The following is a 57,671-nucleotide window of genomic DNA, read 5'->3' as shown; positions in this document are numbered from 1 at the left end:
GCAAATCGAAAAAGACTCTGAAGACTAAGAACGTCCAGAAGCTTTGCTCCATCGCTATTTACCTCTAATAACCGGCCCTGCGCTAGATCTAATTTAGCAGTTCCGGACAGAGTATCAAAGTCGGGAGAAAAGAGTGGACTTGACCAAGTAAGGTTTGCAGTGACCTTTCCTGATCCCCCTTCTAGGGACTTGGGATTGCCCCAGCGAGCCACAATTTTTCCAGCATCCTTGATGCTCATGTCGATATTCATCTTGCTTTGCTCTGGACTTCCCACTTTTTTTCCAGACCAATGGCCGGTAATGAGTGAATCACCTTGTGCATTATTGATTTGAATTGAATCAACCTTCAGTAAATCTTGCGTGGTTTTTGATTTAATCTTGACTGACCCTAAATTCGCCTTAGTCCAGCTCATATCATCAATAGATACATTTAGACTAGGAATTTGATTTGGGCTCAGCAAACCTCTTTGTGCTCCCAAATTTTCTGCTTGTGTACTTTTGCCCGCAATATTGTCTTTCGAGACCCTGTCAACTCCAGCACGTTGATCTGGAATTTTGAGGCGCACCAGTTTGCCGCTGATAAAACCGCTAGGATGCTCCAGGCTCGATGGGTGCCACTGTATTTGACCGGAAAGCTGCGGAGCATTTAAACGGAGCTGCCAGATATTGTTTTTTTCAGTAGAGCTGAAATTGAAATCATTCCACTCGCGATCAAGTGCAATTAATTTTTTAATTTGGGCAGAAATTTGCATGTTTCTATCGGATGGCGTTATCTCTGCCTCTTTGGCCATTTTCTTATTGGGCTTTCCAGTGCCTAAAAAATCTAACCAGGTATCTAAATTAATTTCATTATTGACCAAGTGAACTGCGTACCCTTGCTCTGGTATGGGGGCGGGCGCTCCAATTCCAAAAGCGTTTCGAACCAGATTATTTGCCCCAACGTTACCTTGAATAAAGTATTGCTCACCAAGGTTGGCTGACCAATCCGCAAAAACGGAATTGCTTTTTTTAGCAGAGTAGGTCTTAAAACTGAATTGCCCAGTCATCGGAGTGCCCAATGTTTTTTGTGCGGGGGCGGGAGCTGAGCTAGCCCAATTACGTAAATCTATTTTGAGGTTGGTTTGACTGCCATCTTGATTAAAGTTGATCAGACCGGTGTAGTTGGCCGATCCGCTCATAGCATTGATTAAGGCTGGATTGACTTGTGAGCGAAGATTTTTACCAATATAGGATTTAATAAAGTTCGCGCTAATGTCTCCGCCGACTTTGAAGCTGCGATTCTCCGAAGTCGAGCTTGTAGATGAAATATTAAAGGCACCACCTAGAAAATTGGCAGTGATATCTTCAAATTCGGGATTCGTTTCAGTGATGCGCACTTTTCCTTTGAGGTTCTCAAATGGTGGAATATCAGCCCATTTCACGGTATTTCCAGGAAAGTCAAGTTTGGCATCAACTTTAGTTTCCGCATTCCCTGAGAGTGGAATATTTAGTCCAAGGTCAAGATTTAATGTGCCATTGACGGAAAGTTTTTTAACTAAATTGGGGTTTTGTACGCCGGCAGGAGATGCTGCGATGTATTCCATCATTTCAGAACCTTCGCCAGATACAAGACCATGAATGTTGAGGATTAGATTTTTTGCGCTGAGATTGGGAATTTGTGACTTCACGTCAGAGAGCGCGACATTCTTATATCTCGCTTGATCAATATCCACATTCAAAGTCGCTTGCTTCATATTAATGCTGCCATTGACGTTATTAAATGTAGACCAGACACCCTGCTTAGAGGGCAGCAAAGGCGCTGGCTTAAAGCTTGCCTGGGTAAAAGGTAAATTCAGGCTAAGTTCCCCAACTTTTCCCGCTGAAAAAGGAATGTCGTCAGGATTGCCTTTAATGTGCAATGAGCCATTTTGAATATCACCAGACTCAAATGCCTTGCTGAGATATTGACGACTGTCTTTGTCCATGGATACCGGTAGATATCGATACGCGGTATTGAGTTTCGCTCTTGCAAACTCCATATCCAGGCTCATTTGATCCGCTTGCTTGGGCCCACCAATGAGATAGCTCAGATTAAAGCTCGTATCAATCTCGGAATTGCTTAATGCCATATTTTTGGCATTAATTAACCATCCTCCTTTTTCTTTGCTCCAACTGAGATCACCTTTTGCGCTTTCAAGCTCAATATTGGGTGATGATAAAAAGTCATTAAGCTCAAAGCCCAGATTTTTGGAGTTGAGTGTGAAGCTACCTTGTTTTTGATCGCCCGATAGATTGCCAGAGAGATTGGAGACTGAGGGAATGGATTGATTGATTCCTGTAAAGCTAATATCGAATAATTTTGCTTGAACGGTAAAGTTCAATTTATTAGATGTCAGCCAATCACCTGGAATAGGTAGGGAGGATAATGCGGATTGATTTTCGGACCAGCTTACCTCTACATTGCGTAATTCACCATTAGCATTAGCGGCTTTAATCCAGCGATGAATTTTTTTGGGCAAGGGAAGGTTAAGGGCAAATAAACCAACATCTTTGACCATAATGTTGGGGGATGAGAATCCAAATTCTTTGATTTCGCCTCCAGCCGCAGGCGGCCTCCAGCGAAAGGTGATTGGGCTAAGATTGTCTAGTGGTGCATCACTTGGCATAGCGCTATTGCGCCATGCCAGCGTCTTGGTAGTAATGGAGTTAATCCCACGATCATTTTCCTGAATGAGGTTAGTCTCCAGTTTTCCAAATATCAGCGCATCCTCATCTTTATTTAGTTGTACTTTGAGTTGGTCGGCTGCAAGATAAAGTTCGCTTTGATCAATTTTTCCAGCATCTAATTTCAGGCTTCCTTTGGTATTTAATGTCCCGGCGAGATCTTGCAAGGGAAGTGCGATATCTTGGGTAAGCTGGCTAAGGTTTAATTCATCAATATTCCAAGTGAAGCTGCCAGCCCAATCTCGCCAATCTCCTACCTGGCCCGCTAATTGATGAGTAAAGCTTGCCTCAATATTGATGGGATTCGAGCTCCAAGGCGTGGTGGCTACTAATGCACTTTGATGTTGGCGAATGCCATTGCTAAGGCGAAATCGCTGAACATCAATTGCCGTTTTTAATTTGCGACCCTTTTGATCTAGCCAAAATATAGTGGCGTTATTGATTTGAATTTCATTTTGAGACAGTAGCCAATTTTCAGCAGAGAAATCATTTGGTTTGCCGTGGATGGGTATGCCCGCGACTGTAATTTCACCCGTGGCATCCCGCTGCACAGATAGCTGAACATTATCAAAAGTAATTTCATGAAAATAGGGTGCTAGATGATAGAAGGAGAGCCAGCTTAATTCCCCTTGAATATTTTCGATCAACAAGGGGGGTGGATTTTGCGATGACTCGGAGTAGTTAAAGCGAAGCCCCTTCACTTCGAAGCTTGGCCGAATACCAGTCCATGAAACTTGGACATCATCCATGCTGACCTTAGCACCTAGGCGCGCGCTCATTAAGCTCTCTAAGGTAGGCTTTGATTTTTCAATTTGTGGCCATAAAACAAAGCGAACCCCGAGATGACCCAGGATAAAGAAGGCTACAGCGACACCTGCCAGAATCAAGGCGCGTTTGCGCCAGCGACTGCCAAAACCAGGTAGACGTTTTTGCGGTGTACTCGGTAAGCGGTTGCGGATGATATTTCGAAGCATGTGCTCTATTATCCGTCAGCCTCATGGGCATCGCCAAGCTTCCTCGGTTTTACTTCTGAGTCGGATTAAGATGATGTCATGAGAGACTTTTCTGGCCAAATTGATTTTTTAAAGCAGCACTCGACTTATGCGCAGCGCTGGCTGAATGCTCGCCCAGATTGGGAGGATTGGCTCAAGCAAAAGGGCGCTCAAAATATCGATATTGATGGGATTTTGGAGCTTCTGAGCCCATGTCAGGCTGCTATTCTTGCCAAAGGTCAGGATGAGGCTCAATTTATGGCAGATCTACGGCTAGCCAGGCAGCGTTTGATGCTGTGGGTTGCCTTCCGCGACCTCAATGGTATGGCTAGCCTCCAAGAAGTAACCCATGCTTTGAGCCATTTTGCTCAAGAGGCGCTTGCTTTATCCATCTCCTATATTCGAGAGGATTTGCAGCAGCGCTTTGGCTTGCCATGGAGCGCGGTCACCGATCAGGAGATGCCCCTGATGGTAGTGGGCATGGGTAAGCTAGGCGGACTAGAGCTGAACCTTTCCTCCGATATTGACCTCATTTTCTTGTATGAGCATGAGGGCGAGACCAAAGGGGCGCCTAAAAGCTTGTCCTATCACGAGTGGTTTACGCGTATGGGTAAGCGTCTAATCCGCTTATTAGCCGAGCACGATGCGAATGGTTTTGTATTTCGGGTAGATATGCGCTTGCGCCCAAATGGCGACTCGGGACCGCTAGTTTGCAGTTTAGACATGCTTGAAGAGTATCTCTTAGTACAGGGTAGGGAGTGGGAGCGTTACGCTTGGATAAAAGGAAGATTAATTGCACCTTTACCCAGTTCTCCCGCCTATAAGCATTGTGAAAAAGAACTGGACCAACTGATTCGACCATTTGTCTATCGGCGTCATTTGGACTACGGCGTTATTGCCTCTATTCGTGAGCTACACGCACAAATTCAACATGAAGCAGAAAAGCGTTCATCTAATCATCATGGTCGCTCCAAAGACATCAAGTTAGGCCGTGGCGGTATTCGAGAGATTGAATTCTTGGCACAGATGTTTCAGTTAATGCGAGGTGGTACGGATCCGCGCTTTCGGATTCGCCCAACATTGGAGGTGTTGGAGCTAATTAAGCAGCAAGGTATTTTGCCTGCCCAAGATATTGAGTCTTTACAAAATGCTTATGTTTTCTTGCGTCGCTTAGAGCATCGCATTCAGATTTGGGAAGATCAGCAAACGCATTACTTGCCTGAAGATGATGCAGCGCGAACCCGTTTAGGTATGAGCATGGGCAATCTTGAGTATGCACCTGAGCAAAGTGCATTTATTAGTGAGCTCGAAAGACATCAGACGGCAGTTGCACAATTATTCGGTAAGGCTTTTTCGCTAGATGATAGTGCTAGGTTAGATAATGCCTCCTTACCTGCTGGTTGGGAGCCTGATTCTAAGATTTTTCCAGAGTCTGCAGAGCGTTGGTCAGCATGGGAAAGTAGCCCAAAGCAAAAGCAGTTGCCCGATAAGAGTCGCTTAATTTTTAACAATTTAATCTGTAAAGCTGCAGATATTTTGCAGGCAGATTGCCTCACTTCATCTAATGTAGATACGACTTTATTACGCTTTTTTGATCTCCTTGAAGCGATTGCCCGTCGCAGTGCCTACTTATCTATTTTGTCTGAATACCCTCAAGCGCTAGTTAATGTGTTGGCCTTATTGAGGGACTCTCAATGGGGCGCAGAGTATTTAACAAGACACCCCCATTTACTTGATTACTTGCTGAACTCGCGAACTGAGAAAGCATTAATTGAGGATCCTGAACAATATTGGCATGAGGTCAAGAAGACGCTAGATATGCGCCTAGATGATGTGATGCGTGATGGCGATGGCTCTGAGCAAGCGATGGATATTTTGCGCATTACCCATCACACGGAAACTTTCATTACCTTATTAGCTGATTTAGGCATTGGCGTAGATCAGGCTTTAACTGTAGAAAAGGTCAGCGATCATTTATCGGCGCTAGCCGATTTAATGCTACAAACCACCTTTGAGCGGGTTTGGCCCAGTGTTGCCAAAAAGTTTGACGTATCAGAATCAGTAGCTCCGCCGTTTGCTGTGATTTCCTATGGAAAACTTGGCGGTAAGGAGTTGGGTTATGCCTCTGACTTAGATTTGGTATTTTTGTATCAGGCTGAGGAGGCGGATTACGCAGCTCAGGAAGTCTATGCCTTGCTAGCCAAAAGAATGATTAATTGGCTCACTGCTTATACCTCGGCGGGAAGTTTATTTGAAATCGATACCCGGTTACGCCCCAACGGCTCAGCAGGATTCTTGGTTACTAATGCAGATGCTTTTAAAAAGTATCAAATGCGTGAAGGTGATAATGCTGCCTGGGTTTGGGAGCATCAGGCGCTGACTCGCGCTAGATTCTCATCAGGCAATCAGGTGGTTGGTGTGTTTTTTGACGCGGTGCGCTGCGAAGTATTGAGTCAAAAGCGAGACATTGATCAGCTTCGTTCAGAGATTTTAGAAATGCGCCGCAAGGTTCATGCTGGGCATCCCAATCCCAGTGCAAGCTTTGATTTAAAGCATGATGCTGGTGGTATGGTGGATATTGAATTCATCGTCCAGTTTTTGGTATTAGCTTATTCCCACGAGCATCCACAACTGATTGGTAATTTAGGTAACATCGCCTTACTTCGCATTGCCCAAGAGCTTGGCTTAATTAGTGCACAGTCTGCACTTCAAGTTGGCGATGCCTATCGTTTATTAAGGGCTAGACAACATCGCTTACGCCTTGATGGCGCAGAAAAGACCCGAGTAAATTTAGATGCTGAAATACAGCTCTTAGAGGCAAGACAATCTGTTCTGAAGCTCTGGCAAGAAATCTTTCATGCTCCTTCGAATGTCCCAGAAGCAATCTAAATGCGTTTAGTTTTGCTCAAGTAGCTCTCGTGCATGGCGACGAGTAGTATCAGTAATGGTTGCGCCACCTAACATGCGAGCTACCTCTTCAACTCGCTCAGATCTGCCCAGTGGGGTAACTTGAGACAAGGTTTTATCTCCAGATTGTGATTTGCTTACTTTTAAGTGGTGATTGCCTTGAGCAGCCACTTGTGGCAAGTGGGTCACACATAGAATTTGATGTGACTGTCCAAGTTGTCGTAACAGCTTGCCAACCGTCTCGGCTACAGCACCACCAATGCCAGCATCCACTTCATCAAATATCAGTGTAGGAGTAAAGGATGCTTGGCTCGTGATCACGCTAATTGCCAAGCTAATACGGGCGAGTTCTCCGCCGGAAGCAACTTTCGCTAAGGGGCGAGGCGTACTACCGGCATGACCTGCCACTAAGAATTCCACCTGTTCTAGACCATGAGCGCCACCCTCAGATAAGGGGCTTAATGCAATCTCCAACTGACCGCCTGCCATGGATAAATCCTGCATAGCGCTGGTCACTTGCTTTCCTAAATCTAAGGCTGCCTTGTTGCGCTTTTGTGTGAGCTGCTTTGCAAGCTTGAGGTAAGCAGTTTCTTCTGCTTTTACTTTGTCACGCAGGGCATCAATATTCTGAGAAGCTGTTAGAGCGTCTAGGCGATCTGTAGTTTCATTCAATAACTTGGGAAGATCATCCGCCTCAGTGCGATATTTTCTTGCGGCGCTATGAAGTGCTTGCATCCGCTCTTCAAGCTCGCTCAAGCGTGCAGGATCTAAATCCAGTTTTTGTAGGTAGCGATTGAGGCTATGGACTGCCTCATCAATCTGAATCTGAGCAGACTCCAGTGCCTGACTGATATCACTGAGTGCAGAATCATGTTCTGCGAGTGTGCCCATGTTGGTACATGTTTTAGAAAGGATTGATTCAACAGAATTATCTGCATCACTTAAGACATCAATTGTTTCTTGGCAGCCACTGATAATCTTTGCGCCATTAGCAAGACGTGCATGTTCACTTTGAATGCTGGCCCATTCACCCTCTTGCGGAGCAAGTTCAGTGAGCTCTTCCAGTTGCCACTCTAAGCGCTCTCGTTCACGCTCAACATCTTGGCCGGCATTTTCAGCTTGCGCTAATAGTCGACGAGAGTCATTTAATTTTTTAAATGACTGGGAGACATCATTAACCAAGTCTATATGATTGGCATGGCGGTCAAGTAATTCTCTCTGCGCTCCGCTTTTCAGAAGTAGTTGATGTGCATGTTGCCCATGAATGTCGACTAGTTGATCGCCAGCTTCACGCAGCTGGCTGACGGTTGCAACGCTACCGTTAATAAATGCGCGACTTCGGCCGTTGCTCTCAATTGTTCTTTTGAGGAGTAAGCTCTGACCGCTGTCCTCACTAGGAAAGCCTTGCTCATCTAACCAGCTATTAAAGTGCTCTACTTGGTCTGCTGAAATGCGAAACAGAGCGCTGATTTCAGCGCGATTGCTGCCTTCACGAATTTGACTGCCGTCAGCGCGTTCTCCTAATACCAGGCCGAGAGCATCTAGAAGAATCGATTTGCCTGCACCCGTTTCACCGGTGAGCACTGTAAAGCCGGAGGAAAAATCAAGCTCTAGTTGATCAACGATGACAAAGTCACGGAGCGAGAGGGTTTGCAGCATGCCTTAGCGTACCAAAAAATTCGACATCAGAATGTCGATGGATACTCATTCCAATGTAACTTTTCTCGCAAAGTCTTGTAGTCACTATGACTGCGAGGGTGGAGCAGGGTGATAGTTTTGGTGGACTGACGAACTTCAATCTTGTCACCACTTTGTAAATCAGTTTGAGATTGCATATCAAAATTGACAATAACTTCTCTGCCATCGACCACTTCAATGCTCACCACAATGTCTTGCGGTAAAACAATCGGGCGATTAGATAAGGAGTGTGGCGCGATCGGTGCCAATAAAATTCCCGCAACCCGTGGGTGCAGAATTGGTCCGCCAGCTGACAGTGCATATGCAGTCGAACCAGTCGGAGTTGAGACGATCAATCCATCCGAGCGTTGGTTATACATAAAAGAGCCATTCACACGCACTGCAAGTTCAACCATGCCAGAAATTCCAGAGCGGTTCACTACCACATCGTTTAGCGCTAAAGCACGGTTGATTTCTTGACTGCCTCGCAGCACAACGGCATCTAGAAGGGTGCGGGTATCAGCTTCGTATTCGCCTGCAATAATTTGAGGCAGAACAGTTTCCACGTTTTGAATGGGAATATCAGTCATATAACCCAAACGCCCCATATTGATTCCTACCAAAGGGACATTACTACCAGCTAACTGACGACCAATACCGAGCATGGTGCCATCACCCCCTAAAACAACCGCCAGATCAATGGTGCCTGCAAATTCTTCTACTTTTTTGCTTGGAAAGCTGGTGAGACCGAGGTTGACTGCAGTGGCTGACTCCAGAAATACCTCACAACCCTGCTTGGAAAGGAAGGAGGCAAGATCATTTAGGCGTTCTTGCATTCCATCTGCCTGGTATTTACCGACGAGGGCAACCCGGCTAAATGCCTTTTTGATGGAATTTTGGGATGGGCTTAACATATAACGATTAAACCATACGCATAAAATCCCTTCCACTATGGATGATCGTTCTCGCGCCTTACTTAAAACACTCATCGAGCGCTATATCGAGGAGGGCCAGCCTATTGGCTCGCGTACCCTCTCCCGATTCTCAGGTTTGGATCTATCGGCAGCCACTATCCGCAATGTGATGGCTGACTTAGAGGATATGGGCTTGGTAACCAGCCCCCATACCTCAGCTGGTCGCATCCCCACCCCTAGAGGCTATCGCCTGTTTGTCGATACGATGGTGACGGTACGCCCTTTAGAAGAAATCGCTGCCCGTGAGGTAGAAAAAGGACTTTTGCCAGATTCACCTCAGAGGGTCCTGAACTCTGCGGCGCAAATTTTGTCTAATCTGACTCACTTTGCCGGGGTAGTGATGACTCCTAAGCGGGCGCAGGTATTTAAGCATATTGAGTTTTTGCGCCTTGGTGAGGGCAAGATTTTGCTGATTATGGTCACCCCAGAAGGGGATGTGCAGAACCGTATTCTGCCAACTACCCAAGATTACACCCCAAGTCAGTTAATTGAGGCGGGCAATTACATCAACAGCCAATTTGCTGGTAAAAGTTTTGCGCAGGTTCGTGCGCACCTAGTATCGGATTTGGATAATCTACGTAGTGATATCTCTGGATTAATGGCCTTGGCTTTACATAGTGGCGTAAGTGATTACGGTATGGGCCAAGGGGATATGCTCCTGTCCGGTGAGAGGCGCTTACTCAATGTGGGCGATCTCAGCACCAATTTGGATAAGCTTCGTAAGATGTTTGACATGCTTGAACAAAAATCAGTGCTAATGCAGTTGCTCGATGTTTCAAGTCATGCCGATGGTATCCAGATTTTTATTGGTGGCGAAAGTGACTTGTTGCCCTATGAAGACTTAGCAGTCATCAGTGCGCCCTATAGTGTTGATGGCCAGATTGTAGGCACTTTGGGTGTAATTGGACCAACCCGGATGGCATACGATCGCGTTATTCCAATTGTCGACATTACTTCTAAATTGTTGTCTGGTGCGTTGAGCTCTTAGATAGCAATATTTTTTTATTTCTTTTGAGACGGATTCCCATTGAACCAAAATCCCCATTTACGCCCTTCAAAGACGGCAGTTTTATTACTGAATCTTGGAACGCCTTCGGCACCAACCGCAAAAGCAGTGAGAGCTTATCTCAAAGAATTTTTATCCGATCCACGCGTGGTAGAAATTCCGCGCGTGATTTGGTGGTTCATCCTGAATGGCATTATTTTGCCGATCCGCAGCGGTGCATCGGCGAAAAAATATGCCTCAATCTGGTTGCCAAAGTTAGGCTCGCCATTGATGCATTACTCACGCCTTCAAGCAAAAGAGTTGGGCGAGAAATTTGCTAATCACGGCGAAGTGGTGTTGGTCGATTTAGCCATGCGTTATGGTGAACCCTCCACTCAGCAAGCCCTTGAGGCTCTCCAGAAGCAAGGTATGGAGCGTCTCTTGTTGTTGCCCTTGTACCCACAATATTCTGCAACGACTAGCGCATCGAGTTTTGATGAAGTGTTTCGGGTGCTGGGTACTTGGCGCAACCAACCGGAACTGCGTTTAGTAAAGCACTATCACGATAACCCTGCTTATATCTCCGCTTTACGCGACCAGGTACTTAGTGCGTGGGATAAAGATGGGCGCCCCGATTTTGCGAAGGGCGATCGTTTGGTGATGTCATTTCATGGCTTGCCTAAGCGCAATCTCATGAAGGGTGACCCTTATCATTGTGAGTGCCTAAAAACAGGTCGTCTGCTGGGTGAGTCCTTAGGTTTGGAGCCCGGGCAGTATTTGGTAACTTTTCAGTCGCGTTTTGGTAAGGCGGAGTGGCTCAAGCCCTATACAGCTCCTACCATTGAACAGCTGGGCAAAGAAGGTTGTCAGCGAGTGGATATTTTTTGCCCAGGCTTTCCCGCAGATTGCTTGGAGACTTTGGAAGAAATTGCCATGGAGGCACGTGAGATCTTCTTAGAGCATGGCGGAAAAGATTACCGCTATATTCCTTGTTTAAATAGCAACCCAAAGTGGATGGATGCTCTCTATGAAATTGCCCAAGCGCACTTGTCTGGCTGGTCTTTGGGTCAAGAGTCGGAAGAGGAGTTAGCGCAGCGCGATCGCCGTGCTGAACTGGCTAAATCAAAAATTGCTTAAACTGAGTACTACTTGAAATCATTCTAATTAATCCCCATATTGATGAGAACGAGCCATTCTTATAGAAAAGTGAATTTGTATCCATGACCCAAGAAAATCAAAACCCCACGCCCGAACAGGAAAATTCCGTAGAGACTTCAGCGGATGTGAGCGCTGAGCAGGCTGCCGCTGAAGTAAAAACCCCTGAGCAAGAGATTGCTGAGCTTAATCAGAAGCTTACAGAAATGCAGGACAACTTTCTGAGGGCCAAGGCTGAGGGTGAGAATATTCGCCGCCGCGCCGCAGAAGATGTTTCAAAAGCCCATAAGTTTGCTATTGAGAATTTTGCGGAGCACCTAGTTCCAGTAACGGATAGTTTGTATGCTGCATTAAATGCAGAAGCTGTAGATGCAAAAGCATTTAAAGAGGGACTTGAAATTACCCTGAAGCAGCTTTTATCTGCATTTGAAAAAGGCAAGATGACGGAAATTAACCCAGCTATTGGTGATAAGTTTGATCCGAACCATCATCAGGCTATTGCCTCTGTCCCGTCAGATCAAGAGGCCAATACCATCGTTTCAGTACTGCAAAGGGGTTATTCGATTGCTGATCGCATCTTGCGACCTGCTTTGGTAACGGTGAGTGCCCCGAAATAACGCATTAGAGTGGCCAAAACGATGGATTTTTAGGTTTTAGAAGGGTTTTTAGTCAAAAAGCGGCATCAAAAGGGCAGATTTCTGCCTTTTTTGCATTTTTAGCCCTTGAAATCCTCTTAATAGCCCCCATTTATTGGATATCGATTTATTCACAGTTTTAAGAAGTTACACATCACTTAATTTTTGGAGCCATTATGGGAAAGATTATCGGAATCGACTTAGGAACCACTAACTCGTGCGTTTCAGTCGTTGAAAACAATGCACCTAAGGTCGTTGAGAACGCCGAGGGCGCTCGTACAACACCATCGATCATTGCTTATGTTGAAGATGGTGAAGTATTGGTTGGGGCACCTGCAAAACGTCAGTCAGTAACCAATCCTAAAAATACTATCTACGCGGTGAAGCGTTTGATGGGTCGTAAGTTTACTGATCCAGAAGTGCAAAAAGACATCAGTTTGATGCCTTACAAAATTGTGCAAGCAGACAATGGTGATGCTTGGGTTGAAGCGCGTGATAAAAAAATGGCGCCACAACAAGTATCTGCAGAAATCCTGCGTAAGATGAAAAAGACTGCCGAAGATTATCTTGGTGAAGAAGTGACTGAGGCAGTGATTACTGTCCCTGCTTACTTTAATGATAGTCAACGTCAAGCAACCAAAGATGCCGGCCGCATTGCTGGTTTGGATGTCAAGCGCATCATCAATGAGCCTACTGCAGCTGCATTGGCATTTGGCTTGGATAAACAAGACAAAGTAGATCGCAAGATCGCTGTGTATGACTTGGGTGGCGGTACATTTGACGTATCCATTATTGAAATTGCCAACGTTGATGGTGAAAAACAGTTTGAGGTGCTCTCCACAAACGGCGACACCTTCTTGGGTGGTGAAGACTTTGACCAACGCATTATTGATTGGATCATTGCTGAGTTCAAGAAAGAACAAGGTGTTGATTTGAGCAAGGACGTATTGGCATTGCAGCGTTTGAAAGACGCTGCTGAAAAAGCCAAGATCGAATTGTCTTCTGCACAACAAACTGAAATCAACTTGCCTTACGTAACTGCTGATGCAGGTGGTCCAAAGCATTTGAACCTGAAGCTTACTCGCGCTAAGTTAGAGTCTTTGGTAGAAGAGCTAATTAACCGTACGGCTGGTCCTTGCTTGACCGCAATTAAAGACGCTGGCGTCAATGTGGCTGACATCGATGACGTAATTTTGGTCGGTGGTCAAACCCGTATGCCTGCAGTACAAGAAAAAGTAAAAGAGATTTTTGGTAAAGAGCCACGCAAAGATGTGAACCCAGACGAAGCAGTTGCTGTTGGTGCTGCGATTCAGGGCTCAGTATTGTCTGGCGATCGTAAGGACGTATTGCTCTTGGACGTTACTCCATTGTCATTGGGTATCGAAACCTTGGGCGGCGTAATGACCAAGATGATTCCAAAGAACACCACTATCCCTACCAAGCATTCACAGGTTTACTCCACAGCGGAAGACAACCAGCCTGCGGTAACGATCAAGTGTTTCCAGGGTGAGCGTGAGATGGCTGCTGCCAACAAATTACTCGGTGAGTTTAATTTGGAAGGTATTGCACCAGCACAACGCGGTATGCCACAAATTGAAGTGACTTTTGATATTGATGCCAACGGTATTTTGCATGTCACTGCAAAAGACAAAACGACTGGCAAAGAAAATAAGATCACGATCAAGGCAAACTCTGGTTTGACTGAAGAAGAAATCCAGCGCATGGTGAAAGATGCTGAAGCGAATGCTGATGAAGATAAAAAAGCATTGGAATTAGTAACAGCGCGCAACACTGCTGATGCACTGGCTCACTCAACCAAGAAAGCTTTGGAAGAGCATGGTTCTGCTTTAGAAGCCTCTGAAAAAGAAGCTATTGAAGCCGCCTTGAAAGAGTTGGATGAAGCAATCAAAGGCAGTGATAAAGCAGCCATTGAAGCAAAAACTGAAGCTTTGGGTAAAGCAAGTCAGAAGCTTGGTGAAAAAGCCATGGCTGCTGAGCAAGCTAAAGCCGGTGGTGCCGCTCCTGGTGAAGCCCCCGGTGGATCACAAGGTGCAGCCCCAGACGCTGACGTAGTGGATGCGGACTTCAAGGAAGTGGATGACAAGAAGTAATCCCTGATATTGAAAGCCATTTAACGCAGTTTGGAAGTACTTAAATAACAAGTCGGCCTCGCGCCGACTTGTCTCATTGAGGTAGTTGAGAGGAATAGGCCGTGCCTAAAAGTAAACGCGATTATTACGAAGTACTTGGGGTTGCAAGAGGTGCTAGCGATGAAGATCTGAAAAAGGCTTATCGTAAGTTGGCGATGAAGCATCACCCTGATCGCAATCCCGATAGCAAAACATCTGAAGCCCAATTTAAAGAGGTTAAGGAAGCGTATGAGACCTTAACCGATCCTAATAAGCGCGCTGCTTATGATCAGTATGGTCACGCAGGCGTTGATCCTTCTATGGGTGGATTTGGCGGAGGCGGTTTTGCTGGCGGGGGTTTTGCCGATGCCTTCGGTGATATTTTCGGCGATATATTTGGACAGGGTGGCGGTCGTCAGTCTGGACCGCAGGTATATAAAGGCGCTGATCTTCGTTACAACATGGAGATCACTCTTGAACAAGCGGCCGAGGGTTACACCACCCAAATTCGGGTTCCTAGTTGGAGCAATTGCAAGACTTGTAATGGCACTGGTGCTGAACCTGGCAGTAAGCCAGAAAAATGTACAACTTGTGATGGCCATGGCCAAGTTCGGGTGCAGCAAGGTTTCTTTTCCATGCAGCAAACTTGCCCAAAGTGTCGTGGTACTGGTGAATATATTCCTAAGCCTTGCAAGACTTGTCACGGCAGCGGTAAGCATAAAGAGCAAAAAACACTTGAGATTAAGATCCCTGCGGGAATTGATGATGGTATGCGCGTTCGCTCTGTAGGGAATGGCGAGCCAGGCGTCAATGGTGGACCATCTGGGGATCTCTATGTTGAGGTCAGGGTAAAGCCACACAAAGTCTTTGAGCGTGATGGTAGTGACCTGCACGTGCAGATGCCAATTTCATTCGCCACTGCAACTGTGGGTGGCGATATCGAAGTGCCAACCTTATCCGGTCGAGTAGAGTTCCCAATACCGGAGGGCACTCAAACTGGAAAAACTTTCCGTCTGCGCAATAAAGGCATCAAAGGTTTGCGCTCGACTTTGGTCGGTGATTTATTTGTGCATGTAGCAGTGGAGACTCCTGTCAAATTGACGGAGGAGCAGAAGAAATTACTGAAAAAGTTTGATGACAGCCTCAAGTCTGGTGGCGACAAACATAACCCCCATCAAAAGGGTTGGTTTGATGGGGTGAAAAACTTCTTTAGTTAATTGTTAAAGAAGTTTTTATCGAAACTAGCCAGCAAAGCCGTGTTCGGGCCCAGGGAATTTTCCGGATTTTACTTCTCGAACATAGGCTTTGACTGCTGCCTCAATGGAGGAGTGGCCATCCAGAAAGTTTTTGACAAACTTTGGTGGTTTACCAGGGCTAATACCCAGCATATCTTGCAGGACTAATACTTGCCCTGAGCAATCTGAGCCTGCGCCAATTCCGATTGTTGGAATGGAGAGTGATTCAGTAATGTGTTTGCCTAGAGAGGAGGGGATTGCCTCGAGCACAATCATTTGCGCGCCTGCTTCCTCACAAGCAATGGCTTGCTCTAGCATCAGGCTGGCAGCATCTTTAGATTTGCCTTGGACCTTATAGCCACCTAAAAGATGTACTGATTGCGGAAGCAATCCTAAGTGAGCACAAACAGGCACGCTACGCTCTACCAAATACTGAATGATTTGGATCTGCCAATCGCTGCCACCCTCTAGCTTCACCATATCTGCTCCGGCACGCATCAGCTCTGCTGCTGAGTCTAATGCTTGGACTGGGTCTCCATAACTGGCAAAAGGAAGATCGGCAATAACAAATGCATGGGTATTAGCACGCGCTACACATGCGGTGTGATATGCCATTTGCTCTACTGTGACTGGGGTGGTACTGCTATGGCCTTGAATCACGTTACCAAGTGAATCGCCAATGAGAATGCTCTCTACTCCGCAGCGGTTCAGTAAGGCTGACATGGTTGAGTCATATGCAGTCAGCATAGTAATTTTCTCGCCCTCTAAATGCATAGAGAGCAGCTTAGAAATCGTGATTGGCTTTTCGCCTTGTAAGTAACCCATGGCGAGAGTTTAATGAATTAATGCGCCGATTGGCTATAAACCGCTTTTTCACCACAATTACAGTTACGGCAAGGCAGTTTTTCGATGCGCTGATCTGCAACCTGGGGAAGGTAAGCCTTTAATTCACCAAACTTGGGTAGGAAAAAATCAGGAGCGATTTCCAATAATGGCAAAAGTACAAACGACCGTTCGATGATTTTCGGGTGGGGAAGTGTCAGATCGGAATCGTCCTGTGAGACGCCTTCAAATGACAAGATATCAAGATCTAAAGTGCGAGGTGCATTTTCATAAGGACGCTCACGACCAAATTCTTGTTCGACAGCTTGACAGACATGTAGCAGGCCATAGGGAGTCAATTGAGTTTCAATCTCAATCACAGCATTGATATAGTCGCCGCCAGTAGCTTGATAAGGTGCGCTCTGGTAGAAGCAGCTTTTTGCCAGAATTTGTAGTTCACAGCGTTGAGCAAGGCAAACAATTGCGTCAGTAATGAGCTGACGCGTATCGCCTATATTCCCACCAAATCCAATAAAAGCTCGAGCCATGCTCATTCCAAACTATAGAAAAAACGACACCCAGTGTTCGAGCTACTTTACTGAATTTTTCTCAAGTCTGCTTAACTTGTTGCGCCTTCTGGTGGGGTGGCTACTTTAGCCTTTCTGCGGCGGCGTCGCTTGGCCGGCAAGGCGCCAGTTCCCATGTTGCCAGTATCTTTTTTAGCGCTGGCCATGAGAGCCTCTTGACCCGCAGAATCTGACTCGATGAAGTTCGTCCACCACTCACCCAATGCAGGGTTTTGTTCGCCAGTGGCACAACGCAGCAACATAAAGTCATAGCCGGCCCTGAAGCGAGGGGATTCTATCAGGCGGTAGGGGTAGCGACCAACCCGTTTTTCAAAACGGGGTTGCATGGACCAAATCTCCCGCATATCGCTCTCAAAACGACGCTGAATCACCATACCGTTACTTTGGCTGGCAATCGTTTCGTCCATGGCATCCAGAAGGGCGGGGACATTAGACACCCCTTTAGCAATATTCTTTTTCCAATTACGCAGGAGGTCGGGCCATAACAAGGTGGCAAAGAGAAAGCCGGCAGAAACACTTTTCCCGGCTTGAATGCGCTGATCGGTATTAGCGAGGGCAATGCGTACAAAATCATTTGCCTCTTTAGAGCCTTCTTTGCTGTCAAGGATATGATCTAGGAGCGGCAGAAGGCCATGATGTAGGCCTGCATCACGCAAGCCTTGAATGGCTGCCCATGAATAACCTGACATCAAGAGTTTGAGGATTTCATCAAATAGCCGGGCTGATGGCACGTCATGAATCAATTTCCCTAGCTTTGAAATAGGCGCCAGTGTTGCTGCGTCTAAAGTAAAGCCAGTTTTAGCAGCAAAACGAATGGCCCTCAGCATTCGAATAGGGTCTTCACGATAGCGTTTGGCAGGATCACCAATCATGCGCAAAGTTTTCTTTTGCATGTCTGCCATGCCGCCGTGATAGTCGAGCACGGTTTCTGAGGCGGGATCGTAGTACATGGCGTTGATGCTGAAATCACGACGTGCTGCATCTTCATGCTGACTACCCCACACGTTATCTCGCAAGATACGCCCGTTTTCAGCGACGTGCTCCCCGGCATTTTCAAGTAAGGCTCGGAAGGTCGAAACTTCAATAATTTCTGGTTGACCTTTGCCAAAGAAGGTAACGTGTACGATCTGAAAGCGACGGCCAATTAAGCGGGCTTTACGAAACAGTTTTTGCACCTGTTCTGGAGTGGCATTGGTTGCCACATCAAAATCTTTAGGACTAATTCCTAAAGCTAAGTCCCGGACCGCGCCACCGACAATAAAAGCCTCATAACCCGCCTGCTGCAGGGTTTGAGTAACTTTGACAGCATTTTTGGATAGTAAGTGGGGATCAATCCGATGGGATTTTTTAGGAATACGTTTTGGTGCACCGGAGGTATGGGCCGCAGTATGTCGGACCATGGGGTCACGGCGCAGAATCCGCTTAATAAATTTTGTAATCATGCAAATAGTTCAAGTATGGGCCAGTTGCGCTTTTGGGCTTCTTCGCGCAGGCGAGTATCTGGATTAGTGGCAACAGGATGGCTCACTCTTTCTAAGAGGGGTAAGTCATTCATGGAATCTGAATAAAAGTAACTATGAGTCAACTTTTCTAATGCTAAGTTTTGACTGGCAAGCCAATCATCCACTCGTTGAATTTTCCCCTCTCGAAAACTAGGGATCCCTTTTACCTCGCCAGTGAAGTTGGCTAAAGGATTGTCATTCAGGGTGGCGGGCTCAGTTGCAACTAAGTGCTTGATACCAAAACTTTCGACGATGGGGCGAGTAACAAAGCTATTGGTTGCGGTTACAACACAGCAAAGATCACCAGCATCCTGATGGCGCTTGACTAAATCTAGCGCCGATTGCCTGAGCTGTCCAGTAATCACTTCCTTCATGAATGCATCATGCCATTCTGTTAACTGAGCGCGAGAATGTTCTGAAAGGGGCTTTAATGCAAAGCGCAAAAACGCTTGAATATCGAGCTTGCCATCTTTATAGTCTTGATAAAAGCGTTCATTTTGCTCAGCATAGTATTGACTATCAACGACCCCAATACGGGCTAAGAACTGGCCCCACTCGTAGTCGCTATCGCAGGGAAGAAGGGTGTGATCTAAGTCGAAAAGTGCTAGTTGAGTCATTAATCTTTACTTTGGCTGCAGTAGTTCTCGTACTAAGGGGAGCGTTACAGCACGTTTTGTTTCAAGTGAATAGGCATCTAAAGCATCGATTAAGGCCATTAGATTGGGCATATCGCGATAAAAGCGATTGAGCAACCAAGGCAATACATCGGGCGACAAAACTAAGCCACGCGCTTGCGCTGCTTGTTCTAAAGCTTGTATTTTCTCATCATCGTCCAAAAGATGGGTTTGAAAGACCAGGCCCCAGCCTAAACGGGTCCGCAGGTCCTCTCTTAGGCTTAGCGCTCCTGGGGCGGCATTGCCAGCCATAAAGATGTGGATGCCTTTACTGGCTTGAATTTCATTGAGAATCCGAAATAAGGAGGCTACTTGACGCTCATCTAGGCGATCTACGTCATCTGCGGTAATCACTGAGACTTGATTGCTAGCACTTAATTCGGGCAACTTTTCTTCTAGTCTTACCCAGGAAACTGGCTCACTGGGGCTTAATGAAAAGTGTTCAAGTCCTAATTGTTTTGCTGAGTTACCAAGGGCATCTAATAGGTGGGTACGCCCTGAGCCTTCTGAGCCCCACCAATAAATCCAGCGCTTATTTAAGACATTGTCATTCTCAATAGTCTGCGATTTTGTTTCCCAAGACTTCACCAATGTTTGCAAGGTGGAGTGGAGCGCAAGGTTGGCGCCAGTTAAAAAGTTATTCAGGCTTGGCGCTGGCGTATGACCGATATCGAGAGCGAATTGTCGTGGGAGTGAAGAGCTATTCATTACAACAATGATTTACTGTTGATACCAAGAGCTCTGGGTGTAGCGTGACCACCAATACTGCAATAACACGAGACTAACTGCACTAATCGGCAGTGCCAATAGCACTCCAAAAAACCCAAATAATTTTCCGAATAGGAGTAAAGCAAACAGCACGGCTACAGGATGCAAGCCAATGCGCTCACCCACCAGGCGCGGAGTTAGGAGGAAGCCCTCAATAAACTGACCAAGACCATAGAGCACAAGTACTCCGATGATGGCGCCACCAGGACCAAATTGCAGAAGGGCGGCAAGCATTGCAAGAGTGAAGCCTATGGTTATACCAATATAAGGAATCACAATCATCAGTGCTGTAAATACACCAAGCGCTACGGCACCCTTGATGCCCATAATGCTTAATCCAACACTATAAAAGACAGACATGATGGAAATTACAATCAGCATGCCCCGAAGGTATTGCGATAACAAGCCATCGGTATGCATGGCAAGGTGATGAACAGTTTCTTGAGCGCGAATAGGAACAATCTTTTTTAATAACGCGAAAAAATGGTCCCAATCAATTAACAAGTAAAACATCACAAAGAGAATGAGGACAGCATTTACAAATCCTGCAATCACAGAGCTTCCTGACACCAATACGGTCTCTAAAGTGGAGGACATGAGAGCGTCAGAGTTGTCCGTTAAGTGCTCAGTAATTTTTTGAGTTGCGCTCGTTTTTAGTGTTGCCCAGTCTAAATTAATATGGAACTCACTTAATTTTGGGTCTAGCCAAGCTTGGGTGTTTTGAATCCACTCTGGGAGCTGGGCTTTAATTAATGGAATTTCAGTGCGCAGGAGCGTTACAAAGAGGATCAAAATCAAAAATAAGACGGCCAATCCCAGAATCATGGCAATTCCAGCGGCAAGTGCGCGGGGTAGCTGATGCCTCTCAAGCCATAAGCAAACGGGGCGCAGGGCATAAGCCAGAATAAATGCAGTCAGAAAAGGGGTAAAAATTTCAGCCATCTTGCTTGAATCCTCTAGAATTCAATGATTCTACCGACCAAGTAGTGTTTTTTACTAATCTTCTATTGCTGCCATGAACTCATCTACCAATTCTTCCGCAAAAGGCCTTTCCTACCGTGACGCAGGTGTCGATATTGACGCTGGCGATGATTTGGTAGATCGCATCAAGCCTTTGGCTAAAAAAACCATGCGTGAGGGCGTATTGGCCGGAATCGGAGGATTTGGGGCCTTGTTTGAGGTTCCTAAGCGTTATAAAGAGCCGGTTTTGGTGTCCGGCACCGATGGAGTGGGCACGAAGTTGCGCTTAGCTTTTGAGTGGAATCGACACGATACGATTGGTCAGGATCTGGTTGCGATGAGCGTGAACGACATCTTGGTACAGGGTGCTGAACCCCTATTTTTCTTGGACTATTTCGCTTGCGGTAAGTTAACTGTCGATACAGCAGCTACGGTGGTTGGTGGAATCGCCCATGGCTGTGAACTATCTGGTTGCGCCCTTATCGGTGGTGAAACTGCTGAGATGCCGGGTATGTATCCGCCTGGTGAATATGATTTGGCCGGATTTGCTGTTGGTGCTGTAGAAAAATCCAAAATCATTACTGGTGCAACGATTGCCCCTGGTGATGTAGTAGTGGCGATTGGCTCTAGCGGTGCGCACTCCAACGGTTATTCACTGGTGCGGAAGATTATTGAGCGGGCTGGTGCTAAGCCAACGGATGATCTGGGCGGGCGTCCATTGGGAGATGTGGTGATGGCTCCGACGCAAATTTATGTAAAGCCACTCTTAAAGTTGATTTCGCAAATCAATGTTAAAGGTATGGCGCACATTACTGGAGGCGGTTTAGTCGATAACGTGCCGCGTGTACTCCCAGAAAATACCCAAGCTGTACTGCATCGTGATAGCTGGCAAATGCCGGAACTCTTCCGTTGGTTGCAAACGAAGGGTGGGGTTGCAGATGCTGAGATGGTGCGTGTCTTTAACTGCGGCATTGGTATGGTGGTGATTGTCTCTGCAGATCAAGCAGAAGTTGCTATTAAGTCTCTTCAGGCTGAAGGACTAAAGGCATGGACAGTTGGCGAAGTGGTAGAGCGTCCAGCTGGCGCGCCACAAACCGTCGTCATCTAAATCTATTGAATTAAACCCCGTTTGCAGTACTCAAGAGCTTGCTCGAGTTCGCTGGGGTTGAATGGATCAAACGTGTTTCTACCGGAGATGGCACGCAACCACGTGAGCTGTCTTTTGCCAAGCTGTCTTGTGGCTGCAAGTGCTTTGTAACGCATTTGCTCCCAATCACTGAGGCCATCAAGGTATTCCCATACTTGGCGGTAACCGACTGATCGAATTGCCGGCAAGTCTGCGTGAAGATTCGGGTTGCTCTTTAATGTTTGCACTTCCTCAATGAATCTACCGGCAAGCATTTCATCAAAACGTTTTTCTAGATTTTGATGCAGACGTGAGCGATCACTGGGCTCGAGTGAAACCAGATTAATCCATTCTGGAATGGCTGAGCCTTCCCTGCCATCTTCACTTGGCGCATCTGCTAGTAGTTCTGACATGGGTTTGCCCGTGATCTCGTAAACCTCTAGTGCGCGCTGTACCCTTTGAGAGTCGTTAGCTTGTAAACGTGCCGCAGTGACGGGGTCTACTTTAGCAAGTTCAGCATGCATCGCAGGCCAGCCAATGAATTTGCCTTGCTCATCAAGACGAGCTCGGATTTCAGAGTTTGCGGGGGGTAGCGATGAAAGGCCATGAGCCCATGCGCGCCAATACAACATCGTGCCACCGACAACGATAGGAATGTTGCCGCGCCCTCGAATTTCTATGCATAGTCGCTTGGCATCATTTGCAAAGCGTGCCGCTGAATAGGATTCGGTGGGCTCCAAAATATCAATCAGGTGATGTTGAACTGCAGCCTGCTCTGCCTTACTTGGTTTGGCGCTTCCAATATCAAGGCCGCGATAAACCAAGGCAGAGTCCATGCTGATGATTTCAACTGTTTTACCTAAGAGCCTGGCATGCTCTGCCAGAGCCATGGCGAGATGGGTTTTGCCTGCGCCTGTAGGGCCAACAATACAGAGTATGGGTGGCTGATGAGGTAAATGCGTAGGCTGAATGTGGGGTTCAGTTTGCATAAGGCATTATAGGAATGAAATGCTGCAATCTCTATTGAGATTGAGGAACCTACTGCTTAATGCAGTTTTGTTTGACTCTCTAGCGTAGCAATATGCTCACGAATATCGGCCGCATCTTCTGCGCCCGGCATTTCACTTAAATAGCGATGCATATCCTCGAGTGCTGGACGTACATACTCAAGTTGCGCAAAGATCAAGCCACGATCACGAATCTCTTCCATCGAATCGGGCAATAAAATGACCAGGCGCTCTTGAATGCCCAGAAGACGCTCCCAACGCTCATCTTCGGAGTAAATCATTTTGAGATTTCTCATAAAGCGCGACAGGATTTCTCGAGAGCTAGAGGCGCGCAAGAAAATATTGAGTGGTAGGCTCAGTTCGCCACGATAGCCCTTCGCATCCAAATACGGATCCAGCATTTCTTGGAGTTGATTCTTGGAGAGGGATTCGCCAGTGAGGGGATCCATGATGATCTCCCCCTGTTGCAAGGAGATGCGCATCATGAAGTGATTGGGGAAAGATACCCCGCGAATATTCAAACCAATTTGCTGGCCAAGCTCCATCATCAAGATTGCTAGGGAGATTGGAATGCCGCGACGGTTTTCGATGATTTGATGCAGATATGAATTTTCGGGAGCATAAAAATCATTGGGGTTGGGGCCAAACCCCAGTTCGTTGTAGAAAAAATGTTTTAACAACTGCAGGCGTTGAATGGGTGGCGTATCAGGGGTGATGCGCTGTTTGAGTTTGGTGCCCCATTGATCAATTTGATCAAGCACCCCTTGTACATCTAGGTCTGGATAAGCGTGCTGTGCAACCGCGACTGCAGCTTCGGTTAAAGGGAGGTGCTCATCCTCGGCAACTAGCGAGGTGAAATAGTCGAGTTGTTGTGTAGGCATACAAGCTATTTTGCATGACGCAGGAATTTTTGCCAGCGAATTCCTACAAGACCTAGGGCGCCAAAGTAAATGATTGCAGCACCAGCTAGCCAGCTAGCTAGCAATCCAATGCGCAGCCAGGGGGTGTCTTGCAATGCGATCCAATTATGTGCCGTGGAAGCGTAAAACAATAATGCTGAAAAAGGAATTAGGGCCAATAGAAGCTGGCCAAGATATTTGAACCAGGCGCAACTTGGTAGGGCGCCACGTCGATGCAGACCCACCCATAGCAGGGCGGCATTGAGGCAGGCACCCACCCCAATAGAAAGGGCTAGGCCAGCATGACCCAGCCAAGGTACAAACGCTAAATTAGCCAATTGCGTGGCTACCAAAACCAATAAGCCAATTTTGACCGGAGTACGAATATCTTGGCGTGAGTAAAACCCGGGGGCTAATATTTTGACAAGGATGAGTCCAATCAGGCCAACCCCATAGGCTGCTAATGCACGTTGTGTCATCAGGACATCCAAGGCATTAAATTGGCCATAGTGATACAGCACTGCTGCTAGCGGCTCACCAAAGATGAATAGCGTTATTGCGCAAGGTGCTGCCAGCAAAAAAGTGAGTTGCAAACCCCAAATTAAGAGCTCGCCCGCTTGAACTAAATCATTTCTAGCATTTGCCTTGCTGAGGCTAGGTAGGAGAACCGTTCCCAGCGCTACACCCAGAAGTGCCGTTGGAAATTCCATCAGTCTATCTGCGTAGGAAAGCCATGACACGCTTCCGGTTTGTAGGCGCGAGGCAATGTTGGTGTTAATGATGAGGGAGATCTGCGCCACGGATACTGCAAACACTGCTGGACCCATTAGCTTGAGAACGCGCCGTGCATCGGGATTGCGGATTGCTGCCTTGATGGCGCCGGGCATTAGGCCAACTCGCGGCAATAAACCTAAGCGTGCAAGCGCAGGAATTTGAATGGCTAACTGCAAAACACCGCCGAGTAGAACGCCGATGCCAAGTGCGTAAATAGGTTGCTCTAGATGGGGCGCTAGGAATATGGCGCTGCCAATCAGGGCAAGATTGAGTAAAACCGGGGTAAATGCCGGAATAGCAAAGCGGCCAAAGGTGTTAAGGATCCCTGCTGATAGGGAAACCATCGAAATCAGGCCGATATAAGGGAACATGATGCGGGTCATCACAACGCTCGCTTCGTATGCTGGCCCACCCTTAAAGCCCGTAGCAATGGCCAAAATGAGCAATGGGGCACCGATCACGCCGAGCAGTACCGTAAGGAGCAAAGCCCAAAATAAGAGGGTGGCAACGGCATTAATGAGGATTTGGGACTGTTTGACATCCCCTTTACTGGATATTTCCCCCAAAATGGGCACAAATGCCTGGGAAAAGGCCCCTTCGGCAAAAAGCCGGCGTAGCAGATTTGGTAGCCTAAAAGCCACATTAAAGGCGTCAGTCCACTCGGAAGCCCCAAAGCTACGGGCAATCAGGGTTTCCCGTAGGAGTCCCGTGATACGGGATAGCATCGTTAGGGAGCTGACCTTGGCAGCGGCAGAAAGCAGATTCATGGGCTAATTTTCCCCCATTTATCAAGCGACTGGGCTTTTTTAGTCCTTTAATGTAAAATCTTGGGTTTTGGTGAGTCAGCTTACAAATTTGGCGAACCCACACAGAATTTCAGTTAATCGTAATTTGTAATTTTTATAGAGCAAGGTTTAAAGATGGCCAATACCGCACAAGCGCGTAAACGCGCACGGCAGGCAGTAAAACAAAACGAACACAACTCCAGTTTGCGTTCCAAGCTTCGTACTTCCATCAAGGCAGTTCGTAAGGCAATTGAAACTGGTGATAAAGAGGCCGCAGCTAAAGTGTTTGCAGCAACTCAATCCACAATCGACAAGATTGCTGACAAGAAGATTGCTCACAAAAATACTGCAGCTCGCCAGAAGTCTCGCTTGTCTGCAGCTATTAAGGCGATGGCAGCGTAAACGTTTTTTGTTTTAGGCAGGTCTAGAGCATCTAGACCCAAGCCCGCTCCTTATCAGAGCGGGTTTTTGTTTTTAGGACTGGGTTTGCGATTGAGGTTCGAATTCGCAAGCCTCTTCAATTGGCAGGCTATTGTCTTTGGCGAAGTTCATGACAAAGTCTAGCGCTCTTGGATCTAGCTCTCCCAGTCTGGTATCGATTACAACGCATTTCACTTGTGCGATAAGCACTGGCCTGACGTAGGGTGAGTAAGTGAAGCGGGGGTCGCCAGCATCGCCTGGTGGGCGAAATGTGGCCATAACACCGCAAAGGCGTTCAGCCCAGTCACTCGGGCGAAAAGATTTGCCTGAAGTCGTAATGCCTTGAATGAAAAGCTTTTTGTGGTTCAAGTTGGCGTAAAAATTGATGTAATGAAATAGGTATTGATTAGCCCTCTAGCTTAACAGTCTGAGATGGCCTTAAGATGACTTTAGGAACTATTTTCGTGCAGTTCAAAGCCCAAACAAAAAATGCAAGCTAAAACTTCAGTAGAAAGCTCAACGATGACATCTTTGGCAAAGCCTCAAGTGCCTGGCCAGGTGAAGCATTACCTGCAGTTTGCTGACCTCACTCGCGAGGAATACGATTACCTTCTTCAGCGCTCTGCTTGGCTCAAGACTAAGTTTAAGAGTTACGAAACTTGGCATCCATTGCACGACCGCACCTTAGCGATGATTTTTGAGAAGCACTCTACAAGAACGCGCCTCTCCTTTGAGGCGGGCATCCATCAGCTTGGTGGCCATGCTGTATATCTCAACACCCGTGATACCCAATTGGGCCGTGGTGAGCCTGTAGAGGACGCTGCGCAGGTGATTTCACGCATGACCGACATCATCATGATCCGTACCTTTGGCCAAGAGATCATTGAGCGCTTCGCTGCAAACTCACGCGTGCCAGTGATTAATGGCTTAACCAATGAATATCACCCCTGCCAAGTTTTAGCGGATATTTTTACTTTTGTAGAGGCGCGTGGTCCGATTCAGGGTAAAACGGTTGCTTGGGTCGGTGATGCCAATAATATGGCCTATACCTGGATACAGGCTGCCGAGTGTTTGGATTTTCAAATTCGCTTCTCTGCGCCAGGCGGCTACCAGCTTGATGAATCTAGATTGACCGCTAAAGCAAAGCAACACCTTACTGTTTGTGCTGATCCAAAAGATGCCTGCAGAGATGCTGACTTGGTGACAACCGATGTCTGGACTAGCATGGGTTATGAGGATGAGAATACTTCCCGTATGAGCGCCTTCAAAGACTGGATGGTGGATGAAGAATTGATGTCTTTGGCAAAACCAGATGCTTTATTTATGCACTGCTTGCCTGCCCATCGAGGTGAAGAGGTTTCTGCAGAGGTGATTGATGGCCCTCAAAGTATTGTTTGGGAAGAAGCTGAAAATCGTCTGCATGTACAAAAGGCTTTGATGGAGTATTTACTCTGCGGCCGTTTGGATTAATTTTTTTTTAAAGCAATTTGTTTTTATTGGTTATTAGTTCATTTTTAATTGAAAAGAAATCATGTCTGATATTAAAAAAGTAGTTTTAGCGTATTCCGGTGGTCTTGATACAAGCGTGATCTTGAAATGGCTTCAAGATACTTATCAATGCGAGATTGTTACTTTCACTGCCGATTTGGGTCAGGGTGAGGAGCTTGAGCCAGCACGAGCCAAAGCGCTGCAGTTTGGTATCAAGCCAGAAAATATTTTTATCGATGACTTGCGCGAAGAGTTTGTGCGTGACTTTGTATTTCCGATGTTTCGTGCCAATACGATTTACGAAGGTGAATATCTTTTAGGCACCTCCATCGCACGACCTTTGATCGCTAAGCGTCAAATTGAAATTGCTCGCCAAACAGGCGCCGATTCTGTATCGCATGGCGCTACCGGAAAAGGTAATGATCAAGTTCGTTTTGAGCTTGGTTACTACGCACTTGAGCCAGGAATCAAAGTCATTGCTCCTTGGCGTGAGTGGGATCTCCTCTCTCGTGAAAAATTGATGGCTTATGCAGAAAAGCATGGCATTCCAGTCGAGATGAAGCACAAGCAGGGTGGCTCACCTTATTCTATGGATGCCAACTTATTGCATATTAGTTACGAAGGTCGTCATCTCGAGAATCCTAATGCTGAAGCAGAAGAATCTATGTGGCGCTGGACGGTCTCTCCTGAGAAGGCTCCAGATACCCCAGAAATCATTGAAATTGAATTCCGTGCCGGAGATCCAGTAGCAATCAATGGCAAGGCATATAAGCCACATGAGTTGTTGGCCGAGCTCAATCGTATCGGCGGCATGCATGGTATTGGTCGTCTCGACTTAGTTGAGAACCGCTTTGTAGGCATGAAGAGCCGTGGTTGTTATGAAACCCCTGGTGGCACTATTTTGTTGAAAGCACACCGCGGTATTGAGAGTATTACTCTGGATCGTGAAGTAGCTCACCTCAAAGATGATTTGATGCCACGTTACGCCAGCTTGATCTACAACGGTTTATGGTGGGCGCCAGAGCGTATCGCGTTGCAGACGTTGATTGATCACACTCAGCAGATGGTCAATGGTGTAGTGCGCCTAAAGCTCTACAAAGGTTCTGTGTCCGTGATTTCACGTGACTCCGCAAATACCTTGTTTGATCAGACGATTGCTACATTTGACGATGACGGTGGTGCGTATAACCAAGCTGACGCTGGTGGCTTCATCAAGCTCAATGCTTTGCGCATGCGGATTGCTGAAACTGCAAGACGTAAGCGTGCTAAATAATTCAGTTAAATAACAAACTAGTAATTTAGATTAGAAAGAATAAAGATGCAATTTGATCAAGTTTCTGTAGGTAAGAAAGCCAATGTATTTTTTGATGGTAAATGTGTATCCCATACCGTGACTCTGCCCAATGGCGTGCGCAAGTCTGTTGGTGTTGTATTGCCGAGCACCTTGCGTTTTGACCTGAGCACTAAAGAAATCATGGAAGTAGTCGACGGCAACGCATTTGTCAGTATCAATGGCGCTCCAGAAGTCGAATTCAAAGCTGGTCAAAGCTGGGAAGTGGAAAAAGGTGGTTATTTCATTATCCGCGCCGAGTCTCCTGTGCACTATGTTTGCCACTTTGAGTAAGTGAATTAAGAATCAAGCAGATAATTTCTCTTGAGCCCAAATAAAAACGCAGATCTCGGTCTGCGTTTTTTATTACCAAGCGCTAGAAAATACAAATTACTTCTTGGGTAGCCCTTGAACGACCATACCCGGTACGATTACCCGTTCAGAGAACCATTGCTTATTCATCTCTAAGGCATAACGCACTGGAGCTTGAGGGCAGTGGTTATTGGTAGTCTGAGCCTGCATCTCTTCAATGTTCACAATCTTGCCATCGTCTGCAATAAAGGCAATAGAGAGAGGGATCTTGGTGTTACTCATCCAGAAGCAATGCCCAGCTTTTTGCTCAAAGATAAACAGCATGCCTGAGTTGGTAGGCATGCTAGTGCGGTTCATGAGTCCAATCTCACGCGCCTTAGGGGTGTCTGCTAACTCCGCCTGAATGCGATAGATTCCAGTCTTGAGCTCAATCGTTGGAAGACCAGTGTTGACTTGCGCAAATGCGACAGTGGAAAAGATACCGCAAGCTGTGATCAGCAGGGCAAAAAATTGATTGATTTTGGATTGGAGCATGGTGTTCTAAGTCATTCGTTGATGTGAAGGTAATTCTAAGTCAGGGTACAAGCAGGGAAAGAAAATTCAGGCGAAAAAAAAACCCAGGAACTAGTCCTGGGTTTTAGTAATGATCTAAAGCAGATTAAGCTGCTTGGATATTAGTAGCTTGCTTGCCTTTAGGGCCTTGGGTAATGTCAAACGTTACCTTTTGGTTTTCCTTAAGGGTTTTGAACCCAGGCATTGTGATCGCGCTGAAATGCGCGAACAACTCTTCTTCACCATCATCAGGTTTGATAAAGCCAAAACCTTTTGCATCATTGAACCACTTAACAATTCCGGTCGCCATGCGAACTCCATTACATAAACTTAAAACAACCGTGATGAGGGTGAATACTTTTTAATCAGTCTCGCTCTACAACACGCCTAAATAGGACTTTAAATAAAGCCTACCCCCTGATTGTTTGCCCTTTATGGTGGGGTGTCAAGGGGTTGGACATAGATAGTTATCGATAAGCCCCCCTTTTTTTAGAGAAAAATGCCCCAATATGGTCTAAATGGAGCTTTCTTGATGGTTTTTTTGCAACAAGACCCTTAAATCCGCATTTTGCTATCTGTGTTTAGAATGTTTCTCATGAGTCGTACAACAAAAAATCCGACGGTTGGTAACCCAAATAACCCTTACATTGAAGATACTATTCTTCTCGAAAAGCAGGCCGAGAAAGTAAAAGCGCCTTCGATGTATAAAGTTTTACTATTGAATGACGATTACACGCCAATGGAATTTGTGGTGATGGTTATTCAAGAATATTTTAATAAAGATCACGAGACAGCTACACGCATCATGTTGCAGGTACATTTAGTTGGTAAAGGCGTCTGTGGTATTTTTACCAGAGACGTTGCAGCAACTAAAGTGCATCAAGTTATCGAGCTCTCCCGCGAAGCGGGTCACCCACTACAGTGCACTATGGAGGAAGCATGATTGCCCAGGAATTAGAAGTCAGTTTGCACATGGCGTTTGTTGACGCGAGAGCCTCACGACACGAATTTATTACGGTCGAGCATCTGCTTGCCGCTCTGTTAGATAACGCTACTTCGGTGGAGGTATTAAAAGCCTGCGCCGTCAATATTGCTGAGTTGCGTTCGCAGCTGAAAAACTTTATCAATGACAACACACCCGTTGTGCCCGGCAATGATGAGGTCGATACCCAGCCAACTTTGGGCTTTCAACGCGTCATTCAGCGCGCCATCATGCATGTGCAATCTACATCGAATGGCAAGAAGGAAGTGACAGGCGCAAATGTACTCGTCGCCATCTTTGGTGAAAAAGATTCTCACGCAGTGTATTTCTTGCAACAGCAAGGTGTTACGCGTTTAGACGTAGTGAACTTTATTAGCCATGGTGTTCGCAAAGACCAGACCGAGCCTGTGAAGCCGGCTGAGTCGTCTCAAGAAGCAGAAGAGACTGGCTCTGGCGGTAAGGAAAGCCCATTAGAGCAATACACTCAAAATCTCAATGTGATGGCAAAGCAAGGCAAGATTGATCCGCTGATTGGGCGTGAGAGTGAAGTCGAGCGCGTGATTCAGGTGCTATGCCGTCGTCGCAAAAATAATCCTTTATTGGTCGGTGAGGCCGGTGTTGGTAAAACAGCGATTGCGGAAGGTCTTGCATGGCGCATTGTGAAGGGTGACGTTCCTGAAATTTTGGCTGATGCCACGGTCTATTCATTAGACATGGGTGCTCTATTAGCGGGCACTAAATACCGCGGTGATTTTGAGCAACGTTTGAAGAGTGTTCTCAAGTCTTTAAAAGAAAGCGCGCATGGTATTTTATTTATCGATGAGATTCATACTCTGATTGGTGCAGGTGCGGCTTCGGGCGGCACTCTAGATGCGAGCAATTTATTAAAGCCTGCTTTATCAAACGGTCAATTGAAGTGTATTGGCGCAACTACCTTTACTGAGTACCGCGGTATTTTTGAGAAGGATGCAGCTCTCTCACGTCGCTTCCAGAAGGTGGATGTAGTCGAACCCACCGTAGATCAAACTGTGCAAATTCTGCGTGGTCTTAAGTCCCGTTTTGAAGAGCACCACAGCGTCAAATACGCTGCTGCTGCATTAGTAGCAGCTGCAGAATTGTCTTCTCGCTACATTAATGATCGCCATTTGCCAGATAAGGCAATTGACGTGATTGATGAGGCTGGGGCAGCTCAACGCATTTTGCCTAAGTCTAAGCAGAAGAAAACGATTGGTCGTCCAGAGATCGAAGAGATCGTGGCGAAGATCGCGCGCATACCGCCCCAATCCGTGACGGTGGATGATCGCAGCAAATTGCAAACTTTAGACCGTGACATTAAGAGCGTGGTGTTCGGTCAAGACCCTGCGATTGAAGCCTTGGCAAGTGCCATTAAGATGACACGAGCTGGCCTTGGCAAGATTGATAGGCCAATTGGTTCTTTCTTATTCTCTGGACCAACTGGTGTTGGTAAGACTGAAGTAGCAAAGCAGCTTGCTTACATTCTGGGTATTGAGCTTTTGCGCTTTGATATGTCGGAATACATGGAACGTCATGCAGTCAGTCGCTTGATTGGTGCGCCTCCTGGATATGTAGGCTTTGATCAGGGTGGCTTGCTTACTGAGGCTGTGAATAAGAAGCCGCACTGCGTACTTTTATTAGATGAAATTGAAAAAGCCCATCCGGATATTTTCAACATCCTCTTGCAGGTGATGGATCATGGCACGCTGACTGATAACAATGGACGCAAGACTGATTTCCGCAATGTGATCATCATCATGACTACTAATGCTGGTGCTGAAGCGATGCAGAAGTCCACCATTGGCTTTACCAATGCCCGTGAGTCTGGTGATGAGATGGCGGACATTAAGAAGTTCTTTACTCCAGAGTTCCGCAATCGCTTGGATGCCATTGTGTCCTTCAAAGCATTGGATGAAACCATCATCATGCGTGTCGTTGATAAATTCTTAATGCAGTTAGAAGAGCAATTGCATGAGAAGAAAGTGGATGCGACATTTAGTCCTGCATTACGCGCACATCTAGCCAAGCATGGCTTTGACCCACTCATGGGTGCAAGGCCAATGCAACGGATTATTCAAGATACAGTCCGTAAAGCTTTGGCAGACGAATTGCTCTTTGGTCGATTGGCCCAAGGTGGTCATGTAGCAGTCGATATTGATTCTGATGGCAAAGTGCAATTGGAGTTTGATGCGCCTGTCTTAAGGGGTAAAACTCCAAAAGCGGATATAGCGCCGGTCGAAGAAATTTGATGTGTGTTGTGAGTGGCGTATTAGAGCCACTGAGATAATAAAAATGCCAACCTAAGGGTTGGCATTTTTATTTACTGGCAGGCATATGGCCAAATTCTCTTTGTGTCTGGCGGAACTTTTTTGCCATCAAGTTTGATGTATGGCACGGGGATCTTTTTTTGATCCGAACTCAGCTTTTCTAAGGAAGGGGAATCATACGGCGGCCTATTTTTGTAAAAGGCATTTGGATCCATAAAATAGGCATCCTGGGGCGCTACAACAACACCATCGTTAGACCATTTTGGCGACTCGCTGTATAAAACTGCAAAGTGAACGGCATGGCGACGTTCTCGAGCACCCATGAGGCCGGTATTGCTTGTTTTACCGATTACTTCGCCCAATTTGACGTTTGTACCTATTGGCATGGAGGGCAATTCTTGTAGATGAGTGTATTGAGAGTAAGTCCAAAATGGCAGCCCAGTTTGTTGTGGGCTATGCCGAAGCATGATTTCAATGCCCTTTCTATTACCTTCATTTGCGAATTTACCAACCACCATTCCGTCAGCTACTGCAAGAATCGGTGTTCCGAATGGCTGAGGGATATCTACTCCTCGGTGTAAAGATTCTGAGTGACGTTTGCTTGTGTAGTCAATCGCCCACTGCTCACTATCAATGGTCGGGCAATTTGCGCCGCCTATGAAGCTAGGCTCTAAGCCAGTCTCAATTACACCCCTTGCTTTTTGAATGGCAACATTTTTTGGGCCAGCTCCGCCCTTATATTTACCCACTAGATGGCGAATCTCATCATCCACTTCGCTCTCTTGGACATAGCCATCAAGGCTTATGCATTCATTGCAGCTAGCTAAAGCGATTGATGAATGGAAGGATAAAAATACTACTGCGAAGATGAGGAGGTTTCGATAAAGGCCCATAAACAACTTCATGAAGTTAGCTCCTTCCAGTGCTCCCAAACCCACCCGCACCACGACTGCTCTCAGTGAACTCTTCAACCACTTTGAGCTGAACTTGTTGAACTGGCATCACGACTAATTGGGCTAAACGCTCCATGGGCTCGAGTTTAAATGTGGTTGAGCCGCGGTTCCAAGTGCTGACCATGAGTTGACCTTGGTAGTCTGAATCAATCAGCCCCACAAGGTTCCCCAGAACGATGCCATGCTTATGTCCGAGGCCGGAGCGTGGCAGGATGAAAGCTGCATAGCCCGTGTCTTCCACATAGATCGCTAAACCTGTGGGGACTAGAATCGTTTGTCCAGGGGCAATTTCAATTGCTTGGTCGATGCAAGCGCGTAAATCTAAGCCAGCACTGCCTGGTGTGCCATAGCTTGGCAACTGGTCGCGCATACGTTCATCGAGAATTTTGACTTGAAGTTCTTGCATGAAATTTCCTAAATCTGAAGAAAATAAATAGGGTTGAAGCTGAAATGAAATTAGATTTTTTTGGCAACAAGCTGTATGAGTTGGCGAGCAAGTTGTAGCTTGTCAGATTTAGCAATCTTCTTGCTAGTATTTTTCTCCACAATGAGCAATTCATTGAGGTCACTACCGAAAGTATTTGGGCCAATATTGCCCACAATCATCGGAATCCCTTTGCGCTGGAGTTTTTCTTGCGCATGCTTGAGAAGAGCTGTGGATTCAGCGGCAAAGCCGACGCAGTAAGGGTGCGGCTTGCCACCTTTTGTTTTCACCATCTTTGCAACATCCGCCAGAATATCTGGGTTAGCAATAAATTCTAGGCTAGGGGCTTGTTTGCCTTGGCGCTTAATCTTCTCTTTGGCAGGTTTTTCAATGCCCCAATCGGCAACTGCAGAAACAGCGAAGAAAATATCGCAGTCTGTTGATTGCATCGTTGCTGCATGCATTTCTTTTGCGCTCACGACATTGGTGCGAGTAATTTTCCCACTGGCTTCTAAGGGGGTGTGTTGATTGCAAGGCCCCGCTACGAGATGCACTTGTGCACCAGCCTCAAGAGCTGCGCGAGCAATCGCAAATCCCATCTTGCCAGAGCTAAGATTGGTAATGCCACGCACAGGATCGATGGCCTCAAAGGTGGGACCAGCAGTAATCAACACGCGCTTACCAGCGAGCACTTTTTTCTGGAAGAAAGCAATTAACTGTTCGGTAATTTCAGCGGGCTCGAGCATACGGCCGTAACCCACCTCACCACAAGCTTGAATTCCACTGGCGGGCCCAAGCAAAGACACCTTATCTTCGATAAGACGTTTGACACTTCTTTGGGTGGCATCATGCTCCCACATTTGTTTATTCATTGCGGGTGCCATCAAGAGCGGGCAATCTCTTGCCAAGCATAGCGTCGTTAGCAAATCATCTGCTAGGCCTAAGGAGAGTTTGGCCATGAGGTCTGCACTAGCTGGCGCAATTAATATGGCGTCAGCAGCTCGCGAGAGCTCAATGTGAGCCATATTATTGGCAATGCTGCTATCCCATTGGCTGGTGTAAACCGGATTTCCAGTAAGAGCCTGCATCGTGACCGGTGTAACAAATTGCTGCGCGGCCTGAGTCATGACCACTTGTACACTTGCCCCCTCTTGTATGAGTAGGCGTGCTAGCTCAGCAGATTTATAGGCCGCAATACCGCCGGAAATTCCCAAAACGATTTTCTTGTTTAAAAGTGATTGCATGGCGCCAGCTTACTGGGGTTGAGAGGATTTGCCAAATGACTTGCGCAGTTCACCCCAAATAATGAGGCCAGCACCAATACAAATGGCGCTATCGGCAATATTGAAGGCAGGCCAATGCCAGTTGGCGTAATGCAAATCGATAAAGTCGACTACAGCGCCGTACATTATTCGATCCAATACATTGCCTAATGCGCCACCCAAAATCAGGCTCAGAGCCCAGCACAATACTTTGTCATCTTGGTTTTTGCGAAGTAACCAAATAATGTAAATGGAGGCTAACAGACCAATGACAGTAAAGAACCAGCGCTGCCAGCCAGAGCCTTGGGCTAAGAATGAAAATGCAGCTCCAGGGTTAAACAGTAGCAACCAGTTCATAAATGGCAAAACTTCTACAGGTACCCCTAATTGCAAGTTACTGAGCGCTGACCACTTACTCAACTGGTCTAGCAATAGGGTGATAGTGGCAATTGCTAAATACCGAAGAAAAGAGAGTTTTGCGGTCATAAAAAGAAGCGCTTAGGCAAATAAGCGGTGTTCACCATCACCAAATAAGTTGCTAATACAGCGACCACAGAGGTCTGGATGTTCGGCATTGGCACCAATATCAGCGGTGTGATGCCAGCAGCGTCCACACTTCTTGTATTGACTACCTCTCACAAGCACTTCGAGGCCGGCAGTACTTAATTCAATATTGGCGCTAGAGGTAATCGTCACAAATCGTAAGTCATCTTCTAAAGAGTGCAGGATTGCAAAGTCCACATCACCCAATTTGATAGTTAGCTCTGCTTGCAGAGAAGAGCCAACATTGCCAGCTTCACGCTCTACCTCAATCGCCTTAGTGACCTCAGAGCGAATCTCACGAATGCGCTCCCATTTAGCGAGCAGTTCGGTTGCGTGCTCGATTTCTGGGAAGGTGCCAAATTCTTCGATGAAGATAGATTCACTAAGCTTTGCGTTGGCAGCATGTGGAAGTGATGTCCAAGCTTCTTCTGCGGTAAAGGAGAGGAATGGGGCGAGCCACTTCAAGAGATTACGCGTGATATGGAATAAAGCATTTTGTGCGGCACGGCGCTCTTTTGAATCTGGAGCGCTGGTATAGAGCCGGTCTTTCAGAATATCTAAGTAAAAGCCACCTAAATCTTCTGAGCAGAAAGTGAGCATACGCGCTACAGCCGGTTGGAATTCATATGCCTTGTAGTGTGCTTGTACTTCGTTTTGCAATTGATTAGCAAGCGCTACTGCATAACGATCAATCTCCAGCCACTCACTGGCAGGCATGCTGTGCGTTGATGGATCAAAGTCAGATAAGTTGGCAAGTAGGAAGCGTAATGTATTACGGATACGACGATAGCTTTCTACGACACGCTTGAGAATTTCGTCAGAGATGGTCATCTCGCCAGAGTAGTCAGTAGAGGCAACCCATAGGCGAATAATCTCTGCACCCAATTTGTCTGCAACTTGTTGAGGAGCAATCACATTACCAACCGATTTACTCATCTTGCGGCCTTGACCGTCTACGGTAAAGCCATGGGTCAAGAGCGCTTTGTAGGGCGGCTTGCCATCCAGCATTGCGCCAGTCAACAGAGATGAGTGGAACCAACCGCGGTGTTGGTCTGAACCCTCAAGATATAAGTCGGCTAATCGGCCATCTGGATTCTCAGCCTCAGGGCGATAGAGCTCATCACGGTGTGAGCCGCGAATAACATGCCAGTGCGTAGTGCCGGAATCAAACCACACATCCAGGGTGTCCCGATTCTTTTCGTATTGAGATGCTTCTTCGCCTAGTAGATCAGCAACTTCCAATTTTTGCCAAGCCTCAATGCCGTCTTTTTCAACGCGCTTGGCAATCTCTTCCAGCAATTCCACTGTACGAGGATGTGGTTCACCGCTTTCCTTGTGCACAAAGAAAGCCATTGGTACACCCCATTGACGCTGACGTGACAAAGTCCAGTCAGGTCGATTAGCAATCATGCTACTTAATCGCTGCTTTCCCCAGGCAGGAAAAAACTCAGTGCTATCAATGCCTGCTAAAGCAGTTTCACGCAAACTCGCTTTGCCATCTGATGGTTTTTTATCCATGCTCGCAAACCACTGAGAGGTAGCGCGATAAATGATGGGCGACTTATGGCGCCAGCAATGCATGTAGGAGTGGGTATAGGTTTTATCTCGCAAGAGACTGCCTGCTTCACGCAAGGCCTCAACAATTTTAGGATTGGCTTTCCAGATATATTCATTGGCAAAGAGGGGTAGCCAAGATGCATACACGCCATTACCCATGACTGGATTTAAGATATCTTTATCGGCTAACTTATTTGCTTTGCAAGATTTAAAGTCCTCCTCACCGTAGGCTGGTGCAGAGTGCACTACCCCGGTACCAGTATCCAGCGTGACGTACTCTGCTGGGTAAATTGGTGAAAGACGTTTGTAGCCTTCATGTAATGGTGCTAGTGGATGCCAAAAAGAGATGTTGGCTAACTGACTGCCTAGGCAAGTAGCAATAACCTTGCCTTCAAGACCGTAATCTTCCAAGCAAGTCTCTACTCGATCTTTTGCCAAGATGAGCAATTTGTCACCTATATCGACTAAAGCATAAGTGAGTTCTGGGTGAACATTGAGCGCTTGGTTAGATGGGATGGTCCAAGGTGTTGTCGTCCAAATCACAATCATGCCTGGTTTATTTGGAATCTCTGGGATGCCAAACGCTTTTGCCAGTTGCGGGCGCTGCGCATCATTAAATGCAAAACCCACATCGATCGTTGGATCAGTTTTATCTTGGTATTCAACTTCGGCCTCGGCAAGAGCGGAGCCACAATCAAAACACCAGTTGACGGGTTTGAGGCCGCGGAATACATAACCCTTTTCCCAGATCTTCCCAAGCGCACGAATTTCATCGGCTTCATTGCGGTAGTTCATGGTGAGATAAGGGTTATTCCAGTCTCCTAGCACCCCTAAACGCTCAAAATCTTTCTTTTGCTTATCGACTTGCACCTTGGCATAGGCTCGGGCCTTGGCTTGTACTTCGGCCGTTGGTAAATTCTTACCAAATTCTTTTTCAATCTGAATTTCAATTGGCATGCCGTGACAATCCCAGCCAGGTACATAGGCAGCGTCATAGCCCATTAACCAGCGTGATTTGACAATCATGTCTTTGAGGATCTTATTTACCGCATGACCAATGTGAATATCACCGTTTGCATAAGGGGGGCCGTCATGCAGAATAAATTTCGGTTGACTAGCATGCGCTGCACGAATCTTTTCGTAGAGTTTATTTTTCTGCCATTGTGCAACCCACTGAGGCTCTCGCTTAGGGAGGTCTCCCCGCATCGGGAATGAGGTCTCTAGAAGATTAACGGGATAAGAATTTTCTTTTTCAGACATAAGCTTTTTTCTGGAAATAATTTCTGGCATGCGCTGCATCAGATGCAATCGCTTTGGTAAGGGTGTCGAGGTCAGAGTACTTCGCCTCGTCACGGATTTTTTCTAAGAGTTCCACGGTAATAATTTTTCCATAGACATCTGCGTTGTAATCAAAGATGTGCGTTTCAAGAAGAACACGACCTTTATCTTCAACGGTTGGTCTAACGCCTAGACTTGCTACCGCTGGTAGAGGCTTGTCACTCAAGCCTAATACCTGCGCTGTGAAAATTCCTGAGCAGGCAGGTTTGCGGTGGTGCAGGTGATTGGCAACTGCTAAGTTCAAAGTAGGAAAGCCCAAAGTGCGTCCTAATTTTTGACCATGAATTACATGTCCTGAAATACCATAGGGTCGACCTAATAATTTAGCCGCCAATTCCATATCACCTTGAGCTAAGGCATTGCGTAATGCCGAGCTCGAAATGCGTTCACCATCCTCAAGGACAGTGTGAATACTAGAAACTTCAAAACCATATTTTTCACCAGCAGCTTTAAGGCTTGCAAAATTACCGGCACGTTTTGCACCATAGCAAAAATCATCACCAATCAAAATCCATTTGGCATTGAGTTGCTTAACAATGATTTGAGAAACAAATTCATCGGGCGTGAGGCGAGCAAAGGCGTTGTTGAAATGTTCCACCACAACGCGATCAATACCCATGTCCGCAAAAGCGGCCAGCTTATCGCGCAAATTCAGAATGCGAGGTGGTGCTTGCTCTGGGGAAAAGAATTCCTTGGGGTGTGGTTCGAAAGTCATCACACAGCTAACCAAGCCACGCTCTTGGGCGCCATCCTTCAGTTGCGTGAGCAGGGCGCGATGACCCCTGTGCACGCCATCGAAGTTACCGATGGTTAAGGCACAAGCTGGTCCTGCAGAAAACTGGGTGGGGCCACGGAATACGTTCACTAAATTGCTCTTTGGGTCGCTTTCGGGGTAACCATCAATTATATTGTGGGCATGCCATCTATCGTTACCTTAATCTCAGGCCGCGGATCTAATTTCGAGGCTATCGTCAAAACAGCTCAAAAAGAGCAGTGGCCCGTCACTTTTGCAGGGGTGATTGCTAATCACTCTGCAGCTAAGGGCCTTGATTTTGCTCGCTCCCAGGGCATTCCTGTCTTTGCCATTGAGCATCGAGAGTATCCAACCCGTGAGTCCTTTGACGCTGCCCTCATCCAGAAAATCGATGAATTGGGGGCTGATTTGGTGGTTTTAGCGGGTTTTATGAGAATTCTGACCCCAGGATTTATTCGCCATTTCGAAGGGCGCCTGATCAATATTCACCCTGCTTTACTGCCTGCCTTTCCGGGGCTTCACACTCATGAGCGCGCTTTAGAGGCTGGCGTTACAGAGCATGGGGCTACAGTGCACTTTGTTACTGAGGGGGTGGATGAGGGGCCAATCATTTGCCAGGCCTCTGTGCCAGTCTTGCCGGGCGATGATGCGGACCGCTTAGCCGCCCGTGTTTTGGCTGCTGAGCATCAGATTTACCCACGGGCCGTAAAATGGTTCCTCGATGGACGATTGCGAATAGCAGGTAATCAAGTTCAGATTCAACCCCCGGAGTCGCAATTAATAAAATTATGAGTAAAGAACGTTCATCTCGCACCGCAGGTGCTGGTAGTAAAACTGGATCTAGATCCGGATCACGCCTAGGTCCGCAAAAAAGTTATGCAGCTAAATCGAAGGATCCCTTGCGTCGTCCTGAACGTCGCAATGCGAGCGGTAACATCATTGCTCCAGAAGGCCAGAAGAATTTTTCTAATGCCAAAGCATTGCCGCAACATGCGATTCATTTGGAGCGCTTACTGCCAGAATTGCTCAGTTTTGAGCAACCCGCCGATCGAGTGGTCAGCCGCTATTTTCGTTCTGAACCGCAACTTGGAAATCGCGACCGTGCCTTGATTGCCGAAAGTGCTTTTGCCATCTTGCGTCGTAAAAATGAGTTCTCACAATTTGCTTCAAGTGGTGAGGGATCACAGGCTAGACGCTTAGCCCTATTGGGTTTGCTGTCCGCTCTGTCTGAAGGTGGATTGGGTTCTGCTAATCGTGCAGAGAGTGCTATCGCAGATTTAGCGCATGTACTGAAGACCGGTGAATATGAGTGGTTGCAACGCTTTGCGACTGTTGATCCTAATGCGTTAAACCCATTAGTTCGTAACAATTTGCCAGAGTGGCTATGGGATGCTTTTGGAAAATATCCCGGCGAAGAGTCTCGCGAAGCGTTGGCTAAATCACTGATGCATCCAGCCTTGTTAGATTTGCGTGCCAACACCATGAAGACTACACGCGAGCAATTGCTTGAGCAGATGAATGCCCTTGGCGGTCGCTATCAAGCCATTCCCACTCCTTATGCACCTGATGGTGTGCGCATTATGGGTAAGCCTGCTTTGCAAAACACCGCGGGATTTAAAGCGGGAATGTTTGAAGTTCAGGATGAAGGCAGTCAATTACTTGCGTATTTACTTGCCCCTAAGCGTGGTGAGATGGTGGTGGACTTTTGCGCCGGTGCTGGCGGCAAGACCCTAGCTATTGGGGCGCTGATGCGCTCTACAGGACGCTTATACGCTTTAGATACATCTGAGCGTCGCTTGGCTAATTTAAAGCCAAGACAAGCCCGTAGCGGCCTTTCCAATGTCCATCCGGTATGGATTGATACTGAGAATGACACCAAGATTAAGCGCCTAGCTGGCAAGATTGATCGAGTATTGGTGGATGCCCCTTGTAGCGGTATGGGCACATTACGTCGCAATCCTGATTTGAAGTGGCGCCAAACACCAGAGGGCGTGCTTGAACTCAATCAAAAGCAAATGAATATTTTGTCTTCAGCCAGTCGTCTCTTAAAGCCGGGTGGCCGCTTGGTTTACGCCACTTGCAGTCTTTTGCCTCAAGAAAACCAGATGATTGCCGAAGATTTTTTAGCAAAACACCCGGATTTTGAAGTGATTCCAGCGGCTGAGGTTCTTAAGCCATTGTTTCCAAAGGATAAAATCCCATTGGGATGCAGTCCTGACAACCCTTGGTGGCAGCTATGGCCCCATATTCATGGAACAGATGGCTTCTTTGGGGCTGTTTTCCAGAGAAAAACGACCGCGGTAGCGCCAAAAGTTGAAAAAGACGGTGAAAAAGAGATCAAGGTCAAAACCAAGAAAGTAGCTAAAGAACTAAAATAAGGGTTTACACCTCTTTAGGAACATTCTTTTGAATACAGTTTCAGGTTTTGATTCATTCCTCAGTTGGCTAGCAAATGGCTATTTGGATTGGTCTTGGTGGCAAATCGTTGTTTTCACTTTAGTCATGACCCACGTTACTATTGCTGGGGTCACTATTTTCCTGCATCGTTGCCAAGCGCATCGCGCATTGGAGTTGCATCCCATCATGTCGCATTTCTTCCGTTTTTGGCTTTGGCTAACAACGGGTATGGTCACTAAAGAATGGGCAGCAATTCATCGCAAGCACCACGCTAAATGTGAAACTATTGATGATCCGCATAGCCCTCAAATCTTGGGCATCAGTACGGTGTTATCTCGCGGTGCAGAGCTGTATAAAAAAGAAGCCGCCAATCAAGAGACACTTGATAAGTTTGGTCACGGCACACCTGATGATTGGCTCGAGCACCATGTCTATTCCAGATTTTCTTGGCAAGGCGTTGCGATCATGTTGATTATCGATGTGCTGTTATTTGGCGCAATTGGTTTAACAGTATGGGCAGTGCAAATGCTGTGGATTCCGATCACAGCTGCGGGAGTGATTAATGGTATTGGGCACTTCTGGGGTTACCGTAATTACGATTGCGAAGATGCATCAACCAATATTGTTCCTTGGGGAATTTTGATTGGTGGTGAAGAGCTCCACAACAATCACCACACCTTTGCCACCAGCGCAAAGCTTTCTAGCAAATGGTATGAGTTTGATATCGGCTGGCTCTATATTCAAATGATGAGCGCAGTGGGTTTGGCAAAGGTGAAGAAGACTTCTCCTAAGCCGCAATTAAGCGATTTACGTCCTGCAGACCAGGGCACTTTAGAGGCAATCATTGCGAACCGTTATGAAATCATGGCGCGCTACAGCAAGACTTTGCGTAGTTTCTTCAGCAACGAAGTGCAGCACATGCAAGTCTTAGCTGCACATCTTAAAGATGCACGTACATGGCTTGGTAAAGACGAGTCACATTTAACTACTGAAGAAAAAGCAAAGTTGGAAGAGTTAATGGCTACTAATGCCCAACTGCGCAAGATGATTGAAATGCGCCGTGACCTACAAGCGATTTGGGGGCGTTCTAATGCGTCGGGTGATCAACTTGTTAATCAATTACGTTCATGGTGTCAGCGTGCAGAAGATAGTGGGCTATCGAGTTTGCGTGACTTCTCTTTGAGATTGCGTCGCTACGCTTAAGCGATGCCTGACTGTGATCTTGGTGAAAATCAAGACAATAAAAAACCCGCTAGATCAGCGGGTTTTTTATTTGCAGCAAATAAATATCGAATCGATAAATTACTTGAGCTTTGTTTCTTTGTAAGCAACATGCTTGCGAATGGTTGGATCAAATTTCATGATCTCCATTTTCTCAGGCTTGGTACGCTTGTTTTTTGAAGTGGTATAGAAGTGACCAGTACCAGCTGATGACTCTAATTTGATTTTTTCTCTGCCGCCTTTAGCCATTTGTGCGCTCCTTAAATTTCGCCACGTGCACGCAGATCAGACAACACAGCATCAATGCCGTTCTTGTCGATAACGCGCAAACCAGCGTTGGTTAAGCGCAAGCTAACCCAACGGTTTTCAGATTCAACCCAGAAACGACGATTTTGCAAATTCGGCAAAAAGCGACGCTTCGTTTTATTGTTTGCATGGGATACATTGTTGCCAACCATCGGCTTCTTCCCAGTGACTTGGCAAACTTTTGCCATGACATAACTCCATTAATTGCGAAAAAAGAAGATTGTATCAGTCTCAGCCTAGTTTGATCTACCCCTAATTTGCTTTAGTTTGAATGATTTGTGGGGTTTGGGGGTATAAAAGCTAGAAATCACCCAATAAGTTAGTAATTACTATCGTTTTTAGTCATTCCTCATAAGACCAGCTTCTAAAAATGAGAAAAATCCTGTGCCACTCACGATGCAATGGTCTAGGAGGGGTATATCCACCAAATGGAGGGTTTTGACGAGCATCTTGGTTAACTCTTGATCAGCTTCGCTGGGAATATGGTTGCCGCTAGGGTGGTTGTGGGCCACGATAAGGGCGCTGGCATTGCGAGCCAGGGCTTCCTTAAGGATTTCTCGGGGGTATACCGCCGTGTGGCTCAGAGACCCCCTAAAGAGTTCTTGGCACTCGATGAGCCTCATTCCCGAGTCAAGGTAGAGGCAAAGAAACACCTCATGCGGTAGGCGACCAATTTTGGCTTGTAAGTACTCTCTGGCATAGCCCGGGGAGGTGAAAACAGATTCCTCGGAAAGGGTTTCTTCAAGGCTACGTTTCACCAGTTCATAAGCCGCTTGAATTTGAGACCATTTGGAAATGCCCATGCCGTGAATGCGGGTTAATTCTTCGGGGGTGCAGGATAGGAGGCGTGGCAAATTGCCAAAGTGATGCAAAAGGTCTTGCGCTAATGAGACGGCTGACTTGCCTTTAACGCCTACGCGCAGAAAGATGGCGAGTAACTCTGCATCAGTAAGGGCGCTAGCGCCCAGGGTGCGCATTTTTTCACGGGGCTGCTCTATTTTTGGCCATTCGGTAATCGGGGAGTGCATGCTAGCGTCAGGCCTAGATACAATTACCTTATGACTAAGCTTACGGTTTTGCCCAATTCTTTCTTGACTCTCAACTATCGACTGACTTTGCCTAGCGGGGAGGATTACATCAATACTTTTATCGACCGCCCTGCGACGGTCTTGATGGGTTCTGGACAATTTGCGCCTTGTTTTGAAAAGGTGTTGATGGGATTAGGGGTGGGTGAGAAGAAAAGCGCATTGCTCGCGCCAGAGGAAAGTTTTGGCGAGCGCAAAGAGGAGTTGATTCAGTGGGTATCTTTGGGTGCACTTAAAGAAGGTCGCGATGACGATATCGAATTTAATCCTGGTGATGTGATTGAATTTAATGCCCCCGGTGGCGCGCAATATGCGGGTGTCTTGCAATCGATTAATGAAGAAGGCGCTTGGTTTGATTTCAATCACCCGCTTGCTGGCCGGCCTGTGACCTTTGAGGCTGAAATCGTGGCGATTTTGTAACTCATCATGAATCAATTTACCGCGCAAGACTCCGCAGAAATTTTGATGGCTCAGCCCCGTGGTTTTTGCGCTGGGGTGGATAGAGCAATCAATATTGTGAATGAAGCCTTGATCCGTTTTGGCGCCCCTATTTATGTGCGTCATGAAATTGTGCATAACGCTTATGTAGTTAATGAGTTGCGTGAAAAGGGTGCCGTGTTTGTAGATGAGCTTCATGAAGTGCCTAAGGGCGGCATCGTCGTATTTAGCGCTCATGGTGTATCCCAGGAGGTTCGTCAAGATGCGCAAGAGCGTGGTCTGCAGGTATATGACGCAACTTGTCCACTGGTTACCAAAGTGCATCTGGAAGTCATCAAGATGTGTAAAGAGGGTTACACGGTATTGATGATTGGTCATGCGGGGCATCCCGAGGTTGAGGGCACCATGGGTCAAGTAAAAGAAGGCGTTCATCTGATTGAGAAAGTCGCTGATGTTGCAGCTTTACCATTTACAGAGGATGAAAAAATTGCTTTTGTTACGCAAACCACGCTTTCTGTAGATGAGACTAAAGAAATTGTTGAGGCGCTGACTAAAAAGTTTCCCAAGATTGTTCAACCACGCAAGCAAGATATTTGTTACGCCACCCAAAATCGTCAAGATGCCGTTAAATTTATGGCGCCTCAAGTTGAGGTAGTGATTGTCGTGGGCAGTACGGCAAGTTCCAACTCCAATCGCTTGCGTGAATTGGCTGAAAAGTTAGGAGTTCCTGCTTACATGGTCGATGCGCCTGATCAGCTCAAGGCTGAATGGTTTGCTGGCAAGAGGCGCGTAGGACTTACCGCAGGTGCATCGGCTCCAGAGAGTTTGGCCCAATCCATTGTGGCGAAAATTCAAGAATTTGGTCCACGTAGTATTCGCAACTTAGAAGGTGTTGTTGAGGATGTTACTTTTTCCTTGCCCAAGAATTTAGTCGAGTAGCGCTTGAGTAAAAATCTTGCTGCATAAATATTTAGGGGCCTTATGGGCCCCTAAATTCTTCTAATAAGTGACTAGTTGTAGTGCTTAATGGATCTGTTTCAGTAATTCTCGCAAGATATTGCACATCTGACGAATTTCATCCTCGCTGACATTTAGCGCTGGCATGAATCGGAGAAGATTGGGTCTCGGAGAGTTAATGAGTAAACCTTCGGGATTGCGATCACGCGCAAGTTCAACGAGTTTTGTGCCGATATCGCTACTGAGCATCAGGGCGCGTAATAAGCCTTCACCACGTTCACCATCAAGATTAAATTCTGTGGAGATTGACTTGAGCTCTTGACTAAGTAGCTCACCTTTAATGCGCACAGACTCTAGAAAACCTGGCGCAAGCAGTTGTTCAACCACGCTGATACCTACGGCAGTCATGAGGGGGTTGCCATTGTAAGTACCGCCTTGATCACCAGGAACAAAGCAGGCAACTGCATCGGTAGCCAGTAGCGCTGCTAATGGCACGCCACCACCGATGCCTTTGCCCAGGGTCATGATGTCAGGCTCAATATCGTAGTTTTGATAGGCAAAGAGCTTACCTGTACGACCGCAACCCGCTTGAACTTCATCCACGATCAGCAGAACATTGTTCTCCTTAGTGAGTTTGCGCAGGCCCTGCATAAACTCTTTCGTTGTTGGAATCACGCCGCCTTCACCTTGAACGGGCTCGAGCATTACTGCAACCGTTTTATCGGTAATGAGTTTCTTGACGGATTCCAGATCATTTAAATCGGCTTTCGGAAATCCAGGAACTTGTGGGGCAAACATCGTATCCCAACCAGGTTTGCCCGAGGCGCTCATGGTCGCTAAGGTTCGACCATGAAAGCTGTGATCAAAGGTGATGATCTCAAAGGCGCCAGATTTATTTAGTTGACCCCATTTACGCGCTAACTTGATAGCACCTTCATTGGCTTCAGCCCCGCTATTGGCAAAGAATACTTTATTAAAGCAACTGTTATCGGTCAGTAAATTGGATAAACGAATCATCGGTTCGTTATAAAAAGCTGGGCTTGGGTTGATGAGCTTTTTGGCTTGTACGTTCAGAGCATCAATCATGCCCTGATTACTGTGACCTAGGCAGTTCACAGCCCAACCTTGCAAAAAATCTAAGTAGCGCTTGCCATTGTTATCCGTTAACCACGATCCCTTACCCTCAACCATTACTAATTCTGGTCGTTGGGTAATAAACATCACTGAGTGGTGATCGACGGCTTGGGCTGACTTATTCATGAGGTTTGCTTGGTGAGGTCAAATATAGTTTCTATTATCGCGCTTAGTCGCTTATTTTGGGGCAAGGTCGGCAGCGCTGGTAAAGGAGTCGGCAAAGAATTCTTCTTCAGGAAGATGACATTGTGATGAAAAGTCTTGGCGGGCTGCATTGACCATCACTGGGGCTCCACAAGCGTATACCTGGCGATCTGCCATATTGGGGTAGTCAGCCATAACTGCTTGATGGACAAAACCGGTACGTCCCTGCCATTGATCCTCTGGCAGAGCATCTGAAATCACCGGGGTGTAGGTGAAATCAGGAATATTTTTTGCCCAGGCTTGGCATAGCTCATGCATGTATAGGTCGCCTGGTCTGCGGCCACCCCAATACAGGTGAATCGGCCGATCTATTTTTTTGTGTTGCATTTGTTCCACAATCGATTTGATCGGTGCAAACCCCGTTCCTGCGGCAACAAAGATAATCGGCTTCTTTGAGTCTTCTCGTAAAAAGAAGCTACCAAGCGGTCCTTCAAAGCGCAGAATATCTTTTTCTTTGAGGGCGGGATCTTTTGCACCAAAGACAAAATCGGTGAAAAGGCCGCCTGGTAAATGTCGGATATGTAACTCTAGAGGACCTTCATGATCGGGCGCATTGGCAATAGAGTAAGCGCGACGCTGCCCATCTTTGAGCAAGAACTCTAAATATTGACCAGCTAAAAACTGAAAACGTTCTGTGGCAGGTAATTGCAATTTGAGAATAGCGACATCAACACTGGGTTTTGAAATACTGTTAACGCGGCAAGGCACTTTCCGAATGGCAATATCACCTGCACCTTGCACTTCACGCGCTTCAATTAAGAGGTCAGATTGTGGGTAAGCGCAGCAAAATAAAATCGCTCCCGCTGTTTCATCCGATTTGCTGAGAGCAGCATCACTATGTTGGCCATGCTCAACAGTTCCTTCGAGGACCTTGCCTTTGCAGGACCCGCAGGCACCATTCTTGCAGCCATAGGGGAGGGTAATGCCTTGCTGGAGGGCGGCATCTAGTAGGGTCTCATCTTGACCAACTGTAAATTGTTTGCCGCTCGTTTTGAGCGTGACTTGGTAAGACACTCTCATTCCTTTCAATTAATCGTTACGATATGCCTTATGCAATCTTTTGGTAAATCTCGAATCCTGATCATTGGCTGTGGCGATATTGGTCTGCGCGTTGCTAAGCAGCTCGCCAAAAATTACCAGGTATTTGCCTTAACTTCCCAAAAAACCCGTTTTCAGGAATTGAGATCGGTTGGCGCGACTCCAATTTTGGGGGATTTGGATAAGCCCGATAGCTTGTGGCGTTTAAGTGGCCTTGCACAAACCGTTATCCACTTAGCGCCACCCCAAAATGTAGGGCATCGTGATTGCCGAACTCGCAATCTCCTGCGAATTTTATCCCAAGGATCGGGTGTTGTCAGACGCTTCATTTATATCAGCACCACCGGCGTTTACGGCGACCATAAGGGAGAAAGGGTGATAGAGAGCACCCCAGTCAAACCCCAAAGCGAACGCGCTAAGCGACGAGTAGATGCAGAGCAAGTGCTGCGTCTATGGTCGCTGGCCCATGGTGTGGCTTTGACTATCCTCAGGGCGCCTGGCATCTATGCTCTTGATCGCTTGCCAATTGAACGCATTCAGTCTCGCACACCAGCATTGTTGGCTGCCGAGGACGCTTACTCCAACCATATCCACAGCGATGATTTAGCTAGACTGATTTGCGCTGCTGTTTACCATGGCAAGCCTCAGAGGGTGATCAATGCCAGTGATGGCGGTGAGGCAAAGATGGGGGACTATTTTGATGAAGTGGCCGATGCATTTGGCTTAGAGCGTCCACCACGATTGCCTGCGGCAGAGCTGGAGAAAATAGTATCTCCAATGCTTTGGTCTTTTATGAGAGAGTCTCGACGCGTTAGTAACGGGCGACTCAAAGAACTAAAAACACCATTACGTTACCCTAGCGTAGCGGCGTTTTTAAAAACTATTTCCAAGAATCCTTAAGTCCAACCGTACGGTTAAATACGGGAGCGCCTGGTTTTGAGTCCACTTGATCTGCCACAAAATATCCATGACGCTCAAACTGAAAACGCTCTTCTGCTTTGGCCTCTTTCATGCAGGGCTCTAAATAGGCGGTAATGGTTTGTTTAGAGTTTGGATTAATAGCATCTAAAAAATTCTTATCGCCACTATCGGGATGTGGATCGCTAAAGAGGTGGTCATATAGGCGAACTTGCGCTGGCACTGCTTCTGCAGCGCTTACCCAATGAATATTGCCTTTGACTTTGTAATTATTTGATCCAGGAGTCCCACTTTTGCTGTCAGGGAAGTGGGTAGCATTCACTTGGGTGACATTGCCATCAGCGTCCTTCTCAAAGCCAGTGCACTCAATAACAAAACCATGACGCAAGCGCACGCGGCCACCAGGCTGATCACCAATCGGTGGGTAAAGTCTGAAGAAGCCTTTGATCGGCTCTTTCATAAAGTCATCTTCTTCGATCCACAATTCTTTTGTGAAATGAAACTCACGATTACCCCATTCAGGATGCTGAGGATGGCGAGGTGCTGAGCAAGGTTCGCTGGCAGATGAGTCAACATTTTCAATCACTAGCTTGAGTGGCTTGAGAACGGCGGTAGCTCGAGGTGCTTTAGCTTCCAGATCATCGCGTAAGGATTGATCTAGGGTGCTCATATCAATCCAGCTATCCGCCTTGGAGACGCCAATACGTTCGCAGAACAAACGAATGCTTTCAGGCGTGTAGCCCCTTCGACGGATGCCCACAATGGTTGGCATGCGTGGATCATCCCAGCCATCCACATGCTTTTCTTCTACTAATTGCAAAAGCTTGCGCTTACTGGTGATGGTGTAGGTCAAATTGAGACGAGCGAACTCATATTGATGGGGAACGGGACTCTTAAAAACCCCCAACTGGGCTAATGAGTCGACGATCCAGTCATACAAGGGGCGGTTGTTTTCAAATTCGAGCGTACAAATTGAATGTGAAACGTTTTCCAGTGCATCGGATATGCAGTGGGTGAAATCATATAAAGGGTAGATACACCATTTGCTACCCGTGCGGTGATGATCGGTATGGCGAATACGATAGACCACGGGGTCGCGCATCACAATATTGGGATGCGCCATATCGATCTTGAGACGCAGAACATGCTCTCCATCTTGATATTTGCCGTCGCGCATCTCCCGAAATAAGCGCAGATTTTCAGTGGGAGTGCGGTCACGATAAGGACTGTTTTTCCCTGCCTGACCGAAGTTGCCACGGTTTGTATGGATGTCATCCGCACTTTGACTATCAACATACGCCTTACCATTCTCAATCAGGAGTTCAGCAAATGCATACAGTTGATCAAAGTAATCACTGGCGTGATAGAGATGTGTGCCCCAATCAAATCCAAGCCACTTCACCGAATCCAAAATGCTATCAGCGTATTCCACATCCTCTTTAGCGGGATTAGTGTCATCTAGGCGCATATTGCAGCGCGCACCACCTGCTTGAGTGTTGTAGTCATTTGCTAGGCCAAAGTTAAGGCAGATACTTTTAGCATGACCGATATGTAGATAGCCATTCGGCTCTGGTGGAAAACGGGTAATGATCGAAGGAATGGCTTGCCCATCTCTATTGCTGCGATTTTGATATGCACCACTAGCCAGGTCATGATCAATGATCTGGCGTAAAAAATTAGAGGGTTCGGCAACTGTGCCGCCAGCAGTTTTAGAGGGTTTGCTATCTTGAGACATGGGGTCATTGTAGAGAAAACTTCACCCTGAAATGAAAAAAGCCCGCAATCACTTGCGGGCCTGTTTCAAGCTTGTATCTGATTACTCTTCTACGAAGGCTTCTTCTCGGGTTTTCTTTACCGCTGGTAAGGCTACGATCACAACCAGTAAGGCAGCCGCAATCAGAAGACCCAGTGATAGTGGGCGCGTAAAGAAGGTTGAAAAGTCTCCGCGTGAGAGCAGTAAGGCTCTGCGGAAATTCTCTTCCATCATCGGACCTAGGACAAAGCCCAAGAGTAGCGGAGCTGGTTCACAGCCGAGTTTGAAAAAGAGATAACCAATCAAGCCAAATCCGGCTGTGACATAGACGTCAAATACAGAATTGTTTACGGTATAGACACCGATGCAACAGAACACCAAAATAGCTGGATACATTAATCGGTATGGAATCTTCAAGAGTTTTACCCAAATACCAATCAAAGGTAAATTCAAGAGGATCAGCATCACGTTACCAATCCACATGGATGCAATCAAACCCCAAAACAAGGTTGGATTGCTAGTCATCACTTGTGGGCCAGGCTGGATGTTGTGAATGGTCATCGCACCCACCATTAAGGCCATCACGGCATTTGGCGGAATACCTAAGGTGAGCAATGGAATAAAAGAAGTTTGGGCTGCCGCATTGTTTGCTGCCTCTGGTCCAGCAACACCTTCAATTGCGCCTTTACCAAACTCAGCAGTGTATTTAGAGGATTTTTTCTCGACTGAGTAGGCTCCAAAGGCTGCTAAAGCTGCTCCACCGCCAGGCAAGATTCCCAAAATAGAACCAATTGTTGTCCCGCGCAAGATGGAAGGCACCATGCGCTTTAAATCATTTTTGGTGGGAATCATGGACGTGACTTTGTTGAGGAAGCTCTCTTCATCATCTTTTTTCTCAAGATTGCCCATGATTTCGGCAAACCCAAAAACACCCATAGCCACACTCACAAAGCCAATTCCGTCACTAAGTTGTGGAATATCAAAGGAGTAGCGGGCAACACCAGAGTTCACGTCAGTACCAATTAAGCCCATGAGCAGACCTAAGATGATCATGCCAATCGCTTTAATCAGGGAGCCTGAAGCCAAAACCACGGCACCAATTAACCCTAAAACCATTAGGGAGAAGTATTCAGCGGGGCCGAATTTGAAAGCCAACTCAGTAAGTGGTGCGGCAAAACCAGCTAGAACTAGCGTGGCTACGCAACCAGCAAAGAATGAGCCCATACCGGCAGTAAAGAGTGCTACACCTCCGCGTCCATTTTTGGCCATTTGATAGCCATCAATTGCAGTCACCACCGAGGACGTCTCTCCCGGAATATTGAGCAAAATGGCGGTGGTTGAGCCACCATATTGTGAGCCGTAGTAAATACCAGCCAACATAATAAGAGCGGCAATTGGAGGCAGGGCGTAGGTGGCTGGTAACAGCATCGCAATGGTAGCGACTGGTCCTAGGCCGGGGAGTACTCCAATCAGCGTACCCAATAGGCAGCCGATGAAGCAATACATGAGGTTTTGAAGCGTAAACGCTGTGTCAAATCCGAGAGCGAGATTGTTAAATAATTCCATTTTTCTAGATCCCGGTGATTATTCGAAAAAGAACGGTAAAACTGGAAAAGTGAGCTTCAAGCCCACAATGAAAACCATATAGGTAAAGAACATCAATGCAATGGCATTGAGGATCGCAGCTTTCCAGCTAAATTCTTTACTCGCAGTTGAAGCCGTCAGTACGAGAACAAAAATAGCTACTAAGACGCCCATAGTGGGCAGCAAAATACCAAAAAGGCAAATAGACCCAGTAATAATGCCAATGACTTTCCAGTTGAATTTGGGGATTTGATCAATGCCGGCACTAGCTCTGAGAGAATTCACAAGAACCAATAAACCCAACAAAAACATCAGAATGCCTAGGGCGAATGGAAAATATCCAGGTCCCATCTTGGCAGCAGTGCCCATTGAATAGGTCGTAGCAATACCTGCAAAAAATAAGCCGATCACCATATACATGATGCCGGCGCCAAAATCTCGTTGATTACGAATTTTCAAGTTGAGCTCCTCAAATATCGACTTATATGCCGATCTATTTATTGATGTAGGCGATTGTAAGGCACGAAAGGGAAGGTTTGCTAAGGGTTTGCCCCCGGCTGGTGCCAATGCGATAATTATTCCCATGAAAGTTTCCCAAATTCGCCAGGCATACCTGGACTATTTCGCCCAAAAAGGCCACCAAATTGTTCCTTCCAGCCCTGTAGTGCCGGGAGATGACCCGACACTGCTATTTACGAACGCAGGGATGAACCAGTTCAAAGATGTCTTTCTGGGTTTTGATAAGCGTCCTTATCACCGCGCAACTACAGCGCAAAAATGTATTCGGGCTGGTGGTAAGCACAATGATTTGGACAATGTTGGCTATACAGCTCGTCACCACACCTTTTTTGAGATGCTGGGAAATTTCTCATTTGGGGGCTATTTCAAGCAAGACGCCATTCGCTTTGCCTGGGAATTGCTTACCGAAGTCTTTAAGCTCCCAAAAGAAAAGTTACTCGTCACGGTCTACGCCGAAGATGATGAGGCTTACGAGATTTGGAATAAACAAATTGGTGTGCCCATCGATCGCATTATTCGCATTGGCGATAACAAGGGCGCACGGTATGCCTCTGACAATTTTTGGATGATGGGCGATACCGGCCCTTGCGGACCGTGCACTGAGATTTTTTACGATCATGGCCCACATATTCCTGGCGGCCCTCCCGGTAGTCCAGAAGAGGATGGCGATCGTTACATCGAGATTTGGAATAACGTGTTCATGCAATTTAACCGTGATGAAGCGGGCAACATGCATCCTCTGCCTAAGCCTAGTGTTGATACGGGTATGGGCTTAGAGCGTATCGCTGCAGTCTTACAGCACGTTCACTCCAATTACGAGATTGATCTTTTTGTTAATTTACTGAAAGCCGCCAAAGAAGCAGTGGACGCTGCTGGTGGTGATAATTGCGATTTGGCTAGCCCATCTTTAAAGGTGATTGCTGACCATATTCGCGCCTGTAGTTTTATTGTGGTTGATGGCGTAATCCCCGGTAATGCTGGGCGCGGTTATGTACTGCGCCGTATTGCCCGACGTGCGATACGTCATGGCTACAAATTGGGTGCACGCAAACCCTTCTTCTATCAGCTTGTGCCTGCCCTTGTTCGGGAAATGGGTGAGGCCTATCCTGAATTACGTGCTGCTCAAGACAAGGTGGCTGAAGTCATCAAGCAAGAAGAAGAGCGTTTCTTTCAGACTATTGCTAATGGTATGGAAATTTTGGAGGGAGCGCTTGTTGGCGGGTCGAAGACGGTCGATGGTGAAACCGCTTTCCGTTTGCACGACACCTTTGGTTTCCCGTTGGATCTGACAGCTGATGTCTGCCGTGAACGCAATGTCACAGTGGATGCAGCAGGCTTTGAATTGGCAATGCAAAAGCAGCGCGATCAAGCCAGGGCTGCTGGTAAGTTTAAGGTTGCGCAAGGACTTGAGTACTCCGGTAAGCCAACCCAGTTTCATGGCTATGACACCCTCAAGCATGAGGGTGCTAAAGTCACTGCGCTCTATGTTGATGGCTCTGCAGTTCAGGCCGTTAAGGCTGGTGATGCTGCGGTAATTGTTTTGGATAACACGCCGTTTTATGCTGAGTCTGGCGGCCAAGTGGGCGATCAAGGCGAGTTACGTAATGAATCAGTGCGCTTTGCTGTTGAAGATACTTTTAAGATTCAGGCCGATGTATTTGGACATCAGGGTGAGGTCCTTGAGGGCGAGCTCAAAGTGGGTGATGCACTCAATGCCTTGGTGGACGTGCAGCAAAGAACTGAAACTATGCGCAACCATAGTGCAACACACATCTTGCATAAAGCATTGCGTGAAGTCCTAGGTGACCACGTGCAGCAAAAAGGCTCCTTAGTAGATGCCAGCAAAACCCGTTTTGACTTTACCCACAATGCACCAATGACAGCAGAGCAAATTCGTCGCATTGAAGATATTGTCAATGCCGAGATCTTGGCCAATACCGCTACTTCCGGAAAAGTCATGTCTTTAGATGATGCGCAAAAGACTGGCGCCATGATGCTCTTTGGTGAGAAGTATGGTGATGAAGTCCGTGTTCTCGAAATTGGGACATCTAAGGAGTTATGCGGTGGTACGCACGTAGCGCGCACTGGCGATATCGGCAGCTTGAAGATTGTTTCTGAGGGCGGTGTTGCAGCGGGTATTCGTCGGGTGGAAGCAGTGACCGGCAAAAATGCCCTCAATTTCTTGCAAGGCTTAGAAGACAAAATCAATGAGGCAGCTACGATTCTCAAAACCCATCCAGGTGATTTAGTTAACCGTGTTGCTCAATTGCAAGAAAGTTTGCGCCAAGCTGAGCGTGAGTTAGATAAGGTCAATTCCAAGTTGGCGGCAAGTCAAGGTGACGAGCTGGCAACCCAAGCAATTGATGTCAATGGTATGAAAGTTTTGGCAGCGCGTTTAGATGGAGCAGATGCCCAGGTCTTACGTGAAACCATGGATGCGCTCAAAGCTAAGCTCAAAACCGCTGCGATTGTGCTGGCTTCAGTGCAAGGCGATAAAGTTAGCTTGATTGCGGGCGTTACTGCAGACTCTATTGCTAAGGTCAAGGCTGGTGATCTCGTCAACTTTGTTGCAGAGCAGGTTGGCGGTAAAGGGGGTGGCAAGCCAGAGATGGCGATGGCTGGTGGTACCGACCCAAGTAAGTTAGGTGCAGCCTTAGCTGGCGTTAAAGATTGGGTGGCTTCTAAATGAGTGATGCCATCCCATTTGATCTCGAGGTTGATGCTATTGGTATGAATTGCCCCTTGCCGATTTTGCGCACCAAGAAAGCATTAGCTACTATGCAATCAGGTGAAGTGCTGAAGGTCAAGGCAACCGATTCTGGCGCTGCACATGATTTTCCGGTGTTTGCAAAACAGACAGGCAATGAGCTTATCTCGACCGCTACTGAAGGTGATGTCTTGGTTTTCTTCCTAAAGAGAAGATAAAGCTTAAGTTAAAGAGCGACTCTGAAGATAGGCGGCAAACTCCGTCTTTACTTCTGGGTGACGTAAGGCAAACTCTACGGATGCTTTGAGATAGCCAAGCTTGCTACCGCAGTCATAACGTACGCCATCGTACTCGTAGGCAAAAACAGGCTCCTCTTTGAGGAGGGAGGCGATGGCATCGGTGAGTTGAATTTCTCCGCCGGCACCAGGCTTGAGATTGCGAATGTGTTTAAAGATGTCTGAGGACAATACATATCTACCAACCACCGCCATATTGGATGGTGCATCTTTTGGCTGAGGCTTTTCTACGATGCCATTGAGGCGATAGATGCCTTTAGCAACTTCCGTACCATCCACTATGCCGTAAGAGCTACTTTTTGCAGGGTCAATTTTTTCTACTGCTAGTACTGAACCATTTTGCTCGTCAAATACTTTGAGCATTTGCTTGAGAACCGGGGGCTGACCATCCAGCAAGTCATCAGCTAAGATGATGGCAAAGGGTTCATCACGAACCAATTTCTCTGCACAGAGCACTGCATGACCTAATCCCAAGGCTTCTGGTTGACGCACATATACGCAGTCAACATGGCTCGGTTTTACGCTACGCACGATTTCCAGTAAAGCTTGTTTATTTTTCGCCTCGAGTTCAGCCTCTAACTCATACGCTTTATCAAAGTGATCTTCAATGGCGCGCTTGCTGCGACCGGTGACAAAAATCATTTCAGTAATGCCAGCGGCGATAGCCTCCTCAACTGCATATTGAATGAGTGGCTTATCAACAACGTTCAGCATTTCTTTCGGACTCGCCTTGGTTGCTGGCAAGAAACGAGTGCCCAAGCCCGCAACAGGAAAAACAGCTTTAGTGACGGCTTTAGTGCTTAATGGCATAAAAAATCCTGATTAGTGATTAGCTGCTTATTTCAAACGCTCTAATTGTGCAACAAGCTTCTCATGATTTTGCTCAAATCCTGCAAGGCGTTGTTTTTCTTGAGCTACAACCTCTTCTGGAGCCCGTACTACGAAGCTTTCATTACCTAGTTTGCTGCGTGCTTTAGTAATTTCAATGCTTAGGCGTTCAATTTCTTTACCTAGACGAATTCTCTCGGCAGCAACGTCAACTTCTATCTTGAGCAATAACTTCATATTGCCAACAAGCGCCATTGGGGCGCCAGGAGCATCTTTTTCTAAGGCAGACTCATCGTCATAAATTTTGACTTCAGATAGTTTTGCTAGGGCAGTGAGGTATGGGCTGGCTTTCTTTAAGAAGTCTTGCGGTCCACTAATCCATAAAGGCACTTTGAGTGCGGGTGATACCTGCATCTCGCCACGCAAGTTACGGCAAGCATCTACGATTGCTTTGATTTGGGTAACCCAAGCTTCACTCTTCTCATCAATCTTATCGAGTTGAGCGATAGGGTAGGGTTGTAAGGCAATCGTTTGCTTATCTTGTTTTGCTAACTCTTTACCAACCTTAGGACCAACAGTCTGCCAAAGGGTTTCAGTAATAAATGGAATGAGTGGGTGAGCCATGCGCAAAATGGTTTCTAGCACTCGCAAGAGCGTTCTCCGAGTAGCACGCTGCTGGGCAGGTGTGCCTGTCTGCAATTGCACTTTGGCTAACTCTAAGTACCAATCGCAATATTCATCCCATACAAACTGATAAATGCTGCTGGCGATATTGTCAAAACGATAGTTCTCA

At 46.8% G+C, this 57,671-nt stretch carries 52 protein-coding genes (2 of these 52 cut by a window edge); 21 read left to right on the top strand and 31 right to left on the bottom strand.

Features of this window, described 5'->3' with window-relative positions; translation table 11 throughout:
- Positions 1-3,677: the 5' portion of a YhdP family protein gene (locus FD974_RS08215; protein WP_215364177.1), read on the bottom strand. It extends 514 nt beyond the left edge of the window; only the first 3,677 of its 4,191 coding nucleotides appear in the window; the start codon lies at positions 3,675-3,677; the stop codon falls past the left edge of the window.
- A 78-nt stretch (positions 3,678-3,755) separates the two neighbouring features.
- Between FD974_RS08215 and glnE the strand changes: the two genes are divergently transcribed.
- Entirely contained in the window at positions 3,756-6,584 is a 2,829-nt protein-coding gene (gene glnE, locus FD974_RS08210) for a bifunctional [glutamate--ammonia ligase]-adenylyl-L-tyrosine phosphorylase/[glutamate--ammonia-ligase] adenylyltransferase (protein ID WP_215364175.1), read from the top strand.
- 6 nt (positions 6,585-6,590) lie between these two features.
- On the opposite strand, the gene recN is transcribed toward glnE, so the two are convergent.
- Positions 6,591-8,261 (bottom strand): DNA repair protein RecN, encoded by a 1,671-nt coding sequence (recN, locus tag FD974_RS08205; protein ID WP_215364173.1) that lies wholly within the window; start codon positions 8,259-8,261, stop codon positions 6,591-6,593.
- Positions 8,262-8,287: 26 nt separating this feature from the next.
- Positions 8,288-9,193 (bottom strand): NAD kinase, encoded by a 906-nt coding sequence (locus FD974_RS08200; protein WP_215364171.1) that lies wholly within the window; start codon positions 9,191-9,193, stop codon positions 8,288-8,290.
- 37 nt (positions 9,194-9,230) lie between these two features.
- Here FD974_RS08200 and hrcA point away from each other — a divergent pair, with 37 nt between their 5' ends.
- The 5 genes from hrcA to dnaJ all read left to right on the top strand — a co-directional run bounded on the left by hrcA (position 9,231) and on the right by dnaJ (position 15,374).
- Positions 9,231-10,241: a heat-inducible transcriptional repressor HrcA gene (gene hrcA, locus FD974_RS08195; RefSeq protein WP_215364169.1), complete on the top strand. Its 1,011-nt coding sequence runs from the start codon at positions 9,231-9,233 to the stop codon at positions 10,239-10,241.
- A 39-nt stretch (positions 10,242-10,280) separates the two neighbouring features.
- Entirely contained in the window at positions 10,281-11,375 is a 1,095-nt protein-coding gene (gene hemH / locus FD974_RS08190) for a ferrochelatase (RefSeq protein WP_215364167.1), read from the top strand.
- Positions 11,376-11,458: 83 nt separating this feature from the next.
- On the top strand, positions 11,459-12,010 hold the full coding sequence (gene grpE, locus FD974_RS08185; RefSeq protein ID WP_215364165.1) for a nucleotide exchange factor GrpE: 552 nt from the start codon (positions 11,459-11,461) through the stop codon (positions 12,008-12,010).
- A 194-nt stretch (positions 12,011-12,204) separates the two neighbouring features.
- Positions 12,205-14,139: a molecular chaperone DnaK gene (dnaK, locus tag FD974_RS08180; protein ID WP_215364164.1), complete on the top strand. Its 1,935-nt coding sequence runs from the start codon at positions 12,205-12,207 to the stop codon at positions 14,137-14,139.
- Between the two features lie 101 nt (positions 14,140-14,240).
- Positions 14,241-15,374: a molecular chaperone DnaJ gene (gene dnaJ, locus FD974_RS08175; protein WP_215364163.1), complete on the top strand. Its 1,134-nt coding sequence runs from the start codon at positions 14,241-14,243 to the stop codon at positions 15,372-15,374.
- A gap of 24 nt (positions 15,375-15,398) precedes the next feature.
- Here dnaJ and panB read toward each other — a convergent pair whose 3' ends face one another.
- The 6 genes from panB to FD974_RS08145 all read right to left on the bottom strand — a co-directional run bounded on the left by panB (position 15,399) and on the right by FD974_RS08145 (position 20,687).
- Positions 15,399-16,217, bottom strand: a complete 819-nt coding sequence (gene panB / locus FD974_RS08170) for a 3-methyl-2-oxobutanoate hydroxymethyltransferase (protein ID WP_215364162.1) — start codon at positions 16,215-16,217, stop codon at positions 15,399-15,401.
- Between the two features lie 17 nt (positions 16,218-16,234).
- On the bottom strand, positions 16,235-16,762 hold the full coding sequence (gene folK, locus FD974_RS08165; RefSeq protein ID WP_215364161.1) for a 2-amino-4-hydroxy-6-hydroxymethyldihydropteridine diphosphokinase: 528 nt from the start codon (positions 16,760-16,762) through the stop codon (positions 16,235-16,237).
- A gap of 71 nt (positions 16,763-16,833) precedes the next feature.
- Complete coding sequence (gene pcnB / locus FD974_RS08160) at positions 16,834-18,243, bottom strand: polynucleotide adenylyltransferase PcnB (protein ID WP_215364159.1); 1,410 nt, start codon at positions 18,241-18,243, stop codon at positions 16,834-16,836.
- The gene (locus FD974_RS08155; RefSeq protein ID WP_215364157.1) at positions 18,240-18,920 is read right to left on the bottom strand and encodes an HAD family phosphatase; all 681 of its coding nucleotides are present in this window, start codon (positions 18,918-18,920) and stop codon (positions 18,240-18,242) included. The genes pcnB and FD974_RS08155 overlap by 4 nt, the downstream gene beginning before the upstream one ends.
- A gap of 6 nt (positions 18,921-18,926) precedes the next feature.
- The gene (hda, locus tag FD974_RS08150) at positions 18,927-19,685 is read right to left on the bottom strand and encodes a DnaA regulatory inactivator Hda (RefSeq protein ID WP_215364155.1); all 759 of its coding nucleotides are present in this window, start codon (positions 19,683-19,685) and stop codon (positions 18,927-18,929) included.
- A 12-nt stretch (positions 19,686-19,697) separates the two neighbouring features.
- Positions 19,698-20,687 (bottom strand): AI-2E family transporter, encoded by a 990-nt coding sequence (locus FD974_RS08145; RefSeq protein ID WP_215364154.1) that lies wholly within the window; start codon positions 20,685-20,687, stop codon positions 19,698-19,700.
- Positions 20,688-20,760: 73 nt separating this feature from the next.
- Here FD974_RS08145 and purM point away from each other — a divergent pair, with 73 nt between their 5' ends.
- Positions 20,761-21,813 carry a phosphoribosylformylglycinamidine cyclo-ligase gene (gene purM / locus FD974_RS08140; RefSeq protein ID WP_215364153.1) on the top strand — a complete coding sequence of 351 codons (1,053 nt, stop codon included), beginning with the start codon at positions 20,761-20,763 and terminating at the stop codon, positions 21,811-21,813.
- Positions 21,814-21,815: 2 nt separating this feature from the next.
- Here purM and miaA read toward each other — a convergent pair whose 3' ends face one another.
- The 3 genes from miaA to murJ are packed head-to-tail and all read right to left on the bottom strand — an operon-like array spanning position 21,816 to position 25,278.
- On the bottom strand, positions 21,816-22,820 hold the full coding sequence (gene miaA, locus FD974_RS08135) for a tRNA (adenosine(37)-N6)-dimethylallyltransferase MiaA (RefSeq protein WP_215364152.1): 1,005 nt from the start codon (positions 22,818-22,820) through the stop codon (positions 21,816-21,818).
- A 56-nt stretch (positions 22,821-22,876) separates the two neighbouring features.
- The gene (locus tag FD974_RS08130; protein WP_215364151.1) at positions 22,877-23,719 is read right to left on the bottom strand and encodes a SirB1 family protein; all 843 of its coding nucleotides are present in this window, start codon (positions 23,717-23,719) and stop codon (positions 22,877-22,879) included.
- Positions 23,720-23,724: 5 nt separating this feature from the next.
- Entirely contained in the window at positions 23,725-25,278 is a 1,554-nt protein-coding gene (murJ, locus tag FD974_RS08125; RefSeq protein ID WP_215364150.1) for a murein biosynthesis integral membrane protein MurJ, read from the bottom strand.
- 153 nt (positions 25,279-25,431) lie between these two features.
- Between murJ and rpsT the strand changes: the two genes are divergently transcribed.
- Positions 25,432-25,698, top strand: a complete 267-nt coding sequence (gene rpsT / locus FD974_RS08120; protein WP_215364149.1) for a 30S ribosomal protein S20 — start codon at positions 25,432-25,434, stop codon at positions 25,696-25,698.
- A 72-nt stretch (positions 25,699-25,770) separates the two neighbouring features.
- Here the strand turns inward: rpsT and FD974_RS08115 are convergent, their stop codons facing one another.
- Entirely contained in the window at positions 25,771-26,085 is a 315-nt protein-coding gene (locus tag FD974_RS08115) for a DUF3579 domain-containing protein (RefSeq protein ID WP_215364147.1), read from the bottom strand.
- Between the two features lie 153 nt (positions 26,086-26,238).
- Between FD974_RS08115 and argF the strand changes: the two genes are divergently transcribed.
- The 3 genes from argF (at position 26,239) to FD974_RS08100 (ending at position 28,828) form a co-directional block, all read left to right on the top strand.
- Positions 26,239-27,186 (top strand): ornithine carbamoyltransferase, encoded by a 948-nt coding sequence (gene argF / locus FD974_RS08110; protein WP_215366808.1) that lies wholly within the window; start codon positions 26,239-26,241, stop codon positions 27,184-27,186.
- A 61-nt stretch (positions 27,187-27,247) separates the two neighbouring features.
- On the top strand, positions 27,248-28,477 hold the full coding sequence (locus FD974_RS08105; RefSeq protein WP_215364146.1) for an argininosuccinate synthase: 1,230 nt from the start codon (positions 27,248-27,250) through the stop codon (positions 28,475-28,477).
- Between the two features lie 45 nt (positions 28,478-28,522).
- Entirely contained in the window at positions 28,523-28,828 is a 306-nt protein-coding gene (locus tag FD974_RS08100; protein WP_015421889.1) for a pyrimidine/purine nucleoside phosphorylase, read from the top strand.
- 96 nt (positions 28,829-28,924) lie between these two features.
- Here the strand turns inward: FD974_RS08100 and FD974_RS08095 are convergent, their stop codons facing one another.
- Both FD974_RS08095 and FD974_RS08090 read right to left on the bottom strand, forming a co-directional pair.
- Positions 28,925-29,380, bottom strand: coding sequence for a DUF192 domain-containing protein (locus tag FD974_RS08095; protein WP_215364145.1), 456 nt, complete (start codon positions 29,378-29,380; stop codon positions 28,925-28,927).
- Between the two features lie 124 nt (positions 29,381-29,504).
- Entirely contained in the window at positions 29,505-29,708 is a 204-nt protein-coding gene (locus tag FD974_RS08090; protein ID WP_011903586.1) for a cold-shock protein, read from the bottom strand.
- A gap of 276 nt (positions 29,709-29,984) precedes the next feature.
- Between FD974_RS08090 and clpS the strand changes: the two genes are divergently transcribed.
- Both clpS and clpA read left to right on the top strand, forming a co-directional pair.
- Positions 29,985-30,341 carry an ATP-dependent Clp protease adapter ClpS gene (gene clpS, locus FD974_RS08085; RefSeq protein WP_251374574.1) on the top strand — a complete coding sequence of 119 codons (357 nt, stop codon included), beginning with the start codon at positions 29,985-29,987 and terminating at the stop codon, positions 30,339-30,341.
- A complete protein-coding gene (gene clpA / locus FD974_RS08080; RefSeq protein WP_215364144.1) occupies positions 30,338-32,644 on the top strand; it encodes an ATP-dependent Clp protease ATP-binding subunit ClpA in 2,307 nt (768 codons plus the stop codon). Before clpS ends, clpA begins: the two co-directional genes overlap by 4 nt.
- Before the next feature lie 71 nt (positions 32,645-32,715).
- Here the strand turns inward: clpA and FD974_RS08075 are convergent, their stop codons facing one another.
- Genes FD974_RS08075 through FD974_RS08050 form a run of 6 tightly spaced genes read right to left on the bottom strand, consistent with a single transcriptional unit; the run spans position 32,716 to position 39,604 of the window.
- Positions 32,716-33,567, bottom strand: a complete 852-nt coding sequence (locus FD974_RS08075; RefSeq protein WP_215364143.1) for a M23 family metallopeptidase — start codon at positions 33,565-33,567, stop codon at positions 32,716-32,718.
- A gap of 4 nt (positions 33,568-33,571) precedes the next feature.
- Positions 33,572-34,021 (bottom strand): dUTP diphosphatase, encoded by a 450-nt coding sequence (gene dut / locus FD974_RS08070; protein WP_215364142.1) that lies wholly within the window; start codon positions 34,019-34,021, stop codon positions 33,572-33,574.
- Between the two features lie 50 nt (positions 34,022-34,071).
- On the bottom strand, positions 34,072-35,283 hold the full coding sequence (coaBC, locus tag FD974_RS08065) for a bifunctional phosphopantothenoylcysteine decarboxylase/phosphopantothenate--cysteine ligase CoaBC (RefSeq protein WP_215364141.1): 1,212 nt from the start codon (positions 35,281-35,283) through the stop codon (positions 34,072-34,074).
- Between the two features lie 9 nt (positions 35,284-35,292).
- Positions 35,293-35,787 (bottom strand): signal peptidase II, encoded by a 495-nt coding sequence (lspA, locus tag FD974_RS08060; protein WP_215364140.1) that lies wholly within the window; start codon positions 35,785-35,787, stop codon positions 35,293-35,295.
- Between the two features lie 12 nt (positions 35,788-35,799).
- On the bottom strand, positions 35,800-38,679 hold the full coding sequence (gene ileS, locus FD974_RS08055) for an isoleucine--tRNA ligase (RefSeq protein ID WP_371817138.1): 2,880 nt from the start codon (positions 38,677-38,679) through the stop codon (positions 35,800-35,802).
- Positions 38,654-39,604: a bifunctional riboflavin kinase/FAD synthetase gene (locus tag FD974_RS08050; protein ID WP_215364138.1), complete on the bottom strand. Its 951-nt coding sequence runs from the start codon at positions 39,602-39,604 to the stop codon at positions 38,654-38,656. Before FD974_RS08050 ends, ileS begins: the two co-directional genes overlap by 26 nt.
- Positions 39,605-39,655: 51 nt before the next feature.
- Between FD974_RS08050 and purN the strand changes: the two genes are divergently transcribed.
- The 3 genes from purN to FD974_RS08035 are packed head-to-tail and all read left to right on the top strand — an operon-like array spanning position 39,656 to position 43,093.
- A complete protein-coding gene (gene purN / locus FD974_RS08045) occupies positions 39,656-40,285 on the top strand; it encodes a phosphoribosylglycinamide formyltransferase (protein ID WP_215364137.1) in 630 nt (209 codons plus the stop codon).
- Positions 40,282-41,871 (top strand): RsmB/NOP family class I SAM-dependent RNA methyltransferase, encoded by a 1,590-nt coding sequence (locus tag FD974_RS08040; protein ID WP_215364135.1) that lies wholly within the window; start codon positions 40,282-40,284, stop codon positions 41,869-41,871. Before purN ends, FD974_RS08040 begins: the two co-directional genes overlap by 4 nt.
- Positions 41,872-41,899: 28 nt before the next feature.
- On the top strand, positions 41,900-43,093 hold the full coding sequence (locus FD974_RS08035) for an acyl-CoA desaturase (RefSeq protein ID WP_215364134.1): 1,194 nt from the start codon (positions 41,900-41,902) through the stop codon (positions 43,091-43,093).
- Between the two features lie 99 nt (positions 43,094-43,192).
- Here the strand turns inward: FD974_RS08035 and rpmG are convergent, their stop codons facing one another.
- The 3 genes from rpmG to radC form a co-directional block, all read right to left on the bottom strand.
- Positions 43,193-43,360: a 50S ribosomal protein L33 gene (gene rpmG / locus FD974_RS08030; RefSeq protein WP_015421876.1), complete on the bottom strand. Its 168-nt coding sequence runs from the start codon at positions 43,358-43,360 to the stop codon at positions 43,193-43,195.
- Between the two features lie 11 nt (positions 43,361-43,371).
- Positions 43,372-43,605, bottom strand: a complete 234-nt coding sequence (rpmB, locus tag FD974_RS08025) for a 50S ribosomal protein L28 (protein WP_076023792.1) — start codon at positions 43,603-43,605, stop codon at positions 43,372-43,374.
- Between the two features lie 150 nt (positions 43,606-43,755).
- Positions 43,756-44,445, bottom strand: a complete 690-nt coding sequence (gene radC, locus FD974_RS08020) for a DNA repair protein RadC (RefSeq protein WP_215364133.1) — start codon at positions 44,443-44,445, stop codon at positions 43,756-43,758.
- A gap of 30 nt (positions 44,446-44,475) precedes the next feature.
- On the opposite strand from radC, the gene FD974_RS08015 reads away from it, so the two are divergent.
- Both FD974_RS08015 and ispH read left to right on the top strand, forming a co-directional pair.
- Complete coding sequence (locus tag FD974_RS08015) at positions 44,476-44,922, top strand: peptidylprolyl isomerase (RefSeq protein ID WP_215364132.1); 447 nt, start codon at positions 44,476-44,478, stop codon at positions 44,920-44,922.
- Positions 44,923-44,928: 6 nt separating this feature from the next.
- Positions 44,929-45,879, top strand: a complete 951-nt coding sequence (gene ispH, locus FD974_RS08010; RefSeq protein ID WP_215364131.1) for a 4-hydroxy-3-methylbut-2-enyl diphosphate reductase — start codon at positions 44,929-44,931, stop codon at positions 45,877-45,879.
- 84 nt (positions 45,880-45,963) lie between these two features.
- On the opposite strand, the gene FD974_RS08005 is transcribed toward ispH, so the two are convergent.
- Positions 45,964-47,157 carry an acetylornithine transaminase gene (locus FD974_RS08005; protein ID WP_215364129.1) on the bottom strand — a complete coding sequence of 398 codons (1,194 nt, stop codon included), beginning with the start codon at positions 47,155-47,157 and terminating at the stop codon, positions 45,964-45,966.
- A 51-nt stretch (positions 47,158-47,208) separates the two neighbouring features.
- The gene (locus FD974_RS08000) at positions 47,209-48,249 is read right to left on the bottom strand and encodes a CDP-6-deoxy-delta-3,4-glucoseen reductase (RefSeq protein ID WP_215364128.1); all 1,041 of its coding nucleotides are present in this window, start codon (positions 48,247-48,249) and stop codon (positions 47,209-47,211) included.
- A 36-nt stretch (positions 48,250-48,285) separates the two neighbouring features.
- Here FD974_RS08000 and FD974_RS07995 point away from each other — a divergent pair, with 36 nt between their 5' ends.
- Complete coding sequence (locus FD974_RS07995; RefSeq protein WP_215364127.1) at positions 48,286-49,173, top strand: SDR family oxidoreductase; 888 nt, start codon at positions 48,286-48,288, stop codon at positions 49,171-49,173.
- Here FD974_RS07995 and FD974_RS07990 read toward each other — a convergent pair.
- The 3 genes from FD974_RS07990 to FD974_RS07980 all read right to left on the bottom strand — a co-directional run bounded on the left by FD974_RS07990 (position 49,154) and on the right by FD974_RS07980 (position 52,987).
- On the bottom strand, positions 49,154-50,926 hold the full coding sequence (locus FD974_RS07990; RefSeq protein ID WP_215364126.1) for a glutamine--tRNA ligase/YqeY domain fusion protein: 1,773 nt from the start codon (positions 50,924-50,926) through the stop codon (positions 49,154-49,156). The genes FD974_RS07995 and FD974_RS07990 overlap by 20 nt on opposite strands.
- 81 nt (positions 50,927-51,007) lie before the next feature.
- Entirely contained in the window at positions 51,008-52,510 is a 1,503-nt protein-coding gene (locus FD974_RS07985; protein ID WP_215364125.1) for a tripartite tricarboxylate transporter permease, read from the bottom strand.
- Positions 52,511-52,528: 18 nt separating this feature from the next.
- Entirely contained in the window at positions 52,529-52,987 is a 459-nt protein-coding gene (locus FD974_RS07980) for a tripartite tricarboxylate transporter TctB family protein (protein ID WP_215364124.1), read from the bottom strand.
- A gap of 124 nt (positions 52,988-53,111) precedes the next feature.
- Between FD974_RS07980 and alaS the strand changes: the two genes are divergently transcribed.
- Together alaS and FD974_RS07970 are read left to right on the top strand one after the other, a co-directional pair.
- Positions 53,112-55,736, top strand: a complete 2,625-nt coding sequence (alaS, locus tag FD974_RS07975; protein WP_215364122.1) for an alanine--tRNA ligase — start codon at positions 53,112-53,114, stop codon at positions 55,734-55,736.
- Positions 55,737-55,744: 8 nt separating this feature from the next.
- A complete protein-coding gene (locus FD974_RS07970) occupies positions 55,745-55,972 on the top strand; it encodes a sulfurtransferase TusA family protein (protein WP_215366802.1) in 228 nt (75 codons plus the stop codon).
- A gap of 3 nt (positions 55,973-55,975) precedes the next feature.
- Here FD974_RS07970 and galU read toward each other — a convergent pair whose 3' ends face one another.
- Positions 55,976-56,860 (bottom strand): UTP--glucose-1-phosphate uridylyltransferase GalU, encoded by an 885-nt coding sequence (galU, locus tag FD974_RS07965; protein WP_215364120.1) that lies wholly within the window; start codon positions 56,858-56,860, stop codon positions 55,976-55,978.
- Between the two features lie 27 nt (positions 56,861-56,887).
- Positions 56,888-57,671, bottom strand: the final stretch of a protein-coding gene (locus tag FD974_RS07960) for a valine--tRNA ligase (protein ID WP_215366799.1). 2,075 nt of this gene lie beyond the right edge of the window; 784 of the gene's 2,859 nt are visible here — the last part of the coding sequence; its start codon lies off the right edge, out of view; it ends in the stop codon at positions 56,888-56,890.

This window comes from Polynucleobacter sp. es-EL-1 (genome assembly GCF_018687975.1).
Taxonomy (GTDB): Bacteria; Pseudomonadota; Gammaproteobacteria; order Burkholderiales; family Burkholderiaceae; genus Polynucleobacter.
Note: the sequence above shows the minus strand (reverse complement) of the source record. Positions and strands in the feature narration are given on the sequence as shown.

Excerpts from the sequence above, each read along its gene's own strand:
- FD974_RS08040 (WP_215364135.1), top strand. The coding sequence starts at position 40,282 with ATGAGTAAAGAACGTTCATCTCGCACCGCAGGTGCTGGTAGTAAAACT.
- hda (WP_215364155.1), bottom strand. The coding sequence starts at position 19,685 with ATGAATAGCTCTTCACTCCCACGACAATTCGCTCTCGATATCGGTCAT.
- purN (WP_215364137.1), top strand. The coding sequence starts at position 39,656 with ATGCCATCTATCGTTACCTTAATCTCAGGCCGCGGATCTAATTTCGAG.
- dnaK (WP_215364164.1), top strand. The coding sequence starts at position 12,205 with ATGGGAAAGATTATCGGAATCGACTTAGGAACCACTAACTCGTGCGTT.
- FD974_RS07990 (WP_215364126.1), bottom strand. The coding sequence starts at position 50,926 with ATGTCTCAAGATAGCAAACCCTCTAAAACTGCTGGCGGCACAGTTGCC.
- FD974_RS08095 (WP_215364145.1), bottom strand. The coding sequence starts at position 29,380 with ATGCTCCAATCCAAAATCAATCAATTTTTTGCCCTGCTGATCACAGCT.
- folK (WP_215364161.1), bottom strand. The coding sequence starts at position 16,762 with ATGGCTCGAGCTTTTATTGGATTTGGTGGGAATATAGGCGATACGCGT.
- miaA (WP_215364152.1), bottom strand. The coding sequence starts at position 22,820 with ATGCAAACTGAACCCCACATTCAGCCTACGCATTTACCTCATCAGCCA.
- FD974_RS08130 (WP_215364151.1), bottom strand. The coding sequence starts at position 23,719 with ATGCCTACACAACAACTCGACTATTTCACCTCGCTAGTTGCCGAGGAT.
- lspA (WP_215364140.1), bottom strand. The coding sequence starts at position 35,787 with ATGACCGCAAAACTCTCTTTTCTTCGGTATTTAGCAATTGCCACTATC.
- recN (WP_215364173.1), bottom strand. The coding sequence starts at position 8,261 with ATGCTGCAAACCCTCTCGCTCCGTGACTTTGTCATCGTTGATCAACTA.
- purM (WP_215364153.1), top strand. The coding sequence starts at position 20,761 with ATGAACTCATCTACCAATTCTTCCGCAAAAGGCCTTTCCTACCGTGAC.
- panB (WP_215364162.1), bottom strand. The coding sequence starts at position 16,217 with ATGGGTTACTTACAAGGCGAAAAGCCAATCACGATTTCTAAGCTGCTC.
- radC (WP_215364133.1), bottom strand. The coding sequence starts at position 44,445 with ATGCACTCCCCGATTACCGAATGGCCAAAAATAGAGCAGCCCCGTGAA.
- murJ (WP_215364150.1), bottom strand. The coding sequence starts at position 25,278 with ATGAATCTGCTTTCTGCCGCTGCCAAGGTCAGCTCCCTAACGATGCTA.
- argF (WP_215366808.1), top strand. The coding sequence starts at position 26,239 with ATGACATCTTTGGCAAAGCCTCAAGTGCCTGGCCAGGTGAAGCATTAC.
- rpmB (WP_076023792.1), bottom strand. The coding sequence starts at position 43,605 with ATGGCAAAAGTTTGCCAAGTCACTGGGAAGAAGCCGATGGTTGGCAAC.
- rpsT (WP_215364149.1), top strand. The coding sequence starts at position 25,432 with ATGGCCAATACCGCACAAGCGCGTAAACGCGCACGGCAGGCAGTAAAA.
- FD974_RS07995 (WP_215364127.1), top strand. The coding sequence starts at position 48,286 with ATGCAATCTTTTGGTAAATCTCGAATCCTGATCATTGGCTGTGGCGAT.
- FD974_RS08015 (WP_215364132.1), top strand. The coding sequence starts at position 44,476 with ATGACTAAGCTTACGGTTTTGCCCAATTCTTTCTTGACTCTCAACTAT.
- grpE (WP_215364165.1), top strand. The coding sequence starts at position 11,459 with ATGACCCAAGAAAATCAAAACCCCACGCCCGAACAGGAAAATTCCGTA.
- FD974_RS08100 (WP_015421889.1), top strand. The coding sequence starts at position 28,523 with ATGCAATTTGATCAAGTTTCTGTAGGTAAGAAAGCCAATGTATTTTTT.
- ispH (WP_215364131.1), top strand. The coding sequence starts at position 44,929 with ATGAATCAATTTACCGCGCAAGACTCCGCAGAAATTTTGATGGCTCAG.
- FD974_RS08005 (WP_215364129.1), bottom strand. The coding sequence starts at position 47,157 with ATGAATAAGTCAGCCCAAGCCGTCGATCACCACTCAGTGATGTTTATT.
- coaBC (WP_215364141.1), bottom strand. The coding sequence starts at position 35,283 with ATGCAATCACTTTTAAACAAGAAAATCGTTTTGGGAATTTCCGGCGGT.
- galU (WP_215364120.1), bottom strand. The coding sequence starts at position 56,860 with ATGCCATTAAGCACTAAAGCCGTCACTAAAGCTGTTTTTCCTGTTGCG.
- FD974_RS08075 (WP_215364143.1), bottom strand. The coding sequence starts at position 33,567 with ATGAAGTTGTTTATGGGCCTTTATCGAAACCTCCTCATCTTCGCAGTA.
- glnE (WP_215364175.1), top strand. The coding sequence starts at position 3,756 with ATGAGAGACTTTTCTGGCCAAATTGATTTTTTAAAGCAGCACTCGACT.
- clpA (WP_215364144.1), top strand. The coding sequence starts at position 30,338 with ATGATTGCCCAGGAATTAGAAGTCAGTTTGCACATGGCGTTTGTTGAC.
- FD974_RS08090 (WP_011903586.1), bottom strand. The coding sequence starts at position 29,708 with ATGGCGACCGGAATTGTTAAGTGGTTCAATGATGCAAAAGGTTTTGGC.
- FD974_RS07985 (WP_215364125.1), bottom strand. The coding sequence starts at position 52,510 with ATGGAATTATTTAACAATCTCGCTCTCGGATTTGACACAGCGTTTACG.
- FD974_RS08105 (WP_215364146.1), top strand. The coding sequence starts at position 27,248 with ATGTCTGATATTAAAAAAGTAGTTTTAGCGTATTCCGGTGGTCTTGAT.
- FD974_RS08155 (WP_215364157.1), bottom strand. The coding sequence starts at position 18,920 with ATGACTCAACTAGCACTTTTCGACTTAGATCACACCCTTCTTCCCTGC.
- dut (WP_215364142.1), bottom strand. The coding sequence starts at position 34,021 with ATGCAAGAACTTCAAGTCAAAATTCTCGATGAACGTATGCGCGACCAG.
- rpmG (WP_015421876.1), bottom strand. The coding sequence starts at position 43,360 with ATGGCTAAAGGCGGCAGAGAAAAAATCAAATTAGAGTCATCAGCTGGT.
- hrcA (WP_215364169.1), top strand. The coding sequence starts at position 9,231 with ATGGATGATCGTTCTCGCGCCTTACTTAAAACACTCATCGAGCGCTAT.
- FD974_RS08145 (WP_215364154.1), bottom strand. The coding sequence starts at position 20,687 with ATGGCTGAAATTTTTACCCCTTTTCTGACTGCATTTATTCTGGCTTAT.
- FD974_RS08200 (WP_215364171.1), bottom strand. The coding sequence starts at position 9,193 with ATGTTAAGCCCATCCCAAAATTCCATCAAAAAGGCATTTAGCCGGGTT.
- clpS (WP_251374574.1), top strand. The coding sequence starts at position 29,985 with ATGTTTCTCATGAGTCGTACAACAAAAAATCCGACGGTTGGTAACCCA.
- pcnB (WP_215364159.1), bottom strand. The coding sequence starts at position 18,243 with ATGATTACAAAATTTATTAAGCGGATTCTGCGCCGTGACCCCATGGTC.
- alaS (WP_215364122.1), top strand. The coding sequence starts at position 53,112 with ATGAAAGTTTCCCAAATTCGCCAGGCATACCTGGACTATTTCGCCCAA.